The sequence below is a fragment of the Thermoactinomyces daqus genome (assembly GCF_000763315.1).
GTDB classification, from domain to species: domain Bacteria; phylum Bacillota; class Bacilli; order Thermoactinomycetales; family Thermoactinomycetaceae; genus Thermoactinomyces_A; species Thermoactinomyces_A daqus.
The window spans coordinates 1-57671 of record NZ_JPST01000013.1 but is presented as its reverse complement, the minus strand read 5'-3'; the positions used below and the strand labels follow the sequence as shown (position 1 = coordinate 57671).

Genomic DNA, 57671 nt, shown 5'->3' with positions numbered 1-57671 from the left:
TAATCGACGAGAACGGTATACGGTTGACCGAGTGAAACCGGTTCAAAGCGTCCGTTCACACCGGGAATATTGGCCAGACTTGATTGAATCACCTCCAGGGAAACGCCTTCGATCAGGGCTACACTGATCGCCGCCAGCGCATTGTAAACGTTGAATTTGCCGATCAGTTTCAAGCTGATCTCCGCTTCACCGCGGAATGATTTCAGGGTAAAAGTGGTGCCGTCCTGTGTAATGCGAATGTTTTCCGCCCTCACATCCGCAGGGTTTTCGATGCCGTAGGTCACAACCTGCGCAGGGGTGATTTTCTTAAAATAAGGTGTAGCTTCATCATCCGCATTCAACACCGCACAGGCATGATCTGCGGGTTCGGAAGCATAGTGATTGCCGAGCTGGCTGAAGAGCAACCCTTTTGCTTGGCGGTACTCCTCCATCGTCTTGTGATAATCCAGATGATCCTGGGTCAGGTTGGTAAAAACGCCGATATGAAAACGGCAGCCTCTTGTCCTCCCCTGATCGAGGGCATGGGAGGAAGCCTCGATGACTGAATACTCACAACTCTCGTCACGCATCATCCGAAATGTTTTCTGCAAATCGACGACCTCGGGCGTGGTATTTTTCGCCGCGAGAACCCGCTCGCCGATCTTCGTCTGAATGGTGCCGATCACCCCGGACTTATAGCCGGCGCCGGCCAGCAATTGCTCGATTAAATAGGTGGTAGTCGTTTTCCCGTTCGTCCCGGTAATGCCGATCAATTTCAATTCCTCGGTCGGATACCGGTAAAATTCTGCTGCCACGATCGCCATGGCGCGCCTCGAATCCGGAACCATGATGACCGGCACCGGCGCAGTGACCGGTTTTTCCACCATGAGCGCAGCAGCTCCATTGGCCACCGCCTGCTCGACAAACCGGTGTCCATCAACGTTAAACCCTTGCAGGGCAATAAAGAGATCTCCCGGTTTGACCTGGCGCGAATCGATCTGAATGCCGGTGATCTCGGTATCCGGGTCTCCACCCGCCACCGTATGTAATATTAGCGGTCGGATCAACTCTTTAAGCAGCATGTTGTTCCTCCTTTGAGAAATACAAAAGACAAGACAAAATGCCAGGGTTTAAACCTGGCATATGTTTATAACACATACCCTATTTTAATCCCCTTTGCTGGTTTTGTCACTTCCAATGACTACTACTGCGGTGAACAGCCAAAAACCGGATCTGCGCCAATAAACAAAAGGGCCATGCCCTATGCAAATTCTGGCGTTTGCATTTTGTTTGCAAATTGTTTGCAAATTGTTTGCAAAGAGATCACAAAGATTCCATCCTGTATTTGTCTAATTCCCTAAATAAATCTTGATGGTTGATCCTTTCTTTACACGAACGCCGGGCTTGGGCATCTGATTGATCACTTTTTCTCCCGTTCCCACTACCTGGAGCGGAAATGAAAATAAACTGTTGCGAATCCGGTCGATATCTTGTCCGATCAGATTTGGAACGGATACGATCGGGGTCGTGAGCGGAGTCTGTTCCAGCGGGATTTGCTTTGTCCGCTTCGGGATTTTCAAATAACGAAGCGAATCTTCCAAAATATTTCCCACGATCGGGGCTGCAACAACACCGCCGAACTGGATCCCCTTTGGATTGTCGACTGCAACATAGACGACGAGTTTGGGATCGTCCGCCGGGGCAAAACCGATGAAGGAGACGATGTGATTGTTTTGCAGATAATGTCCGTCAGGCCCCACTTTCTGTGCCGTACCGGTTTTCCCGCCGACACGGTAGCCATCGATATACGCTTTGTTCCCCGTCCCGCGCGCAACAACGCTTTCCAGGGCGCTCCGGACAATCCGGGAAGTCTCTTCCGAAATCACCCTGCGTCTCATCTTCGGCTGAACCTTTTCAATTATTTTGCCGGTTTCGGGATCGATCCAAGCCTTCGCCAAGTGGGGAACCATCAATTTCCCTCCGTTGACCGCAGCGGATACGGCCGCCACCTGTTGAATCGGCGTCACCGAAACCCCTTGCCCAAAGGAGGTCGTGGCCAGCTCAACCGGGCCGACCCTGGATTCCTTAAATAAAATCCCCTTCGCTTCTCCGTTTAAATCAATCCCCGTTTTCTGTCCAAAACCGAATTTGCGGATATAAGCGAATAAATCCTTCTTGCCTACGCGCTGCCCAAGCGTCACAAAGCCGGGGTTACAGGAGTTCTCCACCACCTGCAAAAACGTTTCGTGCCCGTGTCCGCCCGCCTTCCAACATCTCAGGCGCGCTCCGCCGACCATGATATAACCCGGATCATTAAACCCTTCATTCAAGTTGACCTTATGCTCCTGAACAGCGGCAGCCAGGGTAATGATTTTAAAAGTGGAACCGGGTTCATACGTTTTCCAGATTGGCAGATTGCGGTTGTATACCAGCGGATCGGTTAACTGATATTGATCGGGCCGGTAGGTGGGGCGGCTGCTCATCCCCAAAATTTCTCCCGTATTGGGATCCATCGCGATCGCCAGGACACTTTCCGGCTGATACTTGGCCATCGCTTGATCCAGTTCCCTCTCGATAAAGGTTTGGATATGATAATCGAGCGTCAGTTCCAGATTCAGTCCATCTTTCGGCGGTGTATACCGGTCATGCCCGCCCGGCAGCTTATCTCCGCTCGCTGTCGCGCTAAATGAAACATACCCGGGGGTTCCTTTCAATTTATCATCATAAACCAGTTCCAACCCTGCCAATCCCTGATTGTCACCGCCTGTAAATCCCAGAACGTGGGCCGCCAGGCTTCCGTAGGGATAGTATCGCTTGCTGTCCTCTGTCACCGCGATTCCCGGCAAACGAAGCCCTTGAATTTCGCGCGCTTTTTCTTCTGATATTTTCCTGCCCCACGGCCGGATCCAATTAAACAGCGTGCGCTTTGTGATCTGCTGGTAGATTTTCTCTTCCGGCGCATCCAGGATTCGGGCCAATTTTTGCGCTGTTCCTGCCGGGTCCTTGATCTGGGCCGGTATCGCGATCACGGAAGGAGAACTGATATTATAAGCCAGCTTTTTTCCGTGCCGATCCAAAATGTCCCCCCGTTTTGCCTGAAATGGGATATCACGGCTCCACAAGTCTTTCGCTTTTTCAGCCAGCCATACTCCTTCAAACAATTGAACATAGGCCAATCGCCCCAGGAGGACCATAAACACGAACAAAGCGATCAGAAACAATGAAAAGAGCCGCCTTTTCGACGTCATTCTGCCGGCCATTTTTCCCCTCTCCTTCTCAAAAGCTCCTTTATCAAAAACTATGAAGCTAGAATAGAAAAAATGACGCCGGCCCATAAACACATATGTTCTTTCAACGCAACCGCAGTAGGGATGCACTGCAAAGAGGCCATCAGCATCAAGGGGGCACCACGCACCGGCTGCAAAGCTGACGCAGGTGCATTCCCCACAAAAAAAGCCCGACCCCCTATGGGCCAGGCTGAAAACCTCTATTTGATTGACTCGGCGAAGCTCTGATCTGGCTGAACATGCCTGATTTGCAATGCCGCTTTCATAATGTTCCGCGCAACCGGTGCGGCCACGGTTCCTCCCGAACCAGAACCGGTCGGGGTTGTCGGTTGGTCAATCGCGACATAGACGACCAGATTTGGATGATCATAAGGAGCAAAACCGATGAATGAGACCATGTATTTCCCTTTGAGATAACCTTTTCCCTCAGGATCGGGAATCTGTGCCGTTCCCGTTTTCCCCGCTACCTGATAGCCGGGAATTTCAGCTTCAACCCCCGTTCCATGTGCCACAACATCACGCAAAAGATCTCTCACCTGTTTTGCCGTTTCCGGCTTGATAATGCGGTGTCCCTCAGGTTTGTACTCCTTCACTTTTTTCGACAATCCGCTGTCCCACTCTTCCTTAAGCACATGCGGTTTCATCAGGATCCCGCCGTTTGCGATCGCACTGACTGCTGCCACCTGTTGAATCGGCGTAACCGAAATCCCTTGTCCAAAAGCGGTTGTTGCCAACTCGGCCGGATACAAGTTTCGGCCGTAATAAACGCCGCGGGCTTCTGCCGGCAAATCAATGCCGGTGCGTTTTCCAAAAGAATCGGTAATATTGCCGAAACCAAAGCGCGCAATATAATCGACCAGCTTGTTGCCCAGCATCTGACCGAGACGCACAAAAGCTACATTGCTTGATTCTTCGATTCCCTGACGGTACGTGATTCTCCCCCAGCCGGTTTCGTTCCAATCCCGGATCACCTGATCCCCAACGCGGATTGATCCGGACTGGTACAAGGCATCCGGATGAAACACACCCTCTTCGATCGCTGCAGCCAATGTGACAATTTTAAACGTGGAACCCGGTTCAAATTGGCTTTCAATCGCCCGGTTCCTCCGGTTATCATCGTTGATCGTTTCCGCATACCGGTTAGGATCAAACGTCGGTCGGCTGGCCATCGCCAAAATTTCACCCGTTTTGGGGTCGGCCACAATCGCCGTTCCGCCTTTTGCCTGATAATTCCGAACTGCTTCATCCAGTTCCAGTTCAACCTGCTGCTGAATGCGGGAATCAATCGTCAACACCAGATCTTTTCCCGGTTCCGGCGGAGTATCTTTTGACGGCTTATCGGTGATCATCATTCCGTTACGGGCTTTTAAATACTTAATATAGCCCTCTTTGCCCCTGAGCAAGCGATCATAATATTGCTCCACCCCGCCCACCGCAACATCATCATAGTTTACATACCCCAATACGTGCGCCGCTTCGTTCCCGTTATATTGGCGCATCGTTGTCGGGAAAGCATAAATGCCCTCAAGCTGCCCTTGCTTGCGCAACGCCATGACCTTGTCGTAAACCGGCTCCGGGTATTTATAATGACCGTCCGCTTTCAACTCAACGGATTTTTTGGATGAAGTCAACAGTTTATACAGGGAACTTTCGCTGATCTTCAGAATCGGAGCCAAAACCGATGCTGTCTTGTGCGGATTTTTCACTTGTTTCGGATCTGCCAGAAAGATATAAGCGTCCACTTCCCAAGCCAATGGTTGCTCTCTCGTTCGGTCGTATATGGTGCCTCGTTTGGGTCTAAGCTTATCGTCATAAATCCATTTTTTTTCGGCGTCTGCCAACAGTTCATTATGATCGAAGGTCTGCAACCAAAACAATCTCCCGATGATCACGCTCAAACAAAGGATCCAAACGAGCCCGATGAGAAGAGAACGCTTTTTGCTCTCCTTGAACATCGAACCCATGATTCAGCCTCTCCCATCTTCGACTAGCGTCAGTTTGGTTTGTTCGCTGCCGTTATCCGGCTACGGCCGAATCGAAGGCAAATATTTTGGAGCGGTCAACTGGAGCCCTTTGCTTTCGGCAAACTGCTGAATGCGCTCCACACTTTTCAACTTCAGAATCTCTGACTCTAACTGAAGGTTTTCCTTCTGTGTCTGGGAAATCTCGAGTTCCGTATTGCGGATGGCCACATTTAGCTCTGTCGCCTTGGCATATCTCGACAGAACGGAGACCGCCAAAGCGACGCATATGATCACGCTGAACAAATAGAGCATTTTCTCCCCGACCGGGAGTGCTTTGCTCGGAGATGTTGCCCGTTTCTTTTTTGTTTCTGTGTAAGGCTTCTCGAGCGGACGGGCCGTTGCAGCTTGAAAACGATCCTCTCTCATTATATAAATCCTCCTTACACTGCCAGCTTCCTTTAACCCTCTTTTATTCTCTCTGCTATGCGCAATTTGGCCGATCGCGCTCTCGCATTTCTCTCTATTTCTTCGGCGGACGGCAAAATCGGCTTCTTTGTAATAATGCGCAAATCCGCTTTTTGATTGCATGTGCAAACCGGAAAATCAGGCGGGCATATACATCCTTGTGCATGTTTTTGGAAAAACTTCTTGCAAATCCGATCTTCCAATGAGTGAAAGGTGATCACGGCAATTCGCCCGTTCGGGCCGAGCACTCGGAGTGCAGCTGCCAGCGCATCTCCAAAGGCGTTGAGTTCATCGTTTACGGCTATGCGAATCGCTTGGAAAGTACGGCGGGCTGGATGGGGACCTGTTCTCCTTGCAGGTGCAGGAATCGCTTGTTTGATCACTTCTACCAGTTGATGAGTGGTTGAGATCGGCATTTTTTCTCTTGTGTTTACGATCTCTTTGGCAATTCGCCGAGAAAATTTTTCTTCTCCATATTCGAACAAAATCCGTGTCAGCTCTTCCTGGGACCATTCATTGACGATGGTGTAGGCGGTGAGCTCACTTGTTTCATCCATTCGCATATCGAGCGGTGCGTCGTGCTGGTAACTGAATCCGCGCTCGCCAATGTCCAATTGGGGCGAAGAAACGCCCAAATCAAACAAACATCCATCCACATGGTCGTATCCCAGCTCTTTTATCACTTGATCCAGGAAGCGGAAATTGCTTTTCACCAAATGAAGGCGGCATTGCGCATCCTGAAGCCGCTTCCGGGCGTGATCCAGTGCCATCTGGTCTTGATCAAGGCCGATCAGAACCCCATTCGGTTGAAGCCGCTCGGCGATCATCCTGCTGTGCCCGGCACCGCCCAGGGTACAATCCACATAGATGCCATCCGGTTTAACGCGAAGTCCATTTACTGCTTCTTCTTTAAGTACCGTTTCATGCAAAAACACATTCATACATCCTTCATTTACAAATCCAAATCCACGATGCTTTCCGCAATTTCATTAAAAGACTCTTCCGAGCTGCTGTAATAGTCCTCCCACAGCTCTTTGCACCAGATTTCCACACGGGTGGAAACCCCGATAATCACGCATTCCTTTTTAAGCTTGGCGTAGTCTCGCAGATGTCCGGGAATATTGATCCTTCCCTGCTTATCCTGCTCGACTTCGCATGCTCCAGAGAAAAAGAAACGGGTAAACTTGCGTGCGTCAGCTTTCGTGAATGGAAGTGATTTAAGTTTCTGCTCTAATTGTGTCCACTCTGAGCCGGGGTATGCAAATAGGCACTGATCCAGTCCACGGGTGATCACAAAGGTTTCGCCCAATCCATCGCGAAATTTGGCAGGCACGATCAATCGGCCTTTATCGTCGATGTTGTGTCGATATTCACCCATGAACATGCCAGTTTGCCTCCCCTCGCTCCCCCTTTTCACCACTTCCCTCCACTTCCCACCACATTGCTAATTATACCACACGCCCATTAAAAAATCCTGCACCCGCGTGCAGGATTCCAGAAGTTTATTGCCATTTTTTGGATAAATTATAACTGCCAGCTGGCCAAATATTTCTCTTGCTCTTCGGTGAGACGGTCGATTCGGATTCCATTGGCCTCCAGGAAATACCGGGCCACCTGTTCATCAATCTGGTAAGGAACATCAATCACTTTGCGCCCGATTTTGTCATGGTTTTCATGCACATACAACAGGCAAAGGGCTTGCAGGGCAAAAGTCATATCCATAATTTCCGCCGGATGACCGTCGCCCGCCGCCAGGTTGACAAGACGCCCTTCGGCCAGGAGATACAACTTGCGCCCGTCAGGCAGCAAAAACTCCTCGATATCTTTCCGCACCACCCGTTTGCTGACCGCCATTTGTTCCAATGCCGCCACATCGATTTCCACATTGAAATGACCGGCATTGGCCAAAATCGCACCTGGCTTCATCACGTGGAAATGATCAGCGCTGATCACTCCTTTGTTCCCGGTGGTGGTGACGAAATAATCCCCGAACTTCGCCGCTTCTGCCATCGGCATCACAATAAAGCCGTCCATATGGGCTTCCGTCGCCTTAATCGCATCCACTTCAGTGACGATCACCTGCGCGCCAAGCCCCTTCGCACGCATTGCCACACCGCGTCCGCACCAGCCATAGCCGACGACAACCACTGTTTTGCCGGCAACGACCAGGTTGGTGGTGCGATTGATCCCATCCCAGACAGACTGCCCGGTACCGTAACGGTTATCAAACAAAAATTTGGAGTATGCGTCGTTCACGGCCACCATCGGGAATCGCAGCTCATCCGTTTTTTCCAGCGAACGGAGGCGCAGGATTCCGGTGGTCGTCTCTTCACATCCTCCTTTGACGTTTTCCAGGAGATCGGGACGTTCCGAGTGCAGAATGCTGACAAGATCCCCGCCATCGTCAATAATCAGATCCGGTTTCGTTTCCAATGTTTTGATCAGGTGATCCTTGTATTCTTCCGGGCTCGGATTATATTTGGCAAAGACGGTAATCCCCGATACAGCGAGAGCAGCAGCGATGTCATCCTGTGTGGACAGCGGATTGCTCCCCGTAATAGCAACATCGGCGCCTGCATCGCGAATCAGTTCCGCCAGGCAAGCTGTTTTTGCTTCCAGATGAAGCGAGATCGCCACTTTTTGCCCGGCGAGCGGTCTTTCTGCCGACAACCGTTCACGCAGCCGATTCAAGACCGGCATGTGCTCACGGGCCCAGTCCATTTTCAGGCGGCCATTCGGAGCCAGATTGAGATCGCGAACTATGCTTTTTTCCACAGGATTCATCATAATCCCCCTTATGTATGAGATAACAAAACTGAAACGGCGATTTTACAAGATAACAAAATGATGCCGCAAAGCTCGATCAATGTCAACGAAAGATGTTTCCACCAATTCATCGATCCAGTTGATCCCGTATAAGTTCCAATACTGAATCACATTATAGACCCGCTCTTGCGGTTTCCTGTCCGGCCTGACCGAGGCAATCAGCTCATCCCATTGACGTAAGCCTGCCCCGTGCTTCGTTTCGATCGCTTTTTTGGCAAAGCGGTAGAAATAGTCTATCTGCGCCAAAACCTTCTCCTCGTTTTTACGGCCCATCTCCCGCATATTCATGCCGATTTCCCCAGCCAGTTCATCGGTCAGCCGGCGGTGGAGAGCCTGAATGGACTCTTTGGCATGCAAAAACCGGCTTTCCAGCTCCGGAGGCTTTCTTTCTTCCAGCCATTGGGCCCTCTTTTCTTCGAGACGGCTGAAAACATCCATCCAAGACAGGGAAAAATCATTGATTCGCTTTTCCGCCAGCCGGTCGATTAACGTCAACTGTTCACGCGGCAGCACAATGGGCATCTCCAGCCCCATTTCGCGAAAAGCTTCCCGCAGTATTCCCCAATAGGCAATTTCACCGGGCCCTCCGACAAAAAAGAGAACCGGGAACAGATACTCTTGCATTAACGGCCTTGTGATCACATTGTTGCTGAATCGTTCAGGGGCCGTTTCCGCCAGATGGAGCAATTCTGCTTCCGTAAAGCGGTGACCCGTTTCTCCTGCCTGCCAGACCTCCCCTTCCCGGTACAACGGATAGCGTTCGCCGTCAATCAGGATGAAAAGGTTGGCTTGATTGTCCTTCAGCTCGACCGGAGCCGGGAATCCCCACTGCTCCAGCATGATCGTTTTTTCGGCAACGTGTTGCAGCAGCCGGGGGCTTTTCATAATCAATTCCCTGAAAAAGGGGCTTTCAAGTTTCCTCAGCCCCGGGTCCGCCGAGTCGATGAGCACAAGCCCCCATTTTCCGAAGAAATCGTGCATCACTCTCGCAAAAAAACGGGTCCACGAAAGCGGCTCCCCAATCAATTGCTTCATTCTGTCAAGCCACTCTTTTTTATGCTCATGATCAGGCAGCAGACGTGCGAGCGACTCCAGCCAGGAATGGGTTTCCTCCGGGGTGAGAACGTAAGCAGAGACCGGCTGTTTCGTTTTCCCTTTAACTTCCAGTTTCACTTTGCGCGATTTGTTCTCCGGGTGATCAATCCAAATATGATTGACCTCCTCAAAATCATGATCTTCGCCGGCAATCCAAAAGACAGGGATCACCGGGCGGTTCAGCATTTCCTCAGCCCGCCGGGCCCATTGGATAACGGTGATCGCCTTGTGGATCGTATAAAGGGGACCGCTTAACAGACCGGCTTGCTGACCGCCGATCACAACCAAGCTGTCCGGATTTTTCAACCGTTCCAGATTGCGGATAACCGCCGGATGAGACAGCTCCGGTTCCAGATAAGATTGAAGCGCCTCAACTAATCTGAGGCGCGGTGCAGCCAGCCCAGGCCGCATTTGATCCAGGTAGGAAACGCGTTTGCTGATGCTTTCCTTCTCCCAGGGTGTATATGCATAAAAGGAACGAACAAATGCCTCATTTTCAAGATAAGAATGAAATAAACCCGTTCCTTCTTGAACGTTAATGGTTTCCAGCTTCATATGGAACTCCTTCTTCAAAATAAGCTTAAAAACCTACATTTATAGTATATCATGAACAAAATGATCAGCTGAAATGACTTATACCTCTTTCTGTCTATTTAAAGGCAACAACAAACTGACAACCAGCCCCAGCAACGACACGCCCGCAGCAAACAAAAGCATATTGCTCTCGGCCGCTCTCTTCAACGGATCGGTCAAAACCGCCGACCTGATACTAAATGAGCTGATCAGCCTCGCCAGCGCCGTCAAGCCGATGGCCCCGCCCGCCGTGCGAAACATCCCCAAAGCCGTTAATCCATTCCGAATCTGCCTCGGCGACACCCAGGAAAATAAAAACTGGTGTACAGGGGCAACCAATGAAAAGCTGAAACTGAATCCCAGCATAACCAAGGCGGAAAAGAACCAAATCCCGTGATTTCCGAAAGCCAGAACGAGATAGGAAACCGCCGCCAGACTGAATCCGAGCGACATGGTTCGCCTTAAATTCCATTTGCGGGTCAGACCGTGTATCAGCGGCAGCGAAAACAATACACAGAACAGGATGAAAGAGAGCAGTGCCCCGATGCCGAAATCATTCGACCGGGTCACCCGAACCAGCCATACCGGCACCAAAAGCAGGGCCACCCAGGCAAAGCCGCACAGCGCCACTTGTAAATATAACAGCCAGAGCCGCCAGTGGGCAAACAGGTGGGGGTCAAAAAAAGGCTGTCTCTCCTGGCGTTCCACCATAAACAGAGGGACAACCATGCCGATGGCCACAATCCATAAGGGAAGAACATCCCGGTCGAAAAAAGCGGGCAGGCCTTCCAAAAAATCGGTACTGGACACCGCCGTCATCAAAAACAGGATCGTCAGTCCGAAGAAAAGAATCGACTCACCCGAAGCTCCTTTTACCCGCCCCGGTTGATCGGGCAGGCTCCATCGCCTGACAATCAGGAGGAGCAACAGGAGTAAAAGCAGGTGGACAAAAAAGACTGAACGCCATCCCAGTTCATGCGCGAAGGAAACGGAAAGCAAAGGCATGAGAATAAACCCGAATCCCAGTCCGAACAGGATGACCCGCTTCCCCCATTTGCCGGGGCGGTTCAAAAAACGGCGGGCATAGACGGAAACGCATGGAACCAGCCCGCTGGCCCCGACAGACTGAATTACCCTTCCCCACATAAACCAAACCCATTTTTTCGCCAGAATCGCTGTCAGTGACCCAAACGCCAGAAAAGCGACCGAGAGAATAAACACCTTTGTGCGGCTGGTATTCACCGCCCAGCTGTCCATGACTGGAAGCGAAAAAGAGAAAAAAGCCATATATAGGGAGATCACCCATATCGTCCAATGGATGGGCAATCCGTACTCCTTCATGATAAATGGCAAAACCGGTGTGACCAAAATGGCATCCACCGTACCCAATATAATTGCCAGGACAAACGTTTCAAATGAAAAAAACCGCTTTGAACGCGCCAAAATACCCCCTCCACGATCAATGGCAAACCGAAAGCCCGGCTTCATGTACGGATAACAGTTTGATTGCTTTTCGCTGCTCAACCTTTCTTATTATAACATTTGTTCTTCCTTTTCATGGATCAGATTCACAAGACGCAAATTGACCGGTGTATCGATCCGGTGTTTCCGGCCAAGCCGTACAATCGCCCCATTGATAAAATCGACCTCCGTCTTATTCCCCCTCATGACATCCTGCAGCATTGACGAAAAGTTTCCTGCCGTTTGTTTGCAGACGCTTTTCACCTTCTCGTCCAGATCCGCATAGGATAAGGGAATTCCCTCCCGGTTCGCCACCAAAACCACTTCATGTAAAATCTCTTTCCACTCCGCTTGATACTCGGGTGAGAGGAGTGCTCCGTTTTTCACCCCGTAAAGCGCCGTCAGTGGATTGATCACACAATTGACAGCCAGCTTTCCCCATATCTTATGCAATATTTGCCGATCATATAGGATGTTGCACCCAGCTTGCTCCTTCAATATGTTTATCCAGCGCAAAAGCAGAGGGTGAGGTTTTTCCTCTGACGGGGGATATAAACCGATGGACGTCTCTCCCCTTCCCGTTCCGCGAATCACGTTGTCTCCTTCCCTCAATGCCCCCTCGGTGGTCACCGACAGATAAGTCCAAGGGCGATCTGTCAGTCGGGCAATGTTCTCCTGATGCCCTAATCCGTTTTGCCAAAAAATAATTTGCGATTCCGGGTGAGTTCCTTTTTGAATCACAGGAAGAACGGCCGACAAATGCGTTTGTTTGACCATGACAAGCAACAGGTCGATCTTCCCTTCAGGCATCTCATCACTGCATACGGCATGACAAGCACGTTGTTCCGTTTCTCCGCCCTGGCCGATAAAGCGGATTCCTTCGCGATTCAGCAATTCTGCCTGATCCTTTGTTCTAGTCAACAGAAGCAGATTTTCCCCGAAAAGCGGCTGCATTCGCGCTCCCCACAGCAGTCCCAGTGAACCGGACCCCAGAATAGCCACCCGCATTTTATTCACGCTCCATTTCTTTTGCCCAAGGCAGATTTCTCGTTTCTTCCATTTGAGTATAACAAAAGTAGCCTTACAGGCACAGATATATTCATGTCAAACCTGACAACCCCCGGATGCAAGTAAAATCCGGAGGAAAACGCTGATCCGTCCGTTAAGAAAACATGCCAATTACTTAAACGACTGCCGGAAGTGGTCAACTAGCTGAAGCCCTTTGCCGTATATGGAGCAAAGGGCATTTACTGTCAAATCGCATCCCCAAACCGTCATTAGTCTTTACTGTTCCCTCTCTTCAACAGGCACAGGCAAATCGGCTCAACCAAAGATTATCTGCGGAAGATCGTTTCCACGCTTTCCTTTTTACCACATTTTCAGAGACTGCATGGCATGGCAGATCCCTTTGGTTTTCGCATAAATTTCCTGATAAATCTCAAAGAGCGCCTGGTATTTCTTCACTGCCTCCGATTGCGGATAAAACGCCGAAGACGGGCGGATAAACTGTTCTGCACATTCCTCGAGCGATGCAAACCAGCCGCAACCGAATGCCGCCAGCATAGCTGCACCCAAAGCAGGTCCCTGCTCGCTTTCCAGTTTGATCACCTCGGCGCCAAAAATATCCGCCTGCATTTGCAGCCAGCATTGGTTTTTGGCTCCTCCGCCGATCGAGATGATCCGGTCAATCGCTTTTCCTTCACTTCGGAAAATCCGGATCGTCTCATGTAGCGAAAACGTGATCCCCTCCATAACAGCCCTCACAAAATTCTCTTTGCGATGAGCCGCATCAACTCCGATGAAACTGCCCCGGATCGCCGAGTCGGCGTGCGGTGTTCGCTCTCCAAACAGATAAGGAGCGAAGAGCAGCCCGCCGGAACCGGGCGGAACCTCGTTAACACCTTGCAACAATCCTTCAAACGTTTCATTTTGGAAAAAAGTCTCTTTAAACCAGCTCAGGCTGTAACCGGCGGAAAGGGTAACGCCCATAGCATAGAAGGAACCGGCTTTGGCATGGTTAAAAAAGTGCACTTTTCCTTTGAAATCCCGCTCCTTCTGATCTTCATGGGACAGAATGACGCCGGATGTTCCGATACTGCACAGCGTGATTCCTGGCGATAAAATTCCGGCCCCGACTGCCCCGCAAGCATTATCCGCCCCGCCGGCAAAAACGTTTGTCCCCCTCCGCAACCCGGTCAGCTGCGCAATCTCAGGAAGCAAGGTGCCGACAAATTCGTGGGACTCCACAAGAGGAGGACAAATCTCCGGCGGAATTCCCAACTGGCGGCAAATCTCCGCACTCCATTTCCTTTCCGCCACATCCAAAAGCAACGTCCCGGCCGCATCCGAAAAATCGCTGCAGATCACTCCGGTCATCCTGAACCGCAAATAATCCTTGGGCAAAAGAAATACCCGGGCCTTCTTGAAAATTTCCGGTTCATGCTCCTTTACCCATAAAATTTTGGGCAGTGTAAATCCCTCCAACGGGCGGTTCTTTGTGATCCGCAGCAAATCCTCTCCCAATGCCTCGGCAATTGCTGTACACTGCGCAGTGGTTCTCGTGTCATTCCAAAGAATTGCCGGACGCAACACCTGATGGTGATCATCCAACAGCACTAACCCGTGCATCTGCCCGGAATAGCTGATTCCTTCAATATCTGCGGGGTTGACGCGGGAAAGGGAAAGCAGCTCGGACAAGGCCGATACCGTTTGCCCGACCCATTCCTCCGGATCCTGCTCGCTGTAGCCGGATTTCATCTGAATCAGCGGATAATTCTTGGAAACCTCCGCGCAAACCTCTCCCCTTTGATTGACCAAAATCGTTTTGACACTGCTGGTTCCCAGATCGATCCCGATTACATATTTCATCTTTTCACCTCTTGCTCCAGCATGTTTCCCACAAAAAAATCGCCCCTTTCCCGACTCCGGCATTTATGTCCGCCCCATGGGTACATCTTCGCCCGGCGGAAGGGAAGGAAACGGATGGACATGCCCCTTTTAAAATAAGGAGCCGGGCAGGGCTCCTTTTCTTGTCAGACCGGGTAGACAGGATGTTTTCGTTTGCTGAATGTCATCTGTTTCGATTCATATGCGGCAAAGCGGGCAATCAGCTCATCCCGCAACCGCTCGGGAGCAACGATATCATCGACGATCAGTTCACTCGCCAAACGATAGATGTCGATATCCTTTTTATACTCCTCCCGTTTCTCCATGACAAATCGGGTTCGTTGCGGCTCCTCCAACTCAGCGATTTTATTGCTGTAAACCGCATTGACCGCCGCTTCCGGCCCCATCACGGCAATCTGCGCCGTTGGCAGGGCGAGGCAGGCATCCGGTTCAAAGGCGGGGCCGGCCATGGCATACAAACCCGCTCCGTACGCTTTGCGCACGATGACAGAGATTTTGGGAACCGTCGCCTCCGACATAGCCGCAATCATCTTCGCCCCGTGACGGATAATCCCGGCCCGTTCCACCTGGGTTCCGATCATAAACCCGGGTACATCGGCAAGGAACAGGAGCGGAATTTGATAGGCATCGCACAGCGTGATAAAGCGGGCAGCCTTGTCGGCCGAATCGACGAACAAAACGCCGCCTTTCACTTTGGACTGATTGGCCACCACCCCGATCACCCGTCCGTTCAAGCGGGCGAAGCCGGTAATCAGTTCACGGGCGAACAGAGCTTTGATTTCAAAGAAAGTACCTTCATCCACCAGGCTGTGAACCAGTTCGAGCATATCAAAAGGCGAATTTTGATGATCCGGCACGATTTCAGCAATGGGTCGCGCTTCCGGCGACGGCTGCTTCGGTTCTGCCATCGCCGGTTTACCGAGATAATTGGCCGGAAAATAGCTCAGATAACGCCTGGCCGCGGCGATCGCCTCTTCTTCGCTCGATGCCAGCACATCACCGCAGCCGCTCACGGAGCAATGCATGCGGGCGCCTCCCATCTGCTCCAATGTCACCTTTTCGCCAATCACCATTTCCGCCATCCGCGGCGACCCCAGATACATGCTGGCATTTTTGTCCACCATGATGACGATATCGCAAAAGGCGGGAATATAAGCACCACCGGCTGCCGACGGGCCGAACAAAACGCAGACCTGCGGAACCATGCCCGAAAGTTTCACCTGATTATAAAAAATCCGTCCCGCCCCTCTACGCCCGGGAAACATTTCAATTTGGTCGGTGATGCGCGCCCCGGCGGAATCAACCAGATAAATGATCGGAACCTGCAACTTCTCTGCCGTTTCCTGGATGCGAATGATTTTCTCGACTGTGCGGGCCCCCCACGATCCGGCTTTGACTGTTGAATCATTGGCCATCACGCATACCGTTTGGCCGTGAATCCGGCCAATCCCGGTCACCACTCCGTCTGCCGGCAAGTCCCCGGCCATGAAGTTGGCGAACTTTCCGTCTTCCAGCTGAACATCATCATCAAAGAGCAACCGCAGCCGGTCCCGTACAAACAGTTTTTTCTGCTGCTTCAGTTTTTCATGATATTTCGGAGCACCGCCGGCCTCAATTTTTTCAATCCTTTCCTTCAATTCCTCGGACCATGTCTCTTTCATTTCGGATCCCTCCCCGCTTCTATTCGCCAGTATAGCGTGGTTTTCTTTTTTCTTTAAAGGCGGCCAACCCTTCCAGCCGGTCTTTTGTCGGGATCAGCGTCTCGTATGCCTTGGTTTCCAACAGAAGACCCGTCTCCAGATCGGTCTCCAGACCACGGTCGATGGCCAATTTGGCCTGAGCCAAGGCCAGCGGTGCATTCTCTTTGATCGCTTGTGCCCACTCGATCGCCGTTGTCAGCGTTTTCCCCCGGGGCGTTACCTGATTGGCCAGGCCCCAGCGCTCTGCTTCCGCTGCCGTCACCTTCCTGGCTGTGAAGATCCATTCTTTTGCTTTCGTTTTTCCCACGAGTCTCGACAGGCGCTGCGTCCCTCCGGCCCCGGGAATGATGCCGAGCGAAACTTCGGTCAACCCCAGCATGGCATGTTCGGCAACGATACGAAGGTCGCAGGCCAGAGCCAGTTCCGTTCCCCCGCCGAAAGCGGCTCCGTTGACCGCGGCGATGACCGGCTTCGGCATTTGCTCAATTTTGGTGAATGTATCGCGGATCAGCCTGATAAAGTGACGAACTTCGTCCTCCGACATCGTACGCCGCTCCTTCAAGTCCGCTCCCGCAGAAAATGCTTTCTCCCCTGCTCCGGTAATGATCACAACACGCGTCTGCCGGTCGTTTGCCAATTCTTCCGTCACCTGCGCCAGTTCGCTCAATACGGGCCGGTTCAGGGCGTTGTGCACTTCGGGGCGGTTGATCGTTACAATGGCCAAGCCCTCTTTCTTCTCAAGCAAAATTGAAGGCATCCTTCTCCTCCTAACTTTTTCGTTTTTTGCTTCCCACATAGCTTTTCAGCACCTTGGAAGGAAGCGCTTTCCCAAGAATCCGCTGGGCGGTCAGGCTCACATCACACAATCGCTCCAGGTCGATGCCTGTTTTGACGCCCATTCGCTCCAATGTATAAACCAAGTCTTCGGTCGCCAGATTGCCTGCAGCACCCGGAGCATAAGGGCAGCCCCCCATTCCCCCGAAGGAAGTGTCCAATGTGGTGATGCCCAATTCCAGAGCCACATAGGCATTGACCAGCCCCGTTCCTCTTGTATCATGAAAATGGCCGGCGAGCGTTTCGGCCGGAAACTGGCTCAGCAGTGCCTTGAGAACTTTTTTCACATCATTGGGGGTGGCCACACCAATCGTGTCGCCCAGAGAGATTTCATAAACCCCCATCGCAAACAACCGTTCGCATATTTTTGCCACTTGCGATATGTCCACATCTCCTTCATATGGGCATCCAAACACGGTGGAAACATAGCCGCGAACTTTCTTCCCTTGTTGTTTGGCCAATTTGGTCACTTCTTCCAGAACCGGGTAGGTTTCTGCAATGCTCTTGTTGATATTTTTGCGGTTATGTGCCTCGCTGGCTGACATGAAAACGGCAAATTCATCCACTTTTGTCTCCAGCGCGCGCGCCAGCCCCTGGCGATTTGGAACGAGCGCTCGATAGACAACAGCCGCATTGGAAGGGAGTTCACTGGCCAGTTGTTCCGCATCGGCAAGCTGCGGCACCCACTTGGGGTGAACAAACGAGGTGACCTCAATATCCCTCACCCCTGCGGCAATTAGTTTCTTGACAAGAATTTTTTTCGCATCGGTCGGCAAGATCACCGCTTCATTTTGCAATCCGTCACGCAAGCCGACTTCAACAATTTTTACCTCCATTGAAAGCCACCTCTAGCTTTCCACGCTCAGCACGAGCAGAACTTCTCCGTCTCCGACAAAAGAACCCTCTTCCACCTTGACTTCGCTCACGATTCCTCCCTGTTCCGCCTGCACGGGCACCTCCATTTTCATCGATTCCAAAATCACTACATCCTGGCCGGCTTCAACGCGATCCCCCGGTGCCACCAACACGGATAAAACAGTACCTGCCATGCTCGCAGTAACCTCTGCCATTCTCTTCACCTCATTCATTTTTTAAATCCGCAATCAATCCAGTATGATAATGGCCGCGCACAAAATCAGGATGCTCCAAAATGCGCAGCAAAAGGGGGAGATTGGTTCTGATGCCTTCAACCCGAAAACGCTCAAGGGTAAACCGGCTTCGCTGAAGCACCTCCATCCGGTTGCAACCGCTTACAATACATTTGGCAATCATCGGATCATAAAACGGGGAAACGGTATTCCCTTCTTCCACCCCCGCATCGACGCGGATGCCGTCCCCTGCGGGAAATTGAAACGCGTTCAGCTTGCCCGGCGAAGGATAAAAGCGCACGGGGTCTTCGGCATAAAGGCGGAACTCGATCGCATGTCCCTGAAGCGGAATCTCCTCCTGTTTTAACTTAAACGGTTTCCCTTCGGCCACGTCGAGCTGCCAAGCGACCAGGTCAAAGCCGGTGATCGCTTCCGTTACCGGGTGCTCCACCTGCAACCGCGTGTTCATTTCCAGGAAATAAAACTGCTCGGACTCATCGAGGATAAATTCAACCGTTCCCAATCCCAGATAGTTGACAGCTTTGGCGGCCCGAATCGCCGCATCGTACAGCTTTTGTCTCGTTTCCTCCCTGATGGACGGTGAACGGCTCTCCTCGATCACTTTCTGGTTTCTCCGCTGAACCGAACACTCCCGCTCATAGAGGTGGAGTATATTGCCAAACGCATCGGCGGCGATCTGCACCTCGACGTGGCGGGCCCGCGGAAGCCATTTTTCCAGGAACAGCTTCCCGTCGCCAAAATAAGCCTGCGCCTTTTGTTTGACTGATGAAAAGACAGAACGCAGCTCTTCTTCTCCCCGGCAAACATGCATACCGATTCCGCCCCCGCCGGCGCTCGCCTTGATCATGACAGGATAGCCCCATTCCCGCGCCAGTCGAACCGCTTCTTCCGCAGAGGATAAAGCACCGCTGCCGGGAACCACCGGAACCCCTGCCTCGATCATCGTTTGTCTGGCCGTCACTTTATCTCCCATCTGCGCAATGGTGAACGGCTTCGGCCCAATCCAGGTCAGTCCTGCTTTCAGCACCTGCTCGGCAAAGGAGGCATTTTCCGATAAAAAGCCGTAACCGGGATGAATGCTGTCCGCCTCGGTCTTTTCTGCCGCCTGCAAAATGGCCTCCACCTTCAAATAACTCTGTGCGACCGGCGGCGGGCCGATCGGAACGGCTTCATCAGCCATCTTCACAAAGGGCAGATCCCGATCCGCATCGGAGAAAACCGCGACGGTCTTCACCCCTCGTTCCCGGCATGTGCGCATAATCCGACAGGCGATCTCTCCGCGATTGGCGACTAACACTTTTCGGATTGACATAGCCCACCTCATTCCCAGCATAAAGTTAAATGATAAAGATATAAAATCCTATTCATCATAATGTTCGACAATAAATAATTTTTGTCCTTCCCAAATCATTCGGCCATTTATGCTAAAATAAAGTTGACTCTGGTAAAACTCTTGGTATCAAAGGGGGAAAAAGCATGGAACCCTTGAAAGTCGAGCAGTTGAAGATCAATTACAAAACCTTGGAGGAGTTCCAAAAATTCAACGAATACGGACTCCCTGAGCTTTCCATGCTGGAAGATCTGGAAGCCAACATCGTAGAAAATAACAGTCAGTCCCCTTTCTACGGCATTTACCGCGACGGTCAGCTGGCCGCCCGCATCAGCTTATATCGGGTCAGCGCCAAATATGACTGGTATTTTCATCCCAGCCAAGACTATTATGAAATTTGGAAACTGGAAGTGTTGCCGCAATACCGCGGGCAAGGACTTGGACATGCGCTCGTCAGTTACGCAAAAAGCTTGTTCTTGCCGATTAAAACCAATGCCCGCAACCGTTCTGATTCATTTTGGAGAAAAATGGGTTTCCAACCCGTTCGCTACAACCCTGAGCGCGATCGCGGGGAAAGCCCGTATGTGTGGCTTCCGCCCGGGGTAGGCCTGAAAGAATAAACCGATTAAAAAAGACCCACATGCGCCTTTTAATGCGGGTCTTTCTCTATCCGGCTATTTATCCACATGCTGCAGATTGTCGCTCTCTTCCGATTGGAACTTCCCTTCTTCATCATTTTCCTCACCGAGCAACGCCATGCGACGGGCCCGCTCCATAATTTGTACCAAGGTGCGGTAGTCATCGTTGACAAGGCGATAATCGCTTTGCACATGGTTGAGCTGGTCTTTCATTTCCATGTTTTCCTGTTCCAGTTTTTTCAGTTGCCGCTCCCGTTCCTCCAGCTCTTTTTCCAATTGTTTTTGCTGCCGTTTCAGTTCGGTCACTTCATTTTTATACTGCCTTAAGAAGCGAATGATATTTTCAATGGAGTAAGCCAGATCCTCCCCGGCAAGCGCACCGCTTTTCATCCGCAGCGAGGCCGATCGCCCCCTTTCCTGGGATCTTTTTTGCCGTTGGGACTTGGCAATCTGAATTGCAGCCTCATACTTTTTTCTCACTGTACTGTTCCAACGAAAACCACAGGCAGCCGGAGTTCTGCCCAACTTTTCCGCTACTTCTTCAAAAGCGGAAAGTTGTGTTCCTCCTTCGCGAATATGCCTGAGGGTCACCTCGGCCAACACCATGTCATCTTCAGGCGTCCAGGCATCTTGGCGCTTTACAGCCATAACGGTACCTCCTATCCTCCTGCAAGGACTCGCAAAACTTCCTTCACTTAACTGTATGCAAATGATATAAATCATAGTATATGGATCTATTAATTTTTATTACCAGCTGGAAGTGGAAGTATACCTGACCTTTCACGCACGATGACATGGTTTTCCCGGCCGTTTTTCTTCGCCACGGATTATTCTTTTTTTGCTCTGGTTCGGTTCAGAAAGGATTCTACCGCCAGTCGATGTTCATCGGATTCCCAGCAGACGGCGCAATGCTCTGCCTCCAATTCATATGTGCCTTGTTCCCGTTCTCTCTCTATCTTGTCAGCCACCTGCTTATACGCCCGAATGACGGAAACAGGCGCTTTCGTCAACTTCTCGACATAGCTTTCCACATGGCTTCTGAATCCATCCTCCGGCAGCAGCGCATCGACGATCCCCCATTCCTTCGCTTCCTCTCCGCTTAAGATCCGTCCGGTTAACAGGCAGTCCAATGCCCGGGTTCGACCGATCTTCCGCATTAAACGGCCGGCGCCGCCCCAACCGGTCGTGATTCCCAGATTCACCTGAATCATGCCGAACTTCGCTTTGGGGGAAGCCAGACAAAAATCACAGCTGACCACAATTTCACACCCTCCTCCGACGGCAAACCCTTCCACGGCCGCCACCGTCACCAGCTCAAGCCGCGCAATCTCTTCCAGCAGTGCTCCCATGCGGCGCATGACGGGAAAAATCTCTTCCTTCTTGGTCCACTGGTGAAACTCGGACACATCGCCTCCGGAGACAAAAGCTCTCTCATCTCCCAAAAATACGATCGCCTTCAGGTTCCGGTCGTTTTTCCATTCCCTGATAACGCTTTCCAATTCACCGATCATGGCAAGGTTCACCGCATTGCGGACATCAGGCCGATGAAAGCGAATCCAACCGGTTTGCTTCTGTTTGTGAACAACAAGTGTCTGCATTATGAACATCCTTTCCGCATTGCTTGATAGCGAATCGCCGCTGAGGGTATAATAATTTTGAAATCTCGGTGAAATGGGATTGCCTTGAAGGAAATACATAGAAAGGAGTAGGGCAGATGGATCAAATGTTTCGGGTCCTGGGATTTTGGACGCTTGTCATCTCGCTGATGTTCCTGGCAGGGCAAATGTACATTCCCGCCATCCTCTTTATTGTGCAAACGATTCTGTTTATTGCTTTTGGCTACATGAAGTTTACAGAAAAAACTTACATGTATCTGTTCGGCGGGTACATGTTTGTCTCTTTTTGCGGGATGGTATGGTATTCGACATTTATGATGCATTAATGCTTCACGGCTCCCATTCACTGCGGGAGCTATTTTTCTGTAAAAGTCCATGATGCCATGCCAGTGCCCTCATGCCCCTCCGGGTTTGATCCGATTTTCTTCTCTCCGGGTTCCGGCGATTGCCTGCCGTTTTCATTTGCAAAAAAGAGCCAGTCGAATCAAACTGGCTCTCTTCATTTCCTTATTTTTCCTCTATGCTTGGAATCTTCACATCCGGATCGACATCGGCCTCGTAATCGATGCCTTCTGTTTCAAAGCCGAACAACTGGAAGAAATCCCGGCGGTAACCCTCGATGTCGGAAATCTCCCGCAGCGTCTCGTTATTAACACGATCCCATCGGTTGAGCACTTCTTTTTGCACATCTTCCTTCATTTCCAGATCATCGATGCGAATTCTTCCCTGCCCGTCGACCGGCACTTCTCCTCCGGCATAAAGACGATCGGCAAACAGCCGGTACATTTGTTCGATGCAACCCTCATGCAAGCCTTTTTCTTTCATCACCTGATAAAGGAGCGATATGTAAAGCGGTACAACGGGAATTGCGGCGCTTGATTGCGTGACAAGGGCCTTGTTGACGGAAACGTAGGCATGTCCGCCGATTTGCTTCAGTTGGGCATCCAGATCATGCGCCGTCTTTTCCAGATCATCTTTTGCCCGTCCCACCGTTCCTTCGCGATATACCGGATAGGTGATTTCCGGACCGATGTAAGAGAAGGCGACCGTTGTTGCTCCTTCAGCCAGTACGCCGGCTTTCAGCAATGCATCGATCCACATTTTCCAATCTTCCCCGCCCATGACGGCAACGGTATGGCGGATCTCTTTTTCAGTCGCCGGCTCAATGGTGGTTTCCGACACTTGTCCGCTGTGAAAATCGACCGTTTTGTTGGTGTAAGATTGCCCGATCGGCTTGATCACGGAAGAGAAAACCTCTCCCGTTTCCGGATGAACCCGTTTGGGAGCAGCCAGGCTGTAAATAACCAAATCCACCTGCCCCAAGTCTTTTTTGATCAGGTCGATCGTTTGCTCCTTGATTTCCTTGGAAAAGGCATCGCCATTGATGCTTTTGGCAAACAAACCGGCTTTGGCCGCCTCTTTCTCAAATGCGGCGGAGTTATACCAGCCTGCGGTCGCGGTGCGGTTACCGGAGCTCGGCCGTTCAAAGAAAACGCCGATCGTATCGGCACCCGCCCCGAAAGCGGACACAATTCGGGAAGCCAGCCCGTAGCCGGTGGAAGAACCGATTACGAGCACTTTTTTCGGCCCATTGATTTTCGGTTGGCTTTTGGTATATTCGATCTGCCTGGCAACCTGCCTGGCACACCCTTCCGGATGCGAAGTCGTACAAATAAATCCGCGAAATTTCGGCTTAATAACCATCTTTCAACCTCTTTCACTCGTGATTAAAAAAGATTTTGGCCACGGTTGATCTCCAATCCTTTAGACTGAATCAGAATGCGGAAAGATTCTCCCATCGCCTGGGGATGGATGAGTTGTTTGATCGCCCGAACCCGTTTGGCCTCCGGGCTGAAAGGGTCAGTTGGCACCGCCGCAGGCAACAACCCGGCGATCCCGCTTTGGAGCAGGAATTCGGCTTGCGTAAGATTGGCGACCATCATCAACTCTTCCGACTCCCCCCATTCCTCCAGCAGGGAAAAGTTCACATCACAGGTAAGATCGATTTCTCCAGGAGTTTCCAGGATGTCCGGAATCACCCGATGCTTGCGGTAACCCCGGATCGTTCCCTTTTTTTGTTTCAGAACCCGGGTGGACGCACCGTAATCGATTGTGACCAAAATCCCCTCGTTCAGCCAGCGGGCCACTTCCTGCAGCCATCCGCGGGCTGCCAGCGGGACCTCCAGCATCTCACCGTCGCGAAGATCGCTCCCCAATTTTAACAGATCCGCGGAATCCGTTCCAAGCGGAATCCACTTTTCCGCCAGTTTCCGATCTTCTCCTTTTGACACCCATGATTCCAGGAGCAGCCCCCCATCTTTTTTTATCCGATGAACAGGGAAGGCGTCAACCAGTTCATTGCTATAAATAAAAGCCACTTTTACGGGCGGAATTTCCGGCAATCGCCTGTGAATGCAGTAGGAAACCGGCAAAGCAGCGAGACGTTCACGGGCTGATTGCCGGTGAAACGGGCTTATTTCCACCAGATGAAAGCGGATCTGTTCCGGCGGAATGCCTGCATCGCAGAGCCCTTTTCCCACCTGTTCGGCCAGACGGCCATCGCCCGCGCCCATCTCCACTACGGCCCATTCGCCAACCGAAGCGAATCGCCGGATCCACTTCGCATAAAGCCGTCCCAGTACCAGCCCGTACAGCTCTCCCACATGGGCATTGGTAAAAAAATCGCCTTCACGTCCCAGTTTTACTCGATCACGCTGATAATAACCCCATTCGGGATGATAGAGGGCCAACTCCATATATTGCGCAAACGGAATTCTCCCCTCCGGGCTCTCTTCAATCTGTTTGAGGATTTCTGCCAAAAGCGGATTTTCCATCATGACTCCTGTTCCGAAAAGTCGAAGACGGAAGTGCTCAGATAACGCTCACCGGTATCCGGCGCCATGCAGAGTACGCGTTTTCCTTTCCCCAGGCGTTCTGCCACTTTGAGTGCCGCCCAAACCGAAGCACCGGAAGACGGGCCCACCAAAATGGCTTCTTTGCGGGCCAGATTGCGTGTGGTTTCGATGGCTTCTTCATCGGAAACATGAAAGATTTCATCATAGATATCCTGATTTAAAACCGGTGGAATAAAACCGGGACTCGTTCCGGGAATTTGGTGCGGTCCTGGTTCACCACCCGCCAGTACGGGAGAGTTTTTCGGTTCGACCACGCCGATGAACAAATTCGGCAGTTTTTGCTTCAGATATTCCCCTGTCCCGGTAATCGTTCCGCCGGTTCCGGCCGTTGCGACAAACGCATCGAGCCGTCCCTCCATCTGCTCCCAAATCTCCGGTCCGGTCGTCAGGCGATGCACTTCCGGGTTGGCTTCATTTTGGAACTGGTAAGGCAAAAAGGAATTGGGAATTTCTTTGGCCAGCTCTTCTGCCTTGCGAATCGCGCCGGGCATCCTTAAATGTCCGGGGGTTAAAACCACTTCGGCCCCATATCCCTTTAACAGACCGATCCGCTCACTGCTCATCGTATCCGGCATGACCAGAATCGTCCGGTAACCGCGGGCCGCCCCGACCAATGCCAGTCCGATCCCCGTATTTCCGCTCGTCGGTTCCACGATCGTCGCCCCCGGCTTGAGCCGGCCGCTCTCTTCGGCGGCACGAATCATATTGTATGCCGTGCGGTCCTTCACACTGCCGCCGGGATTAAATTTTTCCAACTTCACATAGACTTCTGCCCAGTCGGGCTTCACCAGCCGGTTTAAGCGAACGACCGGAGTAGCGCCGATCAAGTCCAGAACCTGATCGGCCGTCCGGGCAAAAGGCATGGTTTTGCCTGTTACTCCTTCGTTACGGGACCCGTCCATTCCAGCATTCCTCCCTTTAAGTTATAAAGCTGCGAAAACCCCTTGCTATGTAGAACATGGGCAGCGATGACACTGCGGCGCCCGCTCCGGCAGATGAGCAAAATCTTCTCATCTTTGTGCGGATTCAATTCCGCGAACCGCTCTTCCATCTCGTCGTGCGGAATGTGGATCGCTCCGGGAATGTGCCCCTCCTCATACTCTTCACTTGTTCTCACATCAACCAAAACGTATTTTTTTCGTTCCGATTCATCCACCTGGCTGAATTCGCCCGCTTCAATATCTTTATAATGTTCCATGATATCATCCTCCCAGTCTAATGCCCCGGCAAAACCGAGTTAATATATAATTCCAATTGTCCATGGATGAGCGGACCTTCGACCCTTTTTGTAATTTTACCCTCAGGGTCGATCAAAAGAGAAGTGGGAATGGGACCGACTTTGTACAAATCCACCACATCCCGGTCATGGTCCATCAGGACGGGAAACGTCAGCCCGTATTGACGGGCGAAGGCGGAGGCAGTTACATTCGTCTCCGCGATGTTCACGCCGACAACCGTAAAGCCCCGGTTTTTATACTCTTCGTAAGCTTGCTCCAAGACAGGCATTTCTTTTCGGCAGGGATCACACCAGGACCCCCAGAAATTGAGCAAAACCGCTTTTCCCTTCAAATCGCTCAGTTTCATCTGTTTCCCGTCCAGGGTTTCCAGCTGAAAATCGGGCGCTTTCTCCCCTGCTTCCGGCTTGTCGGCCTGATCCTGGTTCATCGCCTGGTATAAGGCGATTCCCACCAAAGCGACCATGAAGAGAAATAACACGCGGCGGACCCAATATCGCGTCTTTTTGTTCATAATCTCACCCGTCTTCACCCAAAATTGTAACAAAAATTATCGATTTTGTCTGTTTTGGTCACCGGGGCGGGGAACACCGCTCAGAACCCGGTAAATCCGGTGATGCTTGTCAACCAGCTGGCCAAAGCGGACATCTGATCCGTATAGAGGAGAATGCCAAACAGCACCATCAATCCTCCCCCGACTTTCATCACTCCCGCCGAATACTTCAAAATCCAGCGAAATCTCCCCACAAAAAACGCCATCACAAAAAACGGGATGGCAAACCCCAGCGTATAAGCAGTCAAATAGGCCAATTTCACTTCAGGATGAAGCGCGGTCATCATAATAATCGAGGCGAGAATCGGACCGACACAAGGCGTCCAGCCGGCGGCAAAACCCATCCCCACCAAAACCGATCCCAAAAAGCTGACCCGTTTTTTCGTTGTCTGCAACTTATACTCCTTCAGCAAAAAAGCCGGCTGAAAGACACCGAGCACAAACAAGCCCATGGCCACGATCAAAACGGCGCCCAGCATGCGAATCAGATCCTTATACTGGCTGAACAGCGTTCCGAGCAGACTGGCCCCAAACCCCAACGCATAGAAAATGACGGAAAATCCCAATATAAAAAAAAGTGTGTGAAACACAACGGTCCTGGTTATGGTCCTGCTTCGTTTTTCATCTTTGAGCTGAGCCACTGATACACCGGTGATGTAGGATAGATAAGATGGGTAAAGCGGCAGAGTGCAAGGCGAAATAAAAGAAAGCACCCCCGCTCCAAATGCGATCCACCAGCTGATATGCTCCACAGAACTCTCTCCCCTTTTGTCGGCGGTCATTTATTTGGCCAGTTCGTCAATCATGGAAAACAGCGCCTGTTCCTTCATCCCGCCTACAAATTTGTGCAGGATTTTCCCGTCTTTTCCCACAATGAAAGTAGCCGGCACTCCGAAGAGATGATACTGATCAATTCCCACCGTCTGTCCATTTTTAGCAGGGTCCATGGCAACAGGAAACGTGAAGTGATTTTGTTTTACAAAGGAGGAAACCTCTTCCGGCTTCCGCTCCATCGCCGTCAAATTGACCATAATGAAGTTGACGCGGTCTTTGTAACTATTGAACGCTTTTTGAAAATAGGGCATCTCTTGCTTGCAATATCCGCACCACGTCGTCCAAAAGTTCACCACCGTCGGCTTGCCCCCGTTTTGCGCCAACTCAACGCTCCGGCCATCGAGGGTGGCCAGTTTGAAGTTCGGGGCGCAATATCCCTCTTCCGGCTGCGGCTCCCCCTGACAATGAACCACTTGCAGGGCCGCCTCATCTTGTCCTTTCGCCGAATAAAACCAGAATGTACCGGCCACCGCAACGACGATCAGCAACAAAACAACCACATTTCTCCATTTCATGCAACAAACGCTCCTTCATTACATCATGGAACGAAATCGCTCCTTTTCACAAGTATTTAACTTTTTTGCGATGGATAACCCTCTTACAACAATCCGGTTACATAAGGATTGTGCATCTGTTCACGCCCGATGGTCGTCTCCGGCCCATGCCCGCACAGGACTCTCGTCTCCTCCGGCAGATCCATCAACTTTTCGGAAATACTGTGCATCAGAGTTTCATAGCTTCCCCCCGGCAAATCGGTACGGCCGATCGAGTTTTTAAACAACACATCGCCGCTGAAAATGGTGGTACCCCATACGTACGTGACACTGCCCGGCGAATGCCCCGGTGTATGCAATACGCGAAAAGTTTCTCCGAGCAGCGAAAGCGTTTCCCCACCGTCAAGAAGGTGTTCCGCCGGAGCGCAGACGATCGCGGGAATTCCCGGAAACAGCCCGGATCCATTTTTTTGCGGTTCCGTCATCCAATCAGCTTCTGCGCGGTGCAAATAAACAGGCGCCTTGGTCAGCGAACGCAATTCTTCCACCCCGCCGATATGGTCAAAATGGGCATGGGTTAATAAAATCGCTTTCACGGCAATTCCCAATTCTCCAATGCGCCGAAGCAAGGAATCCGGCCCCATGCCGGGGTCAACCACCAATCCCTCTTTTGACTCCTCATCATACATGAGATAAGCATTCGTCATGGCCGGTCCGAGCACAAACGTTTCAATTTTCATTCTTATGTACCTCCAAAGTGTCCTGATCCTCAACCCCCATTCTACACCGAACGGGGAATGACTTCAAAGTGAGTACATGCCCGCCCGGGGAACAGGACAAAATAGGAACAAATGAAAACGGAAAGGAAGAAAAACGGATGACTTGGAAGCTGAAATGGATCGGCCTGCTTGCTGCTTTACTCGTCCTAACCGGTTGTCAGCAGGAAAACAAGCCGCCAGCGAATCAATCCGCTCCGCCGTCGGGCAAAAAAATCCCGCAAACCGTTGAAGTCAAGCAAACCGCTCCCGAACCGAAACGGGATCAATCCCCGCAGGCGAAAGCGGACCGGCTTGCACAGCTGGCAATGCAGGTTCCCAATGTCAAAAGCGCTTCGGCAGTTGTGATGGGAAAATACACTTTGGTGGGGATCGCGCTTGACCCGACACTTGATCGCGGCCGTGTCGGCACGATTAAATATACGGTTGCCCAAGCGCTCAAGGAGGATCCGTTGGGAGCAAATGCACTCGTTACTGCGGACCCGGCTTTAACCCAGCGCATTCGGGAGTTGAGTGAGCACATTCGCCAAGGGCATCCGGTCGGCGGTCTGATGAATGAACTGGCGGAAATCGCCAACCGGATTGCACCCCAACCTTCCCGCGAAACGGAAAGAACCGAACAGGCGCCAAACAAGATGAACCAGGAACGCCTCAATCAGAGCAGACAAGCACCGGCCAGATAAGCCGATCAAGAAAAAGCAAACAACGAATTCACTCCGTTGTTTGCTTTTTCGTTAAGTTAAAACAGTGCCATGCCAAAACGGTTGTAGTATACTTACTGTTGGATCATTTAAAAAGGGACAAAATAAAAGAAGGAAGATACGGAATGAGAGTGATTTGTATCCTGTGTGAGCAGAGTTTCAAACCGGACAAATGGACGGAGAAGAAAATCAAAAAACATCCGCACCTGATTCAGATTTGCCCTGACTGCCATGAACGCATCAAACAGAAAACACTTGAACGGCAGGAAAAAAAGATGAACATCAATCAGTAAACGTTTGATTGTACTTTGGTTCAGCCATGATATCCTTGATCAGTTGTTCCGCCGCTTCCCGCGCAAACGACTCGGTATGTACCTGACCATCCAGCTCGTATTGTACGACATAGCGGTCTTTTTCCGCCGTTTTCTCCAGGTTGGTCACCTGATGGTCTTCCCGCAGCATCTCCTCAAAAAAATAGGCGGTATCCCGGGCAGACCGGTCACTCGGTCTCGCTTCCCAAACAATTTGAATCTGCAACCAATTAAAAAGCGCGTCTTTCAGCTGCATGGAATTTCTCCACCCCTTTTCTGCTCCTGAAGGCATTTTCAATGCATCTTTTCCGTCTTCGCTCTTTCATTTTGCTTGCGAACCGCGTACAATCTCAGCCTTGTCACGGCGATCAGGATCACGGTTACCGCCAAAGCCGGGATCATCGGAAAGTCCATATAGTGAAAGAGCGTCAGTAAGCCGCACCCCACCGCCAGACAAACATAGACCAGCACCGATTTCAAAACGGGAAGCCTGACGGCAAACGCCGTTTTGTAGATAATCGCCGTAAGCGCCAGTATGATCAGATAGGCCGCCAGCGGCGGGAGCGAGTGAAGCCAGGTGTTCACATCGGCAGCCATTTCGCATCTCTCACTTTCTCATGAATTTTTCAACTGGTGAAGATAGCGAATCTCGTCCCCATATTCCGATTCATCGTCAACCGGCGTTTCCAGCACGACCGGAAGACCTTCAAATTGCGGCGCTTTCAGGAACAATGCCAACGCATCAGCACCGATTTCCCCTTTTCCGATCTTCTCATGGCGATCCTTCCGGCTGTTAAACGGAACCTTGCTGTCATTGAAGTGAATCGCCGTCAAATGTTCCAGGTAACCGGTCTCTTCCATCTCTTTGACTAATTCTGCAAACGTATCGTGATTCCAAATCCCGGCGGCAAACGCATGGCAGGTATCAAAACAAAATCCGATCTTTTCCGGCTCGTCCGTCCGGTTGCGAATCTCGGTCAGTTCGCGGATGGTCAGTCCCAACTCGCTGCCTTGCCCAGCCGTGTTTTCCAGAAGCAGTTTCGTCGGCCCGTCATAGTCGCGCAAAATCAAATTTAACGTCTCGACCATGCGCTCACGGCCAAATTCTTCTCCTTCACCCACATGCTTTCCGCAATGGACAACCGCTCCAACCGCCCCGAAAGCTTCCGCAATCCGAAGATCCTCCTTGATGGAGCGAATCGTCACTTCCTGCAAATCCTCTTTGGGGGTGGACAAATTGGTAATATACGGCGTATGGGCCACGAGGGTAATTCCCTGCTCCTCGCAGTATTCCCGCCCGCGGTCCGCATCAACTACATTTAACTTTTTCGGCTTTAAGCCGCGGGGATTCTTCGTAAAGACTTGAAATGATTTCGCTCCCAGCTCATCTGCCCGCTTGGCGGCGTTAAAAAATCCTTTTGAGACGCTGATATGACATCCGATTTTCATAAATGGTTCCTCCTGTTAAAGACAAAAAGCGCCCCCTCTGGTTCAGGCGCTGTCCATCAGCTTCATTTTAGCATCCCCCGCCCGGACTGGCAACTTCAGCGGCGGCTTCGTCAACCGTTCAAAATCCAAAACAATCGATCGGGGACATTGGTAATGATCGCCTCCACTCCCGCTTCAATCAATTCCTCCATCATCCCCTCATCATCCACCGTGTATGGGCGAACAGCGATCCCCTTTGCCCGGCAACGCTCAACGATGGCCGGCGTGATCACGGAAAAGTGCGGGTGAATGGAGCTAACCCCGATCAACTTGGCATAAATCCAAGGAGCAGGCATTTTGTGTTCATAGAGAAGAGCCCTCTCCATCGCCGGACGGCAGGCAGCCAGATGACGCAGGCTCAGAGGATTAAAGGAAGATAAAACCACCCTCCTCTCCAAACCGGTTCGCTCAATCTCCTTCACCACTTTTTCTTCCAGTCCGCGGTAGGCGAAGCGGTTGTTTTTCAATTCAATATTGACCCAAAGTGAAGTCCCGGCCACCCATTCCAATACCTGCCGCAGAGTCGGGATCGTCTCCCCGGCATACGCCTCGGAAAACCAGCGACCAGCATCCAGTTTCCGCACCTGTGCCCAGGTCATCTCGTTGATCAATCCGGAACCGTTGGTGGTCCGGTCCACCGTTTCATCATGAATGACGACAACCTCCCCATCCTTCGTCAATTGCACATCGAGTTCGATTCCGTCAGCTCCCGCTGCCTGCGCCTTCTTGAAAGCAGCCATTGTATTTTCCGGCGCAATTTCGGAAAAACCGCGATGTGCGACAATCTCGACCTGTGGCAACATGATCCTCCTTCACAGAAAAATTTGCCGGATAAAAATCTCGCTTTTGTTTTTCAGGGAAAAAGTTCCCCGTTCCGGGTCAAAGTCAATGATCAATTCAGGCTCAAAATAAAGTTGACTTCCCGGATCGATAACCACGCTCAAGTCTTTCGCAATCTCAAAATGCCGGTCATTCTCCTGCGGCAGATCCCAGTTTACCTCATACATGGCATCATTGCTGCAACCGCATCCCTCCGTAATCGCCGCAATGCGGAGCACGGCCGACGGTTCCGGCTTTTTGCCGACGAGCGTTTGATAAGCCTCATCTGTTTACCAATATACGCAACGTTTGGCTCTCCTTTCTTTTCCAAAATACAATCTAACTTATTCGGGATCCCCCAAGGATAACGATTTCCTTTTTTTCAAACAAAAAGACTGGAGACGGTTAGGGTTCCGTGCCCAGTCCTGATGTCTGATCTTTATTATCCCCGGCAGATCGCAAGTTGAATCAGTGTCCGAACCCCGGTTCCGGTCGCTCCTTTGACAAAAATCCCCTTTTCCTCCGGAGCGGTAACCGTCCCCGCAATATCCAAGTGCACCCATGGAACAGGCTCTGCAAACCGGCGCAAAAACAAACCTCCTTGAATGCAGCTGGCCGTGCTTCCGGCATCGTTTTTCACATCCGCAATCTCACTATCCACATATTGCTCGTATTCTTCGTACATCGGAAGTTCCCAGACCCGTTCCCCGGCGATGCGAGCCGCTTTTTTCACTTCTTCGGCCCACTGCGCATCGTTGCTCATCAGGCCGCTCGCTACATGCCCCAGTGCAACCACAACCCCGCCCGTCAGCGTGGCGATATCAACCAGTCGTGTTGCGCCAAGGTGCTTGGCATAGGCAATGGCATCAGCCAAAATCAGTCGCCCTTCCGCATCGGTGTGATGAACTTCAATTGTTTTCCCGCTAAAAGAGCGAATCACATCTCCTGGACGAAATGCTCTGCTGCCCGTCATATTTTCGCAGGCTGGAATGACAGCGATGACATTGCTGTGCGGGCGCAGTTCGCCGATCGCATCCATCGCTGCCAGTACAGCTGCCGCTCCGCCCATATCATCTTTCATCTCGCCCATCCCTTTGCCGGGTTTAAGCTGCAATCCTCCGCTGTCAAAGGTTACTCCTTTGCCGACCAGCCCGATTACATCATCCGACTCCGGTGCCCCCTTATAGGACAAGACAATCATCCGCGGCCGGTTTGCACTGCCTTCAGCCACGGATAACAGCGCATTCATGCCCAACTCCCGCAGCCGGTCCTCGGTCAGGATATCAAGTTCAATCCCTCTTTTTTCCGCTATGGCCCGTGCATGATCGGCCAATGCTTCCGGGGTCATAAAGTTGGCCGGTTCATGCACGAGATAGCGGGCAAAGTTGGTGGCCCGGGCAAAAATGCGACCGCGTTCAACCCCCGCAGCAAAGGCCGAATCTTTTACCTGATCTCCAAAGACGCGAATCTCTTCCAAGCTTTCGCTTTTATCTTCAGATTTATAGGAATGATGCTGATAGCTTCCCAATTCAATCCCTTCCACAATCGACTGAATCACGTCAACCGAGTTATATCTCTCGATCATGAAGGAAGGACAATCGATCCCCAGACTTTTCACTTTTTTATGTTTTGCCGCTCTTGCAGCGGTAGCCACTGCATTTTTGAAGGAATGAAGTTCCAGTTTTCCCTCATCCCCCAGACCAACGACAAAAACCCGTCCAGCGGGGATTTTTCCCCAATTGTGCATGTCCGTAACTTCGGCGAAATCCCCCGAAATTTCTCCTGCAGCAATCAGGTTGGAAATCCGAAAACCGAGAGCCTCATCTACTTCCCGGGCAACCCCTTGAACCGATTTTCCTTCATTTGCATGAAAGACGATGATTGCATCCATTTCCAGTGAAGCCAACGGTTCTCTCGTCAATTTCCACTCCATATGATGCCCTCCCCCAATCGTGGAATGATAAAAATGAAAAAAGTGTAACACGCCAACGAAAATTCAGCATGTTACACTTTCGACAAAATTTGATTTATCTCCTGTTGCTATAAAATAGACGAAATTGTTTTATAAAACTTCAAGGATCATCATTTCCCTTCGGATTTCCTTCAGCCGTGCTTTACACTGGTCAATTTTGTGTGTGCTCTTCTCTTTCATCGCTTCATAGAGTTTGGCCAATTCATAATCCAATTCCATTCTCAACACCTGAATGCGTTCCTCCGCAGTGCGACAACGATATGCCCGAATAACCTCTTCCATGGTTCCGCTGCACCCCTTCATTGTAAGAAATCGGGATTTGGGCCCCAAATTGCTAACCCCATTTTCGTTAGCTTGGCTACAGCTTTGCCCCATAATGAAGGAAATAAACCTGTCGAAAAGAGTTCATCAAAAAATGCATTCAACCCTTGATCTTGCTATAATTTACGCCTCTTAAACCGAAAGGGAAACGGTGATTATAATGATAAACTGAATATTTAAAATAATATTTTTATAGATTTGTACTTATCTGTGGTAAGATATGTACAAAATCTGTTTGCCTGGTGGTGAATGTAAGTGAAAATCCCTCCATTTATCGAAAAAGATTTTACGGTGTTCAACATCGCCGGATTGGAGGCGCGCATGGAGGCAATCCGGCAAAATATCCAGCCAAAATTCGGGGTGCTCGGCGATCGAATTGCTCCCTTCCTGGCAGCGCTGGTCGGGGAACCCGTTTATGTACATATTGCCAAACATGCGCGCAGAACTGTGAATCCGCCGGAGGAAACCTGGGTTGCCTGGTCAACCGGCAGACGCGGCTACAAAGCCCTTCCCCACTTTCAGTTGGGCATCCGTGACACACACCTGTTCATGTGGTTTGCCCTGATTTATGAATGTGACCGCAAGCCGGCGTTTGCCCGAAACTTCAAGGAACAATTCGCGGAAATTTGGCCGGCGATCCCCGATTCCTTTTACTTCTCCAAAGATCATACCGTGCCCGATGTGATTCAAAAACGGGAGCTCAGCGAAGAAGACGCCCTGAAAATGCTCGATCGCCTTGAGAATGTCAAAAAAGCCGAGTTTTTGTGCGGAACGGTTCTGCCACGCGAACAAGCCGTGCAAAAAACGGGAGAAGAAATGGTGAAGATCCTGGAGTCCACTTTTGAAACCTTGCAGCCCCTGTATAAACTGTCCATTTCATAGAATCACCTCATCTTCGCTAAACCCCGGCGGAAGTTTGCGCAAAAATCAGGGATTTGGGGGTTAAGACCGGCCCGGCTTGTCACACTTGTTCACCCCGATGAAATCCTCTCAGAAATGGGAGGATTTCTGCTTGTTGAAGTCTGGAAAACACGGTCCGTCGGGTCTTGCTGCTTCGCTTTGATCCAGTCTTCTTCGTCGCATAAGCCGTTGCGGAAAAGCTCCAACTCTTCGTCCAAAGTCCATCGGCAGATGCAAAACCTCTCAAAAACGGGAGGTTTTTTATTATGCAAATCGATTGTATTATTATTCATTGATTGTACCATTCAAAAATGAATATTTTTCTTTTGTTCCGAAGCCGTTTTTGTTATACTATCGGTCGTGCATGAATTCAAGTAAAGGTAGGCAACGCCCATGGATCGACAAAGAACCACTCCATTGTTCAGCAAATTGAAGGAACATGCCCAACGAAATCCTATTCAATTTCATATTCCCGGACACAAAAAAGGTCGGGGCATGGACCCTGAGTTCCGCCACTTTATCGGGGACAACGCCTTGTCCATCGACCTGATTAATATAGAACCTCTGGATGACTTGCACCATCCGCACGGTATAATTGCCGAGGCACAAAAGCTGGCGGCTGAGGCTTTTGGCGCGGATTATACCTTTTTTTCCGTACAGGGAACGAGCGGTGCGATTATGACGATGGTCATGTCGGTTGCAGAACCGGGGGATAAAATCATCGTGCCGCGAAACGTGCATAAATCGGTTTTATCCGCCATCATTCTCGCCGGAGCGCTGCCGATCTTCGTCCACCCGGAAATGGATGAAACCCTGGGAATCGCTCACGGCATTACAGCGTGCCAAGTGGAAAAAGCCCTGAAAAAGCATCCTGAAGCCAAAGCCGTTTTAGTGATTAATCCAACGTATTACGGCGTGGCCGGCAACCTCAAGGAAATCGTCGATCTCGTTCATCAGCACGGGATTCCTGTTCTCGTTGATGAAGCCCATGGAGTGCTGACCCATTTCCACGAACGCCTGCCGATGTCCGCCATGGATTGCGGGGCTGATATGGCCGCCACCAGTGTGCACAAACTGGGCGGCTCCCTGACGCAAAGCTCCGTTCTAAACGTGCGGGAGGGCCTTGTGAATCCGCGCCGGATTCAGTCGATTATCAGTATGCTGACCACCACTTCCACTTCTTATATCCTGCTTGCTTCCCTGGATGCAGCACGGCGCTATCTGGCGACGGAAGGTTATGAGATCATTCAGAGAACATTGGAACTGGCCGAATATGCAAGAAGCGAAATCAACAAAATCCCGGGCCTCCTGTGTATGGGCAAGGAATGGCTGGGCAGTGACGCCCTGTACGATCTCGACGAGACCAAATTGCTCATCCACTTGAAAAACTTTGCCATCAATGGACACGATGCTGAAAAGTGGCTGCGCGAATGCCACAATGTCGAAGTGGAATTGAGCGATTTGTACAATCTGCTGTGTCTGGTGACCCCCGGCGATACGAAAGAAACGATCGACCGTCTGCTTGAGGCGCTCAAAGATCTCTCCGGCCGGTTTTACCAACCGGAGCAAACCAAACAGGTGAATATCCGCCTCCCGGAAATACCTGAACTCGTTTTATCCCCGCGCGAGGCATTTTACAGCGACACGGTCTCGATCCCCCTTGCCGAGTCAGCCGGACACATCATCGCCGAATTCATTATGATCTATCCGCCCGGCATTCCCGTTCTCGCCCCGGGCGAACGGATCACTGAAGATAATATCAGCTATATCGTGGAACACATCAAAGCCGGACTGCCCGTACAAGGGCCGGAAGATCCCACACTGAAGACAATCCGCGTCATTTGTTAATTAACGCCTGGCAAAGAAAAGAATCCGGCTCCGGCGAACCCCCCTTTTTGGGATGCGTCAACAAGAAAGACCACCGATAACCGGTGGTCTTTCTTATCAAATAAGATCTGTGGCCCCCTATTGGCGATTGGTTTTTTCTTCTTCCCGATGGTCGCATCCGTCGCAGGTGGAGTAGAGCGTTCCCACTTTCTCCGCTTCAACATACTCGATCACTTTGTCACAGGATTGGCAGACGATGGCTTCCATGAAAAATCCTCCTCTGTCCATTTTCGATCTATGTCATTCACTTTGAATGAAAGCGCTTTTATTATTGTGTCACTTATAGTATATTATGACATACTAATTTTGTCAAAGCGGAAATAAAAAAGAGCAAATCCGAAGACTTGCTCTTTTCATCAATGTTCCGTTTCTGCATCGATGGTAATGGTTGGCAGGTTGTTTTTGAAAAAAATCGATATTTCTTCCGCTTCCTCCATCGATCGCAAATTAAAGACCTTCTGCAAATATTCCAGATTTTCGGCATCTTCTAACGAAAGCAATGAGGAGCGCCCCGTCTGCATACAAACCACCAGCGGCTTGCCAAAAAACATATGCGTGTAGACAATTCCAAAATCATAGCGACCCTGTTCGGAAACAAAACCAACAAACCGAACTTTCGCTTTTTCGGATTCGTCGTACAAACGTTCATAAAGACTCATGTCCTCTCCCCCTCGCTTTTGTATTAGAAGAACAAAACCAAAATCTCGCAAGCGCCGCAAAAGAGAAGGTACACAAAACCGCAGGATCAGGATTGGACCTTAAGACAACTGTCCACCAGCAACCTCCGATCCTGGCCAACCTGCCACAGCGGAATGAAAAACCGCTTTCAAAAAGCGGTTTTTCTGTTTTTTTATTCCCTGTATTTTTCGGTAATAAACCGGTATTTGCATTTAAGAATTGCATTTTTTTACTTTCGATTCAAATAATGAAGCCAACTCACAGAAGAGTGAAATATCCTCATCGTCGATATTTCCACCGGCTGTCCCCGTCACAACCAGCACCCCGACCAAATGATGGCCGTGATAAAAGGGAACATATACCTCTGTCCGGTTCCAGATCCGTTCCCGCACCACGCTTCCTCTCGCAGCTGCCAAACTCATGAATCCTTCCCCAAACGGGATCACCGGAGGCAATTCCGTTTGCCCCCGCTCAAATTTGAGACAGAAGGAGAAGTCTTCCACCAAGTAAATTGAAACCCATTGATAATCCGCCATGTTGTCAAATAACGAATTACAAACAAATTGATATAATTTTTCCAATTCACTGCTGTATTTGTCTGACATGGCGCCAATTTCCGCGCGAAGCTCATCCAAAAGATCGGCCTTGCGCATCAAAACTCCCCCAACTTAGTAAATTACATCAAAGTGTAGCATAAGTGCGCAACGGCCGCAAGCCGTTTTTTTCCAATATTTTTAAAACTGTTCTCTTCACGATTCATCGTCAAGACTTCCCGGCGCGCAGGCCATGATGAAACGACGGGCTTGCCCTTCCCTTGTCTGACAATTGGAAATGATATAAACTTATTTTAGTTGCAGTCGGAGCAAAAAAAGCGAGCATGGGAGAGATTTGCTTTGAGCAAAAGCGCCTACATAAAGTTGGTAAAAGGGTCGAAACAAGAAGACATATCCCTTGAGGAAGTGAAAAACCTGTTCCTCTACTACCAGGAGATGGTGTCGCTCACCGGAAAACAGCTCGGCTGGGGCTACCAGGAAGCCGCTTTTCCTTACGATCTTCAGGAACGCGAGCAGGACGGGATTCCTTATCTGCTCCTGAAAGGAAAAAAACCGAGCCACTATTACGGATTGATCGTCGGTGTCGCCAAGGAGGCGGAAACGAATATCCCCTATATTCAAATTGTGTTACCCGATCAAGCGACCCACGGGGATACAGCCAAAGGGAATGAATACGGCAAATTCCTGGCAAAGCAGCTAAAAGGAGAACTGCATCTCTTTAACGGACGCACCATGTACTTTAATGATCGAAAATAACCCGCCCGCAAAAAGAAGACCCCCCGCCGGAGAGGCTGGAGGTCTTTTTTCACAACCCGGTCAAAAGGCAATGGGCATTTTGGCATGCTCCCTGATATCCAACTTGTACAACTGCTCCAGGTAAATCTGAAATTTTTGCTTGTCCGCATTTTCAAAACAACGGGCCAACTTAAGGACAATTTTTCGTTCCTGCTCATAATCCTTCTTTTTCTGCGCCATTTTCAGCGCTTTTTCATAAATTTTGATCGCCTCTGCCGTATTTCCTTGCTTCACATAACAATCGCCCATGAGGATATACGATTCCCGGTAAATTTCCGGATGCGGCGTGCGGTCGCTGATTGCGAGCGCTTCGAGCAATGTCTCCGCCGCCGCTTCGTCCTTATCCTGTTCGAGATACGCGAGGCCCAGGTATGTATGCGCTTTGATCTTCATATGGTCGGACTTGATTTTTTCTTGCAAACTCAACGCGGTGCGAAAGCAGTTCTCCGCTTCTTCCCATTTATGTTGCAGCAGATAGATCGTGCCCAGCCTGCTCCAGAGCTCGCAGGACTGCTCTGTTTTTTTGTTGATGCGCGCCACTTCGATCCCCTGATGCGCATAGGCAATCGCCTCTTCATACAACTTCAGCTTTCTCAGGATCGAAATCCGCACTTTATAAAGCTCCAGCACCACTTCGATGCTTTTGATATGATGGATTTCATCCCAAATTTGATTAATTCTCCGCAGCGCTTCTTCAATATGATCCAATTCGTTCAGATAGGTGATGCGGGCGATTTCCAGAATATAAATATAATACGCCCGTTCCCCTCCGGCTTGAAAATGCTCCAGTCCTTCATTCACGTAGCGCAGGGCCTGCCCCAGGTCATGGTTGCTGAAAGCGATGCGGCTCAGTTCATGGTAGCTCGCAGCCTTGATATTGGTTTTCAGCCATTCTTCCTTTTGGTCGACAATGCGGATCGCTTCCAAAAAATGATTTTGCGCTTTCACCCAATTCCTTTTTTGCAAATAAATCTTTCCGCGCAAAAAATGAACAATTGCCGATAAAAGATGATTGTTGGGCACATCAAGTTTACGCAAGCGTTCGAGCCCCTTGTCCGGACTCATCAAATCGATCATGTTCTCAATGGCAGCCAGCTGCAGTTCCATGTGCGCCTCTTCCTGTTTTTCCTTGGCAATCAAATCATGAATCTGATCCAGGTTAATATTCAGCTTCTCTGCGACATACCTCACTTTATCTTCGTTGACATAGGTAATTCCGCGCTCAATATTGCTGATGGTCGACGGAGAAATAAAATCGTCGGCCAAATCCTCCAGCCTCAATCCCATCTCTTTTCTCCGTTTGCGCAGAATCTCGCCAATCTGGATTGGATGAATGTAATCCATTTTTCCACCTCGTTACCGTTTGCATTTTCTGCAACCATAAAGAAAAAATAAAAATTGCATCTCAATTCTCTGCGCATTTTTGACATCTAATAATATTCCAATGACAAAAAGACAATTGACATAATTTTTTTCCGGTTGTATACTCGTATCACAATAAGAAATCTTCTGTAAAATTCAAAAAAGGAGAGAGATGCTGAAATTAATTGCAATGGGGAAACCCCATGAACTTCACCCTTTCATTTTTGATCTTACATCCCAGCCGCAGTACAGAGTAAGATTGGAATCTATGAGTCCCGTGGGTTGTCCCGGGCAGGAATCACAAGAAACCAGCGTGCAAATGTCGGTTTCCTTTACCCCGACTTCGCAAACTCCGGTTCAGGTCATTCTTCACACCCGGAACAACCAGGAAATTAAAATTCATTTCACCGATGGTTTTGCCGTCAAGCTGAGTGACACCGTCACCTATATCGGTGGCAAAGCGGCAGATGTATTTGGATAGAAAAAAGCCCCACAAAGACGGAAAATGGGGCAAAAGAAGTCAGTCCAAGTCTAATTGTAGCACAATTAAAACGATTTGGTAAGAATAATTGTACTGCCGCAATGCTTTGCTGCGGCAGTCCCCTTCGTCTTTTGACAGCCCCTCAATACTACCCGAACAAATAGACCGTTCCCGCCGCAAAGCCGCTGCCCAGACACGATCCGATCAATACATCCGTCGGGTAATGCAGCGCCAGATACATGCGCGAAAAACCGATCAGGATCGCATACGGCAACAGTACTCCCCCGCAGAGTGACGAATGAAACATAAATGTGACGGCGATGGAAAAGGCCGCTGTCGTATGCCCTGACGGAAAAGAGTAATCCGTTAGGGGATTGGGAAAAGTATGCAAATGGGCCAGCCGCAAATAGGGACGGATTCGGGGCATCAATTTTTTAAAAAATTGAACAACCACATGGCTGCCGATCAGTGCGATAAAACCTTCAAGCGCCCACGACTTGACAGTGCGCGGCATGAACATGTACCAGAACATCAAAAAACCGATAGTCGCGGTCGGACCGGCCAAATGGGTAACCCGGGGCATCAACCAATCAAACAGACGGCATTTCCACTGACAATTAACCAGCTGGATCAAAAACTGATCCGATCGAATCAACCAAGAAGCCAGATTTTTCAACAGCCTCACCTCTGCCCGTGCAAGACGTGACATTTTTGTATAATACCATGATAACTTATGAAATGAAAGAGATAGTAAATAAGGTGTTAATCATATTCGAACGATTAACACCCCGGGTCTCCTGTCATTTATTTGTCAAAAATTTTATCCAATATTTCCCGGCGCTCCTGCACGGTGTAGCCATCCCAGAACCATTCGCCGTAAAGCAGCAGATCCAGGTGCAAATGAACCCCCTGGTCATTGCCTTTGACACCGTCGCTCGTTCCGGAATTGCCGGCATAGCCGATCAGTTGGCCTGCTTTGATCGTCTGCCCTGCTTTGATCCCCGGAGCAATCCGGCTCAAGTGCACAAAACGGGCCATTACCCCTTTGCCGTACTGCACCCAGACCTGCCGGCCGCGCATCTTGTCCAAAATATAGGCCGGTGTCTGCCCATCGCTTTGGCCGGCCACAGCCATCAACCGGTTGCGCTCTGCAGGCGTCATCTCCTGATAATCAACATCGGCTCTGACCACAACTCCATCGGCCAGGGAATAAACCGGAGTCCGTTTGCTGATCGTAACGCCTGTTCCATAAGTATACCAGTCTAATCCCTCATGTACCCCGTGACGATAAGTACGGGGCGCACCGGGAAGATGCGAATCGTGCGTGCTCACATGCGCTCCGCGAATCGGGCTTCTGAGAAATGACAGATAACGGGCCATTTCCCGGGCCGACATTTTGGGCAAATTTCGCTTGGGGGCAAAAACCGGAATCGACGCAGGATTCACTTGCCATTCCGCGGTTTTGCCGATCACAACCACTTGCTGTTGCAAAACCCGGTCCATGAAGGAAAGAGGCACAAGGGCATTTCCGTTCTGAATGACAGGAGCTTGTTCCATCGGTTCAAAGATTCCGTTGCAATTCAAAACCGGGATTCCCTGCACCATCGATAATGTATCAGACTGATGCCGGATGGTAATTGTGCCGTCACGCGCATCCACCTTTACCTGAAAGCCGAGGCGGTCGGCGATTTCCCCGAGATTTACGAACAAGGTGTCATCGCGTGCAACCGTCGGCAATTCTTCCTGATTTGATAGTTCGCTGAAAAGCGGAATTTGATCGAACGAGCGGTTTTGAGAAAAAATTTCTCCTGAATCGGAAAGATTTTGGCTATTTTGATGATCGTAGGACAATGGTTTAACATCGTTAATTCCCCAGATCAAGGCAAATTCGCTTAACCAGCCGCGATTGCTCGGCGGCATAAACACAATTGCCGAGATCAGACAAAACATCATCAATACCAGTGACGTTTTTTTCATCTTCATCTCCTACAGCATCTTGGAAGCAATGATATGCGAAGAAAGCACTCCTTGTCCGGAGTGCCTGATGTTACGCTTTCATTATTTTAAAATTCGGCTACCCTGCGGTCAAGTTGCAAAGCAAAAATCAGGACAACAACCGCTCCACCTTGGCAATATTCTCAGCAAGGCCTGATGCCGTTTCCCGGTACAGATCCAAATCTTCCGGTGCAGATGAAGCGCCCAGCAAAGTATCATAATAATCCTCCGCATCCAAAATGGCCTTTTCTTTCCATTCCGCTTCTTTTTTCTGCCACTCCTCCAGGTAATATCCGGTCAGCAACCGCTTTTGCTCGTCCAAAAAAGCGGCAATTGCCGGTTCCAGCACCTGTTCCATCTCCTCCCGCATTTTCTCCTTCTCATTTTTCTCAAAAAAGGTTTTGGCATTTTTGAAGCAGGAGATCGCCTTTTTAAAAGAAGCAAGCGAAAGCTCCGCGAGCGGCTCCGGGAAATCAGGTGATGGATACGAGCTTTCCCGCTCCGGCACCAAAGGAATTTCACCGTTCACAGCCAGGCAGTTGTTTGTCAGATTCGCCATAAATGCATCTTGCCGGTCGTTTAACCATCGTTCCATGCGCAAGGAAGTGGCCCTGAGCTCCTGCAGCAAATCGCGGCGCATAAAATCGACCATCTGGAGCACACAGGCACGGAGTTTTTGTTTGATCTGCCCGTCATCGCTTCTCAGAACCGACGGGTTGAAGATCTCCGGAAACTCGTCGCGGTATCGGTAAAACAGACGTTGTTTGACATAATAAAGCAGTTCATTCACTTCCTGCCCCAAGGCATGGGCCAACGCTTGATCCCTGCTGTTTTGAATGATTCTCCGCACCCGGTCCCGTTCGTCAGCCAACTCCCCTTTCCGCTTTTCCATCGCTTCGCGGCCCGCTTCGGCGGTTTGCAGCAGATGGCGGAGAAAGCGGGAACCACGCCGCAACTCTTCGGTCAAACCGCGAATCGACACCACCCGCAGTTCATCCAGAATAAAAGAGGAAAATCGCTGTTCAAACCGCTCCATCTGCGGATCCTGACGCCCGCCCGCTTTTTCCGCCAGCGCCCGTAAGCTGGACAGTGAAAAGAGACGGGGTTCCCGAATTCCATAACCCGAAAGTTGCCTGCGGATATAGTCCTCCACCTGTGCCAGTTCCTCCCGCGAAGCGGCCAGATCGGCGGCATTAATGATAAAAAACATCTTGTCCAGGGAAAAAACATCTTTAACCCGCCCCAGCTGAATTAAAAACTCACGATCCGCCTTGGAAAAGGGATGATTGTAATAAGTCACATACAAAAGCGCATCGGCACTTTTGATATACTGAAAAGCAACATCCGTATGGCGGGCATGCATTGAATCGGCTCCGGGCGTGTCAACGAGGGTAATTCCCTGTCTGGCCAGTGGTGAATCGTAATAAAGATCCACCGACTCTACAAAGCAGGATTTGGTTTCCCTGGCAACAAATTCTTCAATCGCGTCCGCCTTGATCGTCAGTGTGCCGCCCAGGTGCTCTTTCATCGTGGAAAATCCGTCCCTCACCGCCTGGAGAAAAGGCAAAGCCGTCTTTTGCCCCGTCTGGAAGGCAGGCTCGTCCAGCAGCGTTCCGATGCGTGCAACCGCTCCTTCCAGCGTTCGCACCTCCTGCTGTACCAATTTGTACACTTGCCGCAAATCATCCAATAAACGCTCGCCCGTCTTAAAGGTAATCACGGCCTGTCCATGCGGATGCCTGCCCGTCGGGGGACAAATCCGGTTAATCGTCGCCGTGGTCGGGTGGGGGGAAACCGGCAGTACCGGCTTTCCGATCAAGGCATTGGCAAAAGATGACTTTCCGGCACTGAAAGCCCCGAACAAGGCGACTGTATACTGCCGGCGTTCAAGTCGCTCCCGCTTCCGGGCCAGGTCTCTCACGATCGCTGTTAATCCCGGAATCCTCTTCATTTGCTCTTCCGCTGCATGTACTTGAGCGAGCACGCTGTCCATCCGATGAGCGGTCGCCCGTTCCTTTCCCTTTCCTGATTCTCTCTCTCCGGGCAACTCATTCGTCTCAGTCACCTCTTCGCGCTGCGGCAGGAAGCGCTCATTTCGCATTACAACTTGTTCCTCCAACGCTTCTCGGGGAATTTCAACCATACCGGGTTCGGTATCCCCGCGGATCAACTTCAAAAGGCGCTCCTCCGCCTGTCTGTACTCCTCCTTGATCCGCCTGATTTCCGATAAAGCGTTTTCCCACTCGGCCAGTTGCCTCATCCGCCGCTCCAGCTGCTGCAACCGCTCCGCAAACCGCTGCTCCAGTTCCTCCTTAACCGACCCGAACCAGGAACGTGCGGCCTGGCGATAAAACTGTTTCAGCTTATTTGCCAAATCATCGGTATAAGTCAAGACATAGTTCCCGCCAAACCCCGCCCCGGGCTTGATCGTCTGCGCAAGCAGCGGGGCATCGAGATGAACGCGAAAAGAGTAAATTCTCTCTCCCCGATCTTCAGTATACAGGTGATGCTCTTTCAAAAATTGCACCACATATTGCTTTACATGAAGATCAAGCTGTGTCTCAACCGTCTGCCCGAGTTTTTCGAGAAAAGCAAGCGTCCGCCGCTCTTTTTCCTTCTCCGTTTTCCCTTTGGAGAAGAAAAAGCCGACTTTAAAGGAGGTGAGCTGCGTCTCCAGATATTGTTCAGCCAGAGCGCGCACTTCATAGGGCATCAGGTAGGCATTTTGCAATACCGCCTCCAGCCCCTGATCAAATGAGCGCTCGATCGACTGTTTTTCTTCTTTCAACTGAACCATTTCTTTTCGCCGCTCTTGCGCTTCCGCTTCCGGCGATCCTTCCGGCCCATCGGGCTGCACCTGCTTGGCTGCCAATTTTTCCAGCTGTTCCCGATCCCTTTCTTCCAAAAATTGCATATGCTCTTTCAGCAATTGTTCCGCTTCAATTCGAATCGTTTGGTCAAACTGTTCAAACCTCCGTCCGATCAGTTCCCCGATCCGTTTTTTCAATTCGGCAAACTGGTTATGAGGATGGAGGGGATCACGCATGCTCGTGTAAAAAACCCCTTCCGGGTTCACACCCCAATCGGCAAACGACTGTTGCACATTTTGGCAGAAGACGGAAAAGGACAGTTCCTCTTCCCGGTGTTTATCGATTTGGTTGATGATCAGATAAACGCGCTTTCGGCGGCGGATTAACTGTTTGATAAACTCCAGGTTCCCTTCCGCTTGCACATGGTTATAATCCATTACATAAAAAATCACGTCCGCCAGGTGCAACGAAGAGCGGGTGGCGCGTTCGTGAGCCGTATCCGTCGAGTCGATGCCCGGTGTATCCATCAGCGCCACTTTGGCCGGCAAGCGGTTGGTTTGACGCTGGATGTGCACGGCTAAAATCTCTTCGCCGTTTTTGCACAAATCTTTCAGCTCCTGATCAGTGTAAGTCCCATCGTATGCATGAATTCGCCCATCGCTCAGAAACAGTTTGACCCGGTTCTCACCCGCCGTGATTTTCACCACGTTGGCACTGGTGGGAATCGGACTGGTCGGAAGCAGATCTTCTCCGAGCAAATGATTGAGCAAAGTGGATTTGCCGGCGGAAAAATGGCCGCAAAAAGCGATCGACCATTCCCCTTGCACCGTTTTTCGCAGCAAATCGATGCCCTTCAACCGTCTTTCTTCATCTCCGCTCCGCTCAAACTCCCGCTCCAGCCGGGCCAATCGCTGTGCCCATTCTCTGTGTGCTGTTTCAATCATTCCCTGAATACTCCTTTTGTGGCAATGTTCCGGATTGATAACCCTCTCCGTTTATACCGAAACGGCAGGACTCGCATTTTCAGTCTATGGCAGCGTCAGTCAGCTCATCGGGGCATTCATTGAAAGTGGATTATAGCCGGATCGCGGTGTTCCCTCCCCCGATTTGCTTAATTTATTTTCACCCTCCGGCTGTATTTGACAAAACACAGGTGTTTTCTGTCGTTTCTATCTTAATACAGATCGGGAAGTTAATGAAGGGTTGCGCGGTTCTCGATATAATTAACAGAAGGAAAATTCCCACAAAAAGGTGTGATGTTGGATGGCCACATGGATTGCCACGTTATCTCTTCTGCTTAACGGGATCATCCTCTGTCTCTTTTTATTCCGGCAGCATAACTCCGCCAAAAGTGATTGGCAGCAGATCGAAGAGCAACTGCGCCTGCTGCTGCTGGCACAGGAAAAAACTGAAAAGACGTTGCGCGAAGAAATGGGATACCACCGGCAGGAAGCCAATCATGCCGCTCTCGAAAACCGCAAAGAATTGCAACAGTCTTTTTCCCTGTTGACCAAATCGACGCTCACTACCATTCAAGATGTCGCATCCGGGCAGAAAAACCTGCTTGATTCCTTTTCCCGTCAACTTCGCGATCTCACCGCCATGAACGAACAGAAGCTGGAGCAGTTACGAAACAAAGTGGAGGAGAAACTGGCGCAAATTCAGACGGAGAACCAGAAAAAACTGGAAGAAATGAGACAGACCGTCGATGAAAAATTGCACGCCACCTTGGAACAAAGGCTCGGAGAATCGTTCAAACTGGTAAGTGACCGATTGGAGCGCGTACATAAAAGTTTGGGAGAAATGCAGCATCTGGCGGCCGGGGTTGACGACCTGAAAAAAGTGTTGTCCAACGTGAAAAGCCGCGGTGTTCTGGGGGAAATCCAACTGGAAAACATCCTGGAACAGCTGTTGACCCAGGACCAATATGAAAAAAATGCCGTGATCAAGAAAAACAGCAAAGAACATGTGGAATTCGCCATTAAACTGCCGGCCAAACAGGAAGGCTCTCCTCCCGTCTTGCTGCCGATTGATTCCAAGTTTCCGCTGGAGGATTATGAGCGCTTGCTTCAAGCCCAGGAAGCAGGAAATCCGGAGCTGATCAATGAGGCGGGAAAACAGCTGGAACAGCGCATTAAGCAGGAAGCAAAAAAAATAAGCGACAAATACATTTATCCGCCGGTCACCACTGATTTCGCCATTTTATTTCTCCCCCTCGAAGGGTTGTATGCCGAAATCCTGCGGAGGCCCGGATTGTGGGAAACGGTACAGCGGCAGTTTAAAGTGGCGATTGTCGGGCCGACAACCCTGTCCGCTTTTTTAAACAGCTTGCAGATGGGTTTCCGCACACTGGCCATTGAAAAACACACCACCGAAGCCTGGCGCTGGCTGGGCATTATGAAAACGGATCTGCTCAAATTCGGCAACTATTTGGAAAAGGCGCAACGCAAACTGGATGAAGCCAGCAAAACGATTGGTCAGGCGACAAAGCAAACGGAAACGATGAAGAAAAAGCTGGACCGGGTGGAGAACTTGCCCAGCCTCGATTCAGCTTCTCTGTCCGCATTGCCGGATGGCCCCGGCGGAGAATAGGGAAAAAGCCCCCGGCCTTTGCAGGATCGGGGGTATTTCTCATTAATGGAGAAGCAACTTCACCCAATTCCCGACAGCGATCCCGGCATAGTTTCCAATCGCATAGCCGAGCAACCCCATCAACACGCCCGGTGTGATCAGTGAAACCCACCGTTTGGATGAGGCCAGCGCCAGAGCGGTGGAAGGTCCGCCAACAGTAGCCTGGCTCGCCACAGCCAGCACTTCGACATCAATTTTGAACCATTTGCCAAAGCCAAAGACGATGAAGGCATGAATCCCTACCAATATCACCAGGAACAAAAAGACAACCGGCCCTTTGTCAACCAGAGTGCTGAGAATGGTTCCCGCGCCCATCGTGGCAAAGAAAAAATGCAATAAAAAATTGCCCCACTCTGCTCCTCCGTTTACCCTGTTCATCGGTGTAAACAGGGTGATCAGAATGGCAAAAGTCGTATACCAGATAACCGATGGAATTTCAAATCCGATCCCTTTGTTGATAATGGGCGCCAGCCAGTCGGATACAGCCACAACCACAAAAGCGACTGCAGCCAGGATAACCATGTCGTAAATGGAAATTTCCTTCTTTTTCTGATAATCTTCTTCCGCTTTCTCCACATGGCGGCCCGGCTGGTAAACGGAGGAATAATATTTGCGCAACAAACTCGGCAGAATCGCCGTCGCCACCATCCACAGATTTGTCATGATATTATCGGCCGCCGCACCTGTCGCATACATCGACTGGGAAGTATGAAACGCTGCCCCCACGGCTGCATAATTGACTCCGCCGCCAATATAACTGGCACAAAATTGCCCGGCAATCTTCCACGCTTCCGCCCCGATGCCATCCGCTGTCACCCAAACGCCGATGATCGCCCCGACCGCGGTTCCCAAAGAAGCCAAAGCAAACGAAATCAACGCCGGTTTTCCCATATGGCGCAAACTTTTCAGATCAGCGGATAGCAAGAGCAAGACGATGGAGAGCGGGACGCAATAATCATTGGCAAATTCATAAACCGGATTTAAATCGTCCGGATTTTGGGCAATCGACGGAGGAATAATGCCGAGATTTACCAAAATCGCCCCTCCGGAAATCACCAAAATCGCGGTTCCCAAGTAGGAAAAAAAGCGAAAACATCGATCCAGCCAGAAGGAGATCGCGATTAAAACGGCAAGAACTGCGGCTACCCCTGCCGGATTCATGATCAGGGCTGTTTTTGTCACAAGTACTCCTCCTTGGTTAAAATTTTTATACAATTCTATAATAGAAGTGCAATTTTTACAAATAAAACAGAAGGCCATTTGACTGGCCTTCCTTTCCCCTGCTGCTTTTTTCAGTTCCAAACCCATTTTTGCTCAACTAGCCGGGCACTTTCTTCCAACCGGCTATATACCTGTGCCTCCGAGTCGCCGCATACTACCAGCGTAATCGCATAATCGACGCTGGTATGCGCACCGGTAAAATATTGTCCGGGTCTGGCCAACACCCGATATTCCGTCACCCAGTCCGGAAAATCCTCCCGCCGTGGCGCCAGGCGAAAAACCCCGTGTTTGGGCGGAATCCCGATAAAACCAAACTGGGTTTTCGGCCCTTCCCGTCTGGCGACACGCTCGGGAACATCAACGCTTAACCCGCATTGCGCCTGTATGGAAAGCTTGGTCAGATCCACATCAAATGCTTGCCGGTATTCTTCACAAATGCGCGATCCGCCCGTGCGGCAGGCGATCTCACACAAAACCAGTTCATCCTGCGGTGTATGGAAAACTTCGGCATGAAAAGTGGTATGAGTCGGGGTGGGCAAAGTTCGCAAAACCGAGGAAACATAAGATTGCAAACGGGCTGTCAAGGGGTTTTCTGGAGATAAAAGATAACTTCCCAAATATTTTCCTTCCTGAAAAGCCAAACAATGATTCAGATACTTTGAAGGCCAGATGAGCTTGATCTGTCCATTCAGTACCAATCCGTCAATATGATACATTTCCCCTTCGATATATTCCTCCACTTCCAGGTGCGGGCTTAATCCATGGGCCAGGTACTCCATCGTATCCTGATCCGAATCCAAAACCGTCGTGTTGCGAGAACCCATTCCGTCAACCGGTTTAACGACCACCGGATATCCCTGCTCTTCAATAAATTCGTAAAGATCGACGACAGAATCAACGCGCTGGAAAGCCGGGACGCGAATTCGGGCCGCACTCAGGATCTCTTTCATCTTCACCTTATCGCGAAAGGCAATCGCGCTTTGCAACGATTGGCCTTCTAAGCCAAAATAATGGCGAACATAGGCTGCGCGCAAAATATCCCTCTCCGCCGTCGCGATCACCCGTCTGTAAGGTGACTGCTTGTACAATTGCAAAGCCGTAAACTCGACGGAATTGTTAAAATCATAACGATCGAAAGCAAATACCTGTTTAAAGCCGTGAAAATCCTTGCCTAGCTGATCTGACGTCAATAAAAACAAATCTTCGTTCAGGTCCTCCAACCACTTTTCATAAGGAGCATCATAATAAGGCAGACGATTAAAAATTAAAATGCTCAAGGAACTTCCCCCTTTTTGGTATCAGAAGATCTTCGGTGAGAGTCGGGAAGTAAATCCATCCGTCCGAAATCCGGCGGCTGACCGGTCGTGCCTTTCCGTCTGAGAGGACCTCACATTCCAGTTCAAAAAAGTTGTTCTTTTTAATATTATAAAATACATAATTTTGTGTCAATAAAATCATTAATAATCAATAATTTTTATCATCCCGGATATTCCATTAAAGATGGGCATTTCCACAACGATTTCCATTAAAAAAATCAGCCTCATTTATTATAAAATTTACAAAATGCCGATTTCTTTTTTAACAAATGAAAAAGCCGAAATCAGCATGAACAGACAGTCGAACAAAAACTGCGCCGGCTAAACCGCGGTCGAAACAAGGGGATTTCCGGGCAGCCAGCTTCCATCCAAAACGAAGAAAACATGGAATGTGCCATTAGGCCCGCTTTCGGATCGACCCTGCCATGATTTCAAATCAAGACTATGGCCTCTACCTTATTCCCTCCCATTTGACAAGCAGTTTTTTATGAATTTTTTATGACAACGTCTCTTCTGGCAGGTATTATTCTCTGCAACATATAATTAATTTATTGTAATATGTTTTTATTTATAAATAACCAAGGAGGCAAATCGCCCCGGAAAAGAGGAAAAGCATGGCTGCATTATTGATCATCTTTATCCTGTGCGTTTTGCTCATTTTGCTCATCCCCTACTACGAAAAGATCGGAAATTGGGTAATCAGAGTTCTGACCCCCAAAAGCAAACAGGATGAGAACCATCCTGATAAACCGGAAGAGCAATAGAAATGAAATCGAAAAAACTAGATTGAGGTGGAAGAAAATGACCCCGATTGTTCGCGGAAGTGGAAAAAAGCGATGGATTGGCTTTATTGCAGTGCTGATCGGGATGTCCTTTCTGCTTATCCTGATCGCTAATTGCACAGCCGTCGTTGAACCAGGTTATAAAGGAGTGGTATTCAGCCTGAATGGCGGCCTGAAACAAACAGTGCTTGACCAGGGACTGCGATTCCACTAGCCTTGGGAGAGCGTGACCCAGTACCCGGTCTCCACGGAAACCGTCTATCTGACCAAAAATCCGCATGAAGGAAAAACAAGGGATGGATCCATAGATGTCAATACCTCGGACGGCAAATCCGTCAACGTGGATGTCGTTTATTCGTATCATATGGAGCCGGATAAATTGCCGCATATCTTCACCAAATTCCGCCGGCGCGAGGCCCCGGATATCGAAGACACCTATATGAAAATCCAACTCAAAACGGTAATGCAATCGGTCACGACCAAATACAGCGTCCTCGGCGTCTACTCCGAACATCGCGAGGAAGTGACGAAAGAAATTGAAAAAAACCTCGGCGATATTCTTAAAAAAGACGGAATTATCCTGGAAAGCTTCTCCCTGTCGGATGTGCGGATCGATTCCAACACGCTGAAAACGATCCAGGCCATCGCTGATGCGCAAAACCGCCAGGAATATTTGAAACGGGAAGAAGCCAATAAAAAACAGGAAGTGATCAATAACAAAATTGAAGCCGAAGGCAAGAAACAAGTGGCGATCATCCAGGCACAGGGACAGGCCGAGGCCAACCGCATTCTGGAACAATCGCTCACTCCGGCCATTGTCCAGTACGAATGGATCAAGAAATGGGATGGCAAAATGCCGACCGTCCAAGGCAGCGCAAGCCCGCTCATCCAGATCCCTTCTGCGGCCGGCGAGAAAAAATAGTCCGTTTGCCCCGCTTTATTGGCGGGGTTTATTTTCTTTTCCGCAGGATCCGGAACATCGCCAAAACCACCTTGGCGAGACAATCCGGCAGAGGATTGCCCCCTGCCATCTCATCCCAAAAGCCGGACGGCCTTTTTAAACACAGGAAAATTCACCAACCTCCCGATAAAATTGATCCCGAAGCTGAATAATGCTTGCGTTCTTGATATCCTCCATTTCCTGTGTTTTCAGCCAGTTGTAAAACTGTATGTGAAGAGGAGTATAGAGACGCCCGTGATCAATCTTGCGCCCATGCTTGTGTGCCATCGCCTCTTTCACTCCTCTCATCTGTTTCCAGAAGAGATAATAAGGGAGCTTTAACTTGGTCATAAATCCTTTGGCGTCTTCAATGACATAACCCTCTTCTTCAATGGAATAGTCGGAAGTGATTTTTTTGTACCAGGAGTAGAAGTCGAGCCAGCTGTCAAAAGTGGTGACCAATTCCTTCGTCGGAATATGAAAGGTCTGACCAAGCTCTTTTACTTCATGAAAAGGCAATTTGTTATAAGCAGGAGTACGATAAACAACATCAAGCAAAATCAACTGATCTCTGTCATACTTGATGATGTGAGGATCTTTTTCGGGAAGAATCACTTCAAATACAAAGCTGAACCCCTCTTTCAGCTTTTCTTCCATACTTTTGATTGTTTCGTCATTGCATGTTTGATAAAAAAGCTCTTTAAACCATTCGGCAAATGGCCCTCTCAGCTCGGATTTGGACGAAAAAACCAATTGCCCCGCTTCCGAATCATATCCCAACATTCCCAAATAGCCGTTTGGCTTTGTATAAACGGAAACGGGAAACTGCAGAGTTTCTGCCAAACGGGCCAGCTTTGTTTCCGGCCTCTCAGTGATATTGAAAAATTTATTGTAGGATCGATTGACGATCTCTTTTGTCTTTTTGTTGATAAAAAGACCGCGCGCTCTCACATTCACTGTATCCCAAGCGGCCTTCTGAAAAGCCTTTCTTGAAAAGTTGTAAGAGTAAATGTTCTCTGCCACTTGTTTTTCCTGAATCAATTTGTGATTCGTCATGTATTCCAACAACGTTTCAACGGTCAGCTTATTTTCTTGAAGAGACTCAGGAATATGTTTTTCTTGTTTAAGATAGTTGTTATTTTTTATTTCAATGGGATGAAATCCGTCTGGAGTCAATGTCACTACACGAAGATGACCACCATGCTCAACTTGTCCTTCCAGATTGAAAGATCGAATGGCAGCAGAAACAGGCAGACGATACAAGTTCCGATGCCCGTGAATTTGATAAAATTGCTTCCCGGTATTCCGATCCCAGATCTCATCAATATCCAAATCGAAAGTTCCGGCTCCGTCAATGATCTGCTCAGCAGATATAAACATTAAATTCCCTGGCAAAGCCGACAGACCACCATGGGTGACCAATACCGTTTTATCATGATAAGTATAATAAGCGAGGACGCGTAAACGACGGTAGAACAGACGAAGATCTTTCTTGCTGATGCCGGCTTTTTTGAGATCGGGAAGGGTTCTTTCTTTGAATTCTTTGGATCCGATTTCTTCCCCGTTTGCATAGGACCAGATATAACGTTCATGATTCCCTTCGATCAGAATGACGTTTGGCTGGTTGTATATCTCCAGCATCAGCTTCATCACTTCCGCGTTTTGAGGGCCACGGTCCAAAAAGTCGCCTAAAAAGATATAAAGCTCATCTTCTTTCAGGCCATCTTTGAGATATTCCGCCAAAGCATCATAGCACCCGTGAATATCGCCAATATGGTGAATTTTCCTCCATTTGGAAAAGTCAAGAGGCTTAAACCGGATAAAGTCATCAAAATCCGCAGGCTGAACGACTTGTACCCACCCGGGAACAGATAGCTGCTGATAGCGTTCATATATCTTCATGATTTGAAGCTCGGGAACACGTTTGTAAACAGGCCGTTCTAAATTTTGGCGCAACAAAATATCCAACGGAACCTTGGAGAAATCCACAACGGCACAACGATATCGATACTTTTGACAAAGTTCCTTGTATTGATTAATGGCAGAAGCTGTCGAATGCGTGGCATCCACAATGGTAAAGTCCCCACGCTTCATCCTTTCTTCCAATACCCGGAACAGGAACTCCCATACAACTTTATCATTTGCCGATGTGATCTGGGTTACGCCATCTTTGGTAAGAACCGGATTCTGATACATAACACGAATGGTATCAGGTGACAACGTGTATGGTTCAAGTCCTTTTTCTTTTATAAATGTACTTTTTCCGGCTCCCGGAGCCCCCATCATGAGCACTAATTGCCGCATCGATTATTCTCCTATCGATTGATGTAAATGAGTGATAAGAAAAAACGTCCAAATCTATATTAAACCCTTTTCCCATCCAACGAAAGCGGCTTTGTGCTCCTGTGAATCCTCTTCATTTCGTCTCCTTTTCACCCCGTATTCTCCCCCAAATAAAACCTGTGCGGCACCTGTGCATCTAATGTTGTTGAACACCGGATCATTCATCTGAAACAATGGAACGGCTCCAACCACGATTTCCTTGATAATTCAACAGGCATGCCCCGGTGTTTTGTAAGAAAAAATGTAAATAGTTCTTTACATCTATACATCTTGGGGTTATATTCAAAATGTAAACAATGTTTTACATTTCAGGTGATTTTATGGTTACCAATCGTATTCTGGAGTTAAGGAAGAAAAAGCAAATATCTCAACTCAAGTTGGCACAAGATCTCGGTATTACCAGGCAAACGGTTCATGCGATTGAAAAAAATAAGTACAATCCCAGTTTAGAGCTGGCACTTCGTATTGCTAAATACTTTAACAAACAAGTTGAAGAGATATTTTGGTTAAAGGAGGATCAAAGATGAAAACAATTATTTTTTTGGGGGTCTCCTTGGTGTATTCTTTGCTTTTTTTATTGTCAGTCTTGTCAAACAGCAATTTAACTGGGGTATTTTAACAGGTCTTCTAGCCGGGCTTATTGCGGCTGAGCTTTATCGATACTTCCGCTTTACACGAACAAACTCCCCCGAACTTGATGAAAGAGTACGATTTCTAATGGGGAAATCTCAAAAATAATTTTGACTCTATCCTATTTTCTGTTTTTTGCCTATATGGTTGTGAAAAAGTATATTTATCATGAAACACAAATTGACTACTTATTGGTTTATGTAGTTAGTACATTTTTTATTTGTTCTTTAATAACATTGTTCATAAAGAGAAACTGACCAGCGTTTTACCAAAACAATGTTTGCTTAATAAATACGAAAGATATTTAAGCCTCATTTGAAATGAAAACACAAACGGTTTTCTTTTTTAAACTCCGGACCCGTTCCGTACAACATCAGCTTCTGGATCGTTATAAATTGTATGTTCATGTGGAACAGGTTATCAAAACCTAGCTCTAAATGTAGTAGCCTTGCCTTAACAAAAAGGATTTGAGCAAGCACACCTAAAAATATCAAAAAGCCGCTCCCCATACGGGAAACGGCTTTTCTTACAATTTGGTGGGCAGTATAGGAATCGAACCTACGACCTCTTCCGTGTCAAGGAAGCGCTCTCCCTCTGAGCTAACTGCCCATGTTTGATATGTATGGATGGGAAAATTGGTGGGCCCAACAGGACTCGAACCTGTGACCGATCGGTTATGAGCCGACTGCTCTACCAACTGAGCTATAGGCCCAACCAGAAAGTGGCGGAGCTGACGGGATTCGAACCCGCGATCTCCTGCGTGACAGGCAGGCATGTTAGGCCTCTACACCACAGCTCCAAGTTGGTTGCGGGGGCAGGACTTGAACCTGCGACCTTCGGGTTATGAGCCCGACGAGCTACCGACTGCTCCACCCCGCGGCAATTTGTCATTTCATCATCAGCGACATTTAATACTATACAATAATTTTTTTTCAGGCGCAAGGGTTTTTTTAAGATTTTTTCTCCAGATATAACGAACCCCGTATCGACCTCGTTTGGAACGGAAAACTTCCACAGTCTCCGGACTGTCGTACCCGTAGAGCCACCAATCCTCTTCCATGCGTGCAGCCAGGCAGCGCGCCTGAAAGCGGCTATCATACAATTTAGCCCAATAAACCCATTTTCCCATGATTGCATCCTCCTCTTTTTCTCTATTTTTTCACTCCTCTTTGGATTTCATGCCTTTTTGGGGATGCGCACATTTTGCGTCAGAGCGAAAGCCTCCCGTTCCCGGATGCATATGATGTACGGAAACAAGCGATTCGCTTGTGAAGGCATCCAGCCTGACATGTTCCCTCCTCAAGCCCGGTTTTTTCGGGCTGATGAGAAAGACCCCGGACTCAGCGGGGTCTTTTTTTCTTGCTTTAATTCGCCGCACGTCTGTGTTCTTCCGCTGCTTCCTCTTCATCCCTCAGCCGATGGGCCAGACGGCTCGCAGCAGAAGCGGCAATGCTGGCAACAAGATCATCCATAAAGGTATGCACGGGACCATCCGGACCGTATTTTTTCGTGTCCAACTGGCGAATGATTCCGATTTTATGTTTGTCCAAATGGCCGAAGGTGGTAACCGCGATGCTCCCATACCCGAACACCGATCCCAGAGCCAGGGTCTCATCACAGCCGAACAATCCTTCATCACTGCGGACAAGGCTCAGTAAAGGTTCAGACAGCAGGTTTTCCTCGGCAAGCCTGTCCAGTTCAGCCCCCACGAGAATGGCATGTTGAACTTCTCTTTTTTGCAAAACGGCCAATACGCTTTCCATACAGATCTCCAGGGTGAGATCAGGCTTATAGGGAAGCTGCATTTCCCGAACGATTTCCGCAATCGCTTCAATGGTGATCCCGCGTTGTTGCAGGCGGTCGAGTGCGGCCATTTTTACTTCTTTGCTGTGTACTCTCCGCATCGGTTTCCCTCCGTTTTATTCGGCGATCAAAATTTTTATATCCTCTTTTTTCCTTGTTGAAACCTGAAATCGAAATAATAGGGATTTTAGTCAGGCGAAACCTTGCTAAGTCTTTTCAACATCGAGAACCCGGATGATTTACCAGCAAACCAGCAATTAGATGCTTTCTTTGCTGAGAAAAGTTATAATAATAATATGTGGCTATTTTTACCCATCAACTAAAGGAGCATTCCTGTAAT

Annotated in this window: 57 protein-coding genes, 4 tRNA genes and 1 pseudogene (1 of these 62 running past the window's edge); 13 read left to right on the top strand and 49 right to left on the bottom strand. The window is 49.7% G+C overall.

Features of this window, described 5'->3' with window-relative positions; translation table 11 throughout:
- The 16 genes from JG50_RS0106175 to JG50_RS0106100 all read right to left on the bottom strand — a co-directional run.
- On the bottom strand, positions 1-1061 hold the 5' portion of the coding sequence (locus JG50_RS0106175) for a UDP-N-acetylmuramoyl-L-alanyl-D-glutamate--2,6-diaminopimelate ligase (protein ID WP_033100238.1). It extends 442 nt beyond the left edge of the window; the window shows 1061 of its 1503 coding nt (coding positions 1-1061); it begins with the start codon at positions 1059-1061; the stop codon falls past the left edge of the window.
- Between the two features lie 267 nt (positions 1062-1328).
- The gene (locus tag JG50_RS0106170) at positions 1329-3239 is read right to left on the bottom strand and encodes a stage V sporulation protein D (protein ID WP_033100237.1); all 1911 of its coding nucleotides are present in this window, start codon (positions 3237-3239) and stop codon (positions 1329-1331) included.
- Positions 3240-3466: 227 nt separating this feature from the next.
- Positions 3467-5230 (bottom strand): peptidoglycan D,D-transpeptidase FtsI family protein, encoded by a 1764-nt coding sequence (locus JG50_RS0106165; protein ID WP_052154061.1) that lies wholly within the window; start codon positions 5228-5230, stop codon positions 3467-3469.
- A 60-nt stretch (positions 5231-5290) separates the two neighbouring features.
- Positions 5291-5656, bottom strand: coding sequence for a cell division protein FtsL (gene ftsL, locus JG50_RS0106160; RefSeq protein ID WP_052154060.1), 366 nt, complete (start codon positions 5654-5656; stop codon positions 5291-5293).
- A gap of 32 nt (positions 5657-5688) precedes the next feature.
- Positions 5689-6636: a 16S rRNA (cytosine(1402)-N(4))-methyltransferase RsmH gene (gene rsmH / locus JG50_RS0106155; protein ID WP_181735410.1), complete on the bottom strand. Its 948-nt coding sequence runs from the start codon at positions 6634-6636 to the stop codon at positions 5689-5691.
- A gap of 11 nt (positions 6637-6647) precedes the next feature.
- On the bottom strand, positions 6648-7079 hold the full coding sequence (gene mraZ / locus JG50_RS0106150) for a division/cell wall cluster transcriptional repressor MraZ (protein ID WP_033100235.1): 432 nt from the start codon (positions 7077-7079) through the stop codon (positions 6648-6650).
- Positions 7080-7219: 140 nt separating this feature from the next.
- Positions 7220-8479: an adenosylhomocysteinase gene (locus JG50_RS0106145; protein WP_033100234.1), complete on the bottom strand. Its 1260-nt coding sequence runs from the start codon at positions 8477-8479 to the stop codon at positions 7220-7222.
- A 45-nt stretch (positions 8480-8524) separates the two neighbouring features.
- Entirely contained in the window at positions 8525-10171 is a 1647-nt protein-coding gene (gene bshC, locus JG50_RS0106140; RefSeq protein WP_052154059.1) for a bacillithiol biosynthesis cysteine-adding enzyme BshC, read from the bottom strand.
- Positions 10172-10249: 78 nt separating this feature from the next.
- Entirely contained in the window at positions 10250-11632 is a 1383-nt protein-coding gene (locus tag JG50_RS0106135; protein ID WP_033100233.1) for an MFS transporter, read from the bottom strand.
- A 90-nt stretch (positions 11633-11722) separates the two neighbouring features.
- Complete coding sequence (locus JG50_RS18720; protein WP_052154058.1) at positions 11723-12658, bottom strand: ketopantoate reductase family protein; 936 nt, start codon at positions 12656-12658, stop codon at positions 11723-11725.
- A gap of 360 nt (positions 12659-13018) precedes the next feature.
- Positions 13019-14518 carry a xylulokinase gene (gene xylB, locus JG50_RS0106125; RefSeq protein ID WP_033100232.1) on the bottom strand — a complete coding sequence of 500 codons (1500 nt, stop codon included), beginning with the start codon at positions 14516-14518 and terminating at the stop codon, positions 13019-13021.
- A 164-nt stretch (positions 14519-14682) separates the two neighbouring features.
- On the bottom strand, positions 14683-16218 hold the full coding sequence (locus JG50_RS0106120; protein ID WP_033100231.1) for an acyl-CoA carboxylase subunit beta: 1536 nt from the start codon (positions 16216-16218) through the stop codon (positions 14683-14685).
- Between the two features lie 19 nt (positions 16219-16237).
- Complete coding sequence (locus tag JG50_RS0106115) at positions 16238-17014, bottom strand: enoyl-CoA hydratase-related protein (protein WP_033100230.1); 777 nt, start codon at positions 17012-17014, stop codon at positions 16238-16240.
- Between the two features lie 10 nt (positions 17015-17024).
- Positions 17025-17927, bottom strand: coding sequence for a hydroxymethylglutaryl-CoA lyase (locus JG50_RS0106110; RefSeq protein WP_033100229.1), 903 nt, complete (start codon positions 17925-17927; stop codon positions 17025-17027).
- A 12-nt stretch (positions 17928-17939) separates the two neighbouring features.
- Positions 17940-18161: an acetyl-CoA carboxylase biotin carboxyl carrier protein subunit gene (locus JG50_RS0106105; RefSeq protein ID WP_033100228.1), complete on the bottom strand. Its 222-nt coding sequence runs from the start codon at positions 18159-18161 to the stop codon at positions 17940-17942.
- Between the two features lie 10 nt (positions 18162-18171).
- Positions 18172-19506, bottom strand: coding sequence for an acetyl-CoA carboxylase biotin carboxylase subunit (locus JG50_RS0106100; RefSeq protein ID WP_033100302.1), 1335 nt, complete (start codon positions 19504-19506; stop codon positions 18172-18174).
- Positions 19507-19676: 170 nt separating this feature from the next.
- Between JG50_RS0106100 and JG50_RS0106095 the strand changes: the two genes are divergently transcribed.
- Positions 19677-20150 (top strand): N-acetyltransferase, encoded by a 474-nt coding sequence (locus JG50_RS0106095; protein ID WP_033100227.1) that lies wholly within the window; start codon positions 19677-19679, stop codon positions 20148-20150.
- Positions 20151-20204: 54 nt separating this feature from the next.
- On the opposite strand, the gene JG50_RS0106090 is transcribed toward JG50_RS0106095, so the two are convergent.
- A complete protein-coding gene (locus JG50_RS0106090; protein ID WP_033100226.1) occupies positions 20205-20816 on the bottom strand; it encodes an RsfA family transcriptional regulator in 612 nt (203 codons plus the stop codon).
- Between the two features lie 179 nt (positions 20817-20995).
- Positions 20996-21766 (bottom strand): enoyl-CoA hydratase/isomerase family protein, encoded by a 771-nt coding sequence (locus tag JG50_RS0106085; RefSeq protein ID WP_052154057.1) that lies wholly within the window; start codon positions 21764-21766, stop codon positions 20996-20998.
- A 116-nt stretch (positions 21767-21882) separates the two neighbouring features.
- On the opposite strand from JG50_RS0106085, the gene JG50_RS0106080 reads away from it, so the two are divergent.
- Complete coding sequence (locus tag JG50_RS0106080) at positions 21883-22110, top strand: DUF2626 family protein (RefSeq protein WP_033100225.1); 228 nt, start codon at positions 21883-21885, stop codon at positions 22108-22110.
- A 181-nt stretch (positions 22111-22291) separates the two neighbouring features.
- Here JG50_RS0106080 and fabV read toward each other — a convergent pair whose 3' ends face one another.
- The 8 genes from fabV to JG50_RS0106040 all read right to left on the bottom strand — a co-directional run bounded on the left by fabV (position 22292) and on the right by JG50_RS0106040 (position 28555).
- Entirely contained in the window at positions 22292-23488 is a 1197-nt protein-coding gene (fabV, locus tag JG50_RS0106075; protein WP_033100224.1) for an enoyl-ACP reductase FabV, read from the bottom strand.
- Between the two features lie 23 nt (positions 23489-23511).
- On the bottom strand, positions 23512-24618 hold the full coding sequence (locus JG50_RS0106070) for a class I SAM-dependent methyltransferase (RefSeq protein WP_033100223.1): 1107 nt from the start codon (positions 24616-24618) through the stop codon (positions 23512-23514).
- Positions 24618-25562: a cysteine synthase A gene (gene cysK / locus JG50_RS0106065; protein ID WP_033100300.1), complete on the bottom strand. Its 945-nt coding sequence runs from the start codon at positions 25560-25562 to the stop codon at positions 24618-24620. Before cysK ends, JG50_RS0106070 begins: the two co-directional genes overlap by 1 nt.
- A gap of 11 nt (positions 25563-25573) precedes the next feature.
- Positions 25574-25897 carry a rhodanese-like domain-containing protein gene (locus JG50_RS0106060; protein ID WP_220184961.1) on the bottom strand — a complete coding sequence of 108 codons (324 nt, stop codon included), beginning with the start codon at positions 25895-25897 and terminating at the stop codon, positions 25574-25576.
- A 17-nt stretch (positions 25898-25914) separates the two neighbouring features.
- Positions 25915-26448 (bottom strand): thiol-disulfide oxidoreductase ResA, encoded by a 534-nt coding sequence (gene resA, locus JG50_RS0106055; RefSeq protein ID WP_033100221.1) that lies wholly within the window; start codon positions 26446-26448, stop codon positions 25915-25917.
- 80 nt (positions 26449-26528) lie between these two features.
- Complete coding sequence (locus JG50_RS0106050; protein WP_033100220.1) at positions 26529-27239, bottom strand: cytochrome c biogenesis CcdA family protein; 711 nt, start codon at positions 27237-27239, stop codon at positions 26529-26531.
- A gap of 30 nt (positions 27240-27269) precedes the next feature.
- Entirely contained in the window at positions 27270-27836 is a 567-nt protein-coding gene (locus tag JG50_RS0106045) for a TlpA family protein disulfide reductase (protein WP_033100219.1), read from the bottom strand.
- 83 nt (positions 27837-27919) lie between these two features.
- Positions 27920-28555, bottom strand: a complete 636-nt coding sequence (locus tag JG50_RS0106040; RefSeq protein ID WP_033100218.1) for an MBL fold metallo-hydrolase — start codon at positions 28553-28555, stop codon at positions 27920-27922.
- A gap of 137 nt (positions 28556-28692) precedes the next feature.
- Here JG50_RS0106040 and JG50_RS0106035 point away from each other — a divergent pair, with 137 nt between their 5' ends.
- Together JG50_RS0106035 and JG50_RS19250 are read left to right on the top strand one after the other, a co-directional pair.
- A complete protein-coding gene (locus JG50_RS0106035) occupies positions 28693-29274 on the top strand; it encodes a YhcN/YlaJ family sporulation lipoprotein (RefSeq protein WP_033100299.1) in 582 nt (193 codons plus the stop codon).
- A 143-nt stretch (positions 29275-29417) separates the two neighbouring features.
- Entirely contained in the window at positions 29418-29585 is a 168-nt protein-coding gene (locus JG50_RS19250; protein WP_081943748.1) for a DUF2197 domain-containing protein, read from the top strand.
- Here JG50_RS19250 and JG50_RS0106030 read toward each other — a convergent pair.
- The 7 genes and pseudogenes from JG50_RS0106030 to JG50_RS0106000 form a co-directional block, all read right to left on the bottom strand.
- Entirely contained in the window at positions 29575-29859 is a 285-nt protein-coding gene (locus tag JG50_RS0106030; RefSeq protein WP_033100298.1) for a hypothetical protein, read from the bottom strand. The genes JG50_RS19250 and JG50_RS0106030 overlap by 11 nt on opposite strands.
- 38 nt (positions 29860-29897) lie before the next feature.
- Positions 29898-30200, bottom strand: coding sequence for a YlaH-like family protein (locus JG50_RS0106025; RefSeq protein WP_033100217.1), 303 nt, complete (start codon positions 30198-30200; stop codon positions 29898-29900).
- Between the two features lie 18 nt (positions 30201-30218).
- The gene (locus JG50_RS0106020) at positions 30219-31052 is read right to left on the bottom strand and encodes a deoxyribonuclease IV (RefSeq protein WP_033100216.1); all 834 of its coding nucleotides are present in this window, start codon (positions 31050-31052) and stop codon (positions 30219-30221) included.
- A 110-nt stretch (positions 31053-31162) separates the two neighbouring features.
- The gene (locus tag JG50_RS0106015) at positions 31163-31891 is read right to left on the bottom strand and encodes a glycerophosphodiester phosphodiesterase (RefSeq protein ID WP_235281623.1); all 729 of its coding nucleotides are present in this window, start codon (positions 31889-31891) and stop codon (positions 31163-31165) included.
- Positions 31892-31903: 12 nt separating this feature from the next.
- Positions 31904-32188: pseudogene (locus JG50_RS0106010) on the bottom strand (iron-sulfur cluster biosynthesis family protein); the annotation flags it as partial.
- A 164-nt stretch (positions 32189-32352) separates the two neighbouring features.
- Entirely contained in the window at positions 32353-33843 is a 1491-nt protein-coding gene (locus JG50_RS0106005; protein WP_033100213.1) for a leucyl aminopeptidase, read from the bottom strand.
- 129 nt (positions 33844-33972) lie between these two features.
- Complete coding sequence (locus JG50_RS0106000) at positions 33973-34164, bottom strand: hypothetical protein (RefSeq protein WP_033100212.1); 192 nt, start codon at positions 34162-34164, stop codon at positions 33973-33975.
- A gap of 294 nt (positions 34165-34458) precedes the next feature.
- Between JG50_RS0106000 and JG50_RS0105995 the strand changes: the two genes are divergently transcribed.
- A complete protein-coding gene (locus tag JG50_RS0105995) occupies positions 34459-35085 on the top strand; it encodes a YktB family protein (RefSeq protein WP_033100211.1) in 627 nt (208 codons plus the stop codon).
- A 411-nt stretch (positions 35086-35496) separates the two neighbouring features.
- Positions 35497-36951: an aminotransferase class I/II-fold pyridoxal phosphate-dependent enzyme gene (locus JG50_RS0105990; RefSeq protein WP_033100210.1), complete on the top strand. Its 1455-nt coding sequence runs from the start codon at positions 35497-35499 to the stop codon at positions 36949-36951.
- A gap of 117 nt (positions 36952-37068) precedes the next feature.
- Here the strand turns inward: JG50_RS0105990 and JG50_RS19245 are convergent, their stop codons facing one another.
- The 3 genes from JG50_RS19245 to JG50_RS0105980 form a co-directional block, all read right to left on the bottom strand.
- A complete protein-coding gene (locus JG50_RS19245; RefSeq protein WP_081943747.1) occupies positions 37069-37197 on the bottom strand; it encodes a GapA-binding peptide SR1P in 129 nt (42 codons plus the stop codon).
- A 149-nt stretch (positions 37198-37346) separates the two neighbouring features.
- Positions 37347-37649, bottom strand: coding sequence for a DUF3055 domain-containing protein (locus JG50_RS0105985; protein ID WP_033100209.1), 303 nt, complete (start codon positions 37647-37649; stop codon positions 37347-37349).
- A gap of 231 nt (positions 37650-37880) precedes the next feature.
- Positions 37881-38321, bottom strand: coding sequence for a hypothetical protein (locus JG50_RS0105980; protein WP_033100208.1), 441 nt, complete (start codon positions 38319-38321; stop codon positions 37881-37883).
- A gap of 240 nt (positions 38322-38561) precedes the next feature.
- Here JG50_RS0105980 and JG50_RS0105975 point away from each other — a divergent pair, with 240 nt between their 5' ends.
- Positions 38562-38978, top strand: a complete 417-nt coding sequence (locus tag JG50_RS0105975; protein ID WP_033100207.1) for a DUF1885 family protein — start codon at positions 38562-38564, stop codon at positions 38976-38978.
- Positions 38979-39038: 60 nt separating this feature from the next.
- Here the strand turns inward: JG50_RS0105975 and JG50_RS0105970 are convergent, their stop codons facing one another.
- Positions 39039-40361, bottom strand: coding sequence for a helix-turn-helix domain-containing protein (locus JG50_RS0105970; protein ID WP_033100206.1), 1323 nt, complete (start codon positions 40359-40361; stop codon positions 39039-39041).
- Positions 40362-40647: 286 nt separating this feature from the next.
- Between JG50_RS0105970 and JG50_RS0105965 the strand changes: the two genes are divergently transcribed.
- Positions 40648-40860: a hypothetical protein gene (locus JG50_RS0105965; protein WP_152568498.1), complete on the top strand. Its 213-nt coding sequence runs from the start codon at positions 40648-40650 to the stop codon at positions 40858-40860.
- Between the two features lie 148 nt (positions 40861-41008).
- On the opposite strand, the gene JG50_RS0105960 is transcribed toward JG50_RS0105965, so the two are convergent.
- The 3 genes from JG50_RS0105960 to JG50_RS0105950 form a co-directional block, all read right to left on the bottom strand.
- The gene (locus JG50_RS0105960) at positions 41009-41536 is read right to left on the bottom strand and encodes a phosphatase PAP2 family protein (protein ID WP_033100204.1); all 528 of its coding nucleotides are present in this window, start codon (positions 41534-41536) and stop codon (positions 41009-41011) included.
- Between the two features lie 128 nt (positions 41537-41664).
- Complete coding sequence (locus JG50_RS0105955; RefSeq protein ID WP_052154055.1) at positions 41665-42837, bottom strand: M23 family metallopeptidase; 1173 nt, start codon at positions 42835-42837, stop codon at positions 41665-41667.
- Between the two features lie 127 nt (positions 42838-42964).
- Complete coding sequence (locus tag JG50_RS0105950) at positions 42965-46609, bottom strand: dynamin family protein (protein ID WP_052154054.1); 3645 nt, start codon at positions 46607-46609, stop codon at positions 42965-42967.
- A gap of 319 nt (positions 46610-46928) precedes the next feature.
- Between JG50_RS0105950 and rmuC the strand changes: the two genes are divergently transcribed.
- Positions 46929-48257: a DNA recombination protein RmuC gene (gene rmuC, locus JG50_RS0105945; protein ID WP_033100203.1), complete on the top strand. Its 1329-nt coding sequence runs from the start codon at positions 46929-46931 to the stop codon at positions 48255-48257.
- A gap of 42 nt (positions 48258-48299) precedes the next feature.
- Here rmuC and JG50_RS0105940 read toward each other — a convergent pair whose 3' ends face one another.
- Both JG50_RS0105940 and JG50_RS0105935 read right to left on the bottom strand, forming a co-directional pair.
- Positions 48300-49478 (bottom strand): DUF819 family protein, encoded by a 1179-nt coding sequence (locus tag JG50_RS0105940; RefSeq protein WP_033100202.1) that lies wholly within the window; start codon positions 49476-49478, stop codon positions 48300-48302.
- Positions 49479-49588: 110 nt separating this feature from the next.
- Positions 49589-50794: an ATP-grasp domain-containing protein gene (locus tag JG50_RS0105935; protein ID WP_033100201.1), complete on the bottom strand. Its 1206-nt coding sequence runs from the start codon at positions 50792-50794 to the stop codon at positions 49589-49591.
- Positions 50795-51447: 653 nt separating this feature from the next.
- Here JG50_RS0105935 and JG50_RS20000 point away from each other — a divergent pair.
- Genes JG50_RS20000 through JG50_RS18135 form a run of 3 tightly spaced genes read left to right on the top strand, consistent with a single transcriptional unit; the run spans position 51448 to position 52537 of the window.
- Positions 51448-51597 carry a hypothetical protein gene (locus JG50_RS20000; protein ID WP_160173820.1) on the top strand — a complete coding sequence of 50 codons (150 nt, stop codon included), beginning with the start codon at positions 51448-51450 and terminating at the stop codon, positions 51595-51597.
- Positions 51598-51634: 37 nt separating this feature from the next.
- Positions 51635-51829 carry a hypothetical protein gene (locus JG50_RS18715; RefSeq protein ID WP_052154053.1) on the top strand — a complete coding sequence of 65 codons (195 nt, stop codon included), beginning with the start codon at positions 51635-51637 and terminating at the stop codon, positions 51827-51829.
- 12 nt (positions 51830-51841) lie between these two features.
- Positions 51842-52537 carry an SPFH domain-containing protein gene (locus JG50_RS18135; protein ID WP_052154052.1) on the top strand — a complete coding sequence of 232 codons (696 nt, stop codon included), beginning with the start codon at positions 51842-51844 and terminating at the stop codon, positions 52535-52537.
- A gap of 135 nt (positions 52538-52672) precedes the next feature.
- Here JG50_RS18135 and JG50_RS0105920 read toward each other — a convergent pair whose 3' ends face one another.
- A complete protein-coding gene (locus JG50_RS0105920; protein WP_033100199.1) occupies positions 52673-54859 on the bottom strand; it encodes an RNA ligase in 2187 nt (728 codons plus the stop codon).
- 359 nt (positions 54860-55218) lie between these two features.
- Between JG50_RS0105920 and JG50_RS0105915 the strand changes: the two genes are divergently transcribed.
- Positions 55219-55425 carry a helix-turn-helix transcriptional regulator gene (locus tag JG50_RS0105915; protein ID WP_033100198.1) on the top strand — a complete coding sequence of 69 codons (207 nt, stop codon included), beginning with the start codon at positions 55219-55221 and terminating at the stop codon, positions 55423-55425.
- A 637-nt stretch (positions 55426-56062) separates the two neighbouring features.
- On the opposite strand, the gene JG50_RS0105905 is transcribed toward JG50_RS0105915, so the two are convergent.
- The 6 genes from JG50_RS0105905 to JG50_RS0105875 form a co-directional block, all read right to left on the bottom strand.
- A tRNA-Val gene (locus tag JG50_RS0105905) sits at positions 56063-56137 on the bottom strand.
- Between the two features lie 27 nt (positions 56138-56164).
- Positions 56165-56240 (bottom strand) — tRNA-Ile (locus JG50_RS0105900).
- 10 nt (positions 56241-56250) lie between these two features.
- Positions 56251-56327 (bottom strand) — tRNA-Asp (locus tag JG50_RS0105895).
- Between the two features lie 4 nt (positions 56328-56331).
- Positions 56332-56407: transfer RNA gene (locus JG50_RS0105890), tRNA-Met, on the bottom strand.
- A 19-nt stretch (positions 56408-56426) separates the two neighbouring features.
- Positions 56427-56657, bottom strand: a complete 231-nt coding sequence (locus JG50_RS0105885) for a hypothetical protein (protein WP_033100196.1) — start codon at positions 56655-56657, stop codon at positions 56427-56429.
- Positions 56658-56892: 235 nt separating this feature from the next.
- Positions 56893-57432, bottom strand: coding sequence for a phosphatidylglycerophosphatase A family protein (locus JG50_RS0105875; protein ID WP_033100194.1), 540 nt, complete (start codon positions 57430-57432; stop codon positions 56893-56895).
- Positions 57433-57671: the final 239 nt, after the last annotated feature.

Bases quoted from the DNA above. Each gene is read 5' to 3' on its own strand.
- JG50_RS0106005 (WP_033100213.1), bottom strand. From the start codon at position 33,843: ATGGAGTGGAAATTGACGAGAGAACCGTTGGCTTCACTGGAAATGGAT.
- JG50_RS0106120 (WP_033100231.1), bottom strand. From the start codon at position 16,218: ATGAAAGAGACATGGTCCGAGGAATTGAAGGAAAGGATTGAAAAAATT.
- JG50_RS0106105 (WP_033100228.1), bottom strand. From the start codon at position 18,161: ATGGCAGAGGTTACTGCGAGCATGGCAGGTACTGTTTTATCCGTGTTG.
- JG50_RS0105885 (WP_033100196.1), bottom strand. From the start codon at position 56,657: ATGGGAAAATGGGTTTATTGGGCTAAATTGTATGATAGCCGCTTTCAG.
- JG50_RS0105875 (WP_033100194.1), bottom strand. From the start codon at position 57,432: ATGCGGAGAGTACACAGCAAAGAAGTAAAAATGGCCGCACTCGACCGC.
- JG50_RS0106045 (WP_033100219.1), bottom strand. From the start codon at position 27,836: ATGAAATGGAGAAATGTGGTTGTTTTGTTGCTGATCGTCGTTGCGGTG.
- ftsL (WP_052154060.1), bottom strand. From the start codon at position 5,656: ATGAGAGAGGATCGTTTTCAAGCTGCAACGGCCCGTCCGCTCGAGAAG.
- JG50_RS18720 (WP_052154058.1), bottom strand. From the start codon at position 12,658: ATGCGGGTGGCTATTCTGGGGTCCGGTTCACTGGGACTGCTGTGGGGA.
- JG50_RS0106090 (WP_033100226.1), bottom strand. From the start codon at position 20,816: ATGGCTGTAAAGCGCCAAGATGCCTGGACGCCTGAAGATGACATGGTG.
- JG50_RS0106110 (WP_033100229.1), bottom strand. From the start codon at position 17,927: ATGGAGGTAAAAATTGTTGAAGTCGGCTTGCGTGACGGATTGCAAAAT.
- JG50_RS19250 (WP_081943748.1), top strand. From the start codon at position 29,418: ATGAGAGTGATTTGTATCCTGTGTGAGCAGAGTTTCAAACCGGACAAA.
- JG50_RS0105980 (WP_033100208.1), bottom strand. From the start codon at position 38,321: ATGCGCAAGGCCGATCTTTTGGATGAGCTTCGCGCGGAAATTGGCGCC.
- JG50_RS0106095 (WP_033100227.1), top strand. From the start codon at position 19,677: ATGGAACCCTTGAAAGTCGAGCAGTTGAAGATCAATTACAAAACCTTG.
- JG50_RS0106025 (WP_033100217.1), bottom strand. From the start codon at position 30,200: ATGGCTGCCGATGTGAACACCTGGCTTCACTCGCTCCCGCCGCTGGCG.
- JG50_RS0106080 (WP_033100225.1), top strand. From the start codon at position 21,883: ATGGATCAAATGTTTCGGGTCCTGGGATTTTGGACGCTTGTCATCTCG.
- JG50_RS0106040 (WP_033100218.1), bottom strand. From the start codon at position 28,555: ATGAAAATTGAAACGTTTGTGCTCGGACCGGCCATGACGAATGCTTAT.
- cysK (WP_033100300.1), bottom strand. From the start codon at position 25,562: ATGCCTTTTGCCCGGACGGCCGATCAGGTTCTGGACTTGATCGGCGCT.
- JG50_RS20000 (WP_160173820.1), top strand. From the start codon at position 51,448: ATGGCTGCATTATTGATCATCTTTATCCTGTGCGTTTTGCTCATTTTG.
- JG50_RS0105990 (WP_033100210.1), top strand. From the start codon at position 35,497: ATGGATCGACAAAGAACCACTCCATTGTTCAGCAAATTGAAGGAACAT.
- resA (WP_033100221.1), bottom strand. From the start codon at position 26,448: ATGAACAAAAAGACGCGATATTGGGTCCGCCGCGTGTTATTTCTCTTC.
- JG50_RS0106085 (WP_052154057.1), bottom strand. From the start codon at position 21,766: ATGCAGACACTTGTTGTTCACAAACAGAAGCAAACCGGTTGGATTCGC.
- JG50_RS18715 (WP_052154053.1), top strand. From the start codon at position 51,635: ATGACCCCGATTGTTCGCGGAAGTGGAAAAAAGCGATGGATTGGCTTT.
- fabV (WP_033100224.1), bottom strand. From the start codon at position 23,488: ATGGTTATTAAGCCGAAATTTCGCGGATTTATTTGTACGACTTCGCAT.
- bshC (WP_052154059.1), bottom strand. From the start codon at position 10,171: ATGAAGCTGGAAACCATTAACGTTCAAGAAGGAACGGGTTTATTTCAT.
- JG50_RS0106115 (WP_033100230.1), bottom strand. From the start codon at position 17,014: ATGCCTTCAATTTTGCTTGAGAAGAAAGAGGGCTTGGCCATTGTAACG.
- JG50_RS0105950 (WP_052154054.1), bottom strand. From the start codon at position 46,609: ATGATTGAAACAGCACACAGAGAATGGGCACAGCGATTGGCCCGGCTG.
- JG50_RS0105915 (WP_033100198.1), top strand. From the start codon at position 55,219: ATGGTTACCAATCGTATTCTGGAGTTAAGGAAGAAAAAGCAAATATCT.
- JG50_RS0106170 (WP_033100237.1), bottom strand. From the start codon at position 3,239: ATGGCCGGCAGAATGACGTCGAAAAGGCGGCTCTTTTCATTGTTTCTG.
- JG50_RS0105920 (WP_033100199.1), bottom strand. From the start codon at position 54,859: ATGCGGCAATTAGTGCTCATGATGGGGGCTCCGGGAGCCGGAAAAAGT.
- JG50_RS19245 (WP_081943747.1), bottom strand. From the start codon at position 37,197: ATGGAAGCCATCGTCTGCCAATCCTGTGACAAAGTGATCGAGTATGTT.
- JG50_RS0106145 (WP_033100234.1), bottom strand. From the start codon at position 8,479: ATGAATCCTGTGGAAAAAAGCATAGTTCGCGATCTCAATCTGGCTCCG.
- xylB (WP_033100232.1), bottom strand. From the start codon at position 14,518: ATGAAATATGTAATCGGGATCGATCTGGGAACCAGCAGTGTCAAAACG.
- rsmH (WP_181735410.1), bottom strand. From the start codon at position 6,636: ATGAATGTGTTTTTGCATGAAACGGTACTTAAAGAAGAAGCAGTAAAT.
- JG50_RS0106000 (WP_033100212.1), bottom strand. From the start codon at position 34,164: ATGGAAGAGGTTATTCGGGCATATCGTTGTCGCACTGCGGAGGAACGC.
- JG50_RS0106020 (WP_033100216.1), bottom strand. From the start codon at position 31,052: ATGAAAATCGGATGTCATATCAGCGTCTCAAAAGGATTTTTTAACGCC.
- JG50_RS0106060 (WP_220184961.1), bottom strand. From the start codon at position 25,897: ATGGAACATTATAAAGATATTGAAGCGGGCGAATTCAGCCAGGTGGAT.
- JG50_RS0105970 (WP_033100206.1), bottom strand. From the start codon at position 40,361: ATGGATTACATTCATCCAATCCAGATTGGCGAGATTCTGCGCAAACGG.
- JG50_RS0105955 (WP_052154055.1), bottom strand. From the start codon at position 42,837: ATGAAAAAAACGTCACTGGTATTGATGATGTTTTGTCTGATCTCGGCA.
- JG50_RS0106030 (WP_033100298.1), bottom strand. From the start codon at position 29,859: ATGCAGCTGAAAGACGCGCTTTTTAATTGGTTGCAGATTCAAATTGTT.
- JG50_RS0106070 (WP_033100223.1), bottom strand. From the start codon at position 24,618: ATGGAAAATCCGCTTTTGGCAGAAATCCTCAAACAGATTGAAGAGAGC.
- JG50_RS0105985 (WP_033100209.1), bottom strand. From the start codon at position 37,649: ATGAGTCTTTATGAACGTTTGTACGACGAATCCGAAAAAGCGAAAGTT.
- rmuC (WP_033100203.1), top strand. From the start codon at position 46,929: ATGGCCACATGGATTGCCACGTTATCTCTTCTGCTTAACGGGATCATC.
- JG50_RS0106165 (WP_052154061.1), bottom strand. From the start codon at position 5,230: ATGGGTTCGATGTTCAAGGAGAGCAAAAAGCGTTCTCTTCTCATCGGG.
- JG50_RS0106035 (WP_033100299.1), top strand. From the start codon at position 28,693: ATGACTTGGAAGCTGAAATGGATCGGCCTGCTTGCTGCTTTACTCGTC.
- JG50_RS0105965 (WP_152568498.1), top strand. From the start codon at position 40,648: ATGAGTCCCGTGGGTTGTCCCGGGCAGGAATCACAAGAAACCAGCGTG.
- mraZ (WP_033100235.1), bottom strand. From the start codon at position 7,079: ATGTTCATGGGTGAATATCGACACAACATCGACGATAAAGGCCGATTG.